Origin of the sequence: Candidatus Soleaferrea massiliensis AP7 (assembly GCF_000820765.1) — a bacterium.
In the GTDB taxonomy this organism is placed as follows: Bacteria; Bacillota; Clostridia; order Oscillospirales; family Ruminococcaceae; genus Soleaferrea; species Soleaferrea massiliensis.
Genome location: NZ_CCYH01000032.1, coordinates 1 through 57671, shown reverse-complemented (window position 1 = coordinate 57671; position 57671 = coordinate 1). Strand labels below are relative to the sequence as shown.

At 52.9% G+C, this 57671-nt stretch carries 47 protein-coding genes, 1 CRISPR repeat array and 1 riboswitch; of the genes, 20 read left to right on the top strand and 27 right to left on the bottom strand.

Annotated features, from left to right (window positions below; genetic code table 11):
• Positions 1–490 precede the first annotated feature (490 nt).
• Together thrS and BN348_RS08185 are read left to right on the top strand one after the other, a co-directional pair.
• Complete coding sequence (thrS, locus tag BN348_RS08190) at positions 491–2254, top strand: threonine--tRNA ligase (protein WP_040197383.1); 1764 nt, start codon at positions 491–493, stop codon at positions 2252–2254.
• A 400-nt stretch (positions 2255–2654) separates the two neighbouring features.
• Positions 2655–3407, top strand: a complete 753-nt coding sequence (locus tag BN348_RS08185) for a LytR/AlgR family response regulator transcription factor (protein ID WP_040197382.1) — start codon at positions 2655–2657, stop codon at positions 3405–3407.
• Between the two features lie 431 nt (positions 3408–3838).
• Here BN348_RS08185 and BN348_RS08180 read toward each other — a convergent pair whose 3' ends face one another.
• From BN348_RS08180 to BN348_RS08170, 3 genes are all read right to left on the bottom strand, one after another.
• Entirely contained in the window at positions 3839–4648 is an 810-nt protein-coding gene (locus BN348_RS08180; RefSeq protein WP_040197381.1) for an alpha/beta fold hydrolase, read from the bottom strand.
• Between the two features lie 290 nt (positions 4649–4938).
• Positions 4939–5697, bottom strand: coding sequence for a hypothetical protein (locus BN348_RS08175; protein ID WP_156136464.1), 759 nt, complete (start codon positions 5695–5697; stop codon positions 4939–4941).
• Between the two features lie 269 nt (positions 5698–5966).
• Positions 5967–6413 (bottom strand): Panacea domain-containing protein, encoded by a 447-nt coding sequence (locus BN348_RS08170; RefSeq protein WP_040197379.1) that lies wholly within the window; start codon positions 6411–6413, stop codon positions 5967–5969.
• A gap of 327 nt (positions 6414–6740) precedes the next feature.
• On the opposite strand from BN348_RS08170, the gene mltG reads away from it, so the two are divergent.
• From mltG to BN348_RS08150, 4 genes are all read left to right on the top strand, one after another.
• Positions 6741–7646, top strand: a complete 906-nt coding sequence (mltG, locus tag BN348_RS08165) for an endolytic transglycosylase MltG (RefSeq protein WP_052446823.1) — start codon at positions 6741–6743, stop codon at positions 7644–7646.
• Between the two features lie 315 nt (positions 7647–7961).
• The gene (locus BN348_RS08160; RefSeq protein ID WP_040197378.1) at positions 7962–8603 is read left to right on the top strand and encodes a TetR/AcrR family transcriptional regulator; all 642 of its coding nucleotides are present in this window, start codon (positions 7962–7964) and stop codon (positions 8601–8603) included.
• Positions 8604–9191, top strand: coding sequence for a flavodoxin family protein (locus BN348_RS08155; RefSeq protein ID WP_040197377.1), 588 nt, complete (start codon positions 8604–8606; stop codon positions 9189–9191). It abuts the gene before it with no gap.
• Positions 9192–9341: 150 nt separating this feature from the next.
• Positions 9342–9908 carry a DNA-3-methyladenine glycosylase I gene (locus BN348_RS08150; RefSeq protein ID WP_040197376.1) on the top strand — a complete coding sequence of 189 codons (567 nt, stop codon included), beginning with the start codon at positions 9342–9344 and terminating at the stop codon, positions 9906–9908.
• A 239-nt stretch (positions 9909–10147) separates the two neighbouring features.
• On the opposite strand, the gene BN348_RS08145 is transcribed toward BN348_RS08150, so the two are convergent.
• Complete coding sequence (locus tag BN348_RS08145) at positions 10148–10858, bottom strand: pirin family protein (RefSeq protein WP_040197374.1); 711 nt, start codon at positions 10856–10858, stop codon at positions 10148–10150.
• A gap of 321 nt (positions 10859–11179) precedes the next feature.
• On the opposite strand from BN348_RS08145, the gene BN348_RS08140 reads away from it, so the two are divergent.
• The 3 genes from BN348_RS08140 to def all read left to right on the top strand — a co-directional run bounded on the left by BN348_RS08140 (position 11180) and on the right by def (position 15052).
• Complete coding sequence (locus BN348_RS08140; RefSeq protein WP_040197373.1) at positions 11180–14083, top strand: diguanylate cyclase domain-containing protein; 2904 nt, start codon at positions 11180–11182, stop codon at positions 14081–14083.
• A 280-nt stretch (positions 14084–14363) separates the two neighbouring features.
• On the top strand, positions 14364–14600 hold the full coding sequence (locus tag BN348_RS08135; protein WP_040197372.1) for a helix-turn-helix transcriptional regulator: 237 nt from the start codon (positions 14364–14366) through the stop codon (positions 14598–14600).
• Entirely contained in the window at positions 14600–15052 is a 453-nt protein-coding gene (def, locus tag BN348_RS08130) for a peptide deformylase (RefSeq protein WP_040197371.1), read from the top strand. Before BN348_RS08135 ends, def begins: the two co-directional genes overlap by 1 nt.
• Positions 15053–15189: 137 nt before the next feature.
• Positions 15190–16148: direct repeats of the CRISPR family, unit length 32 nt; unit sequence ATTTCAATCCACGCACCCACGCAGGGTGCGAC.
• Positions 16149–16313: 165 nt separating this feature from the next.
• On the opposite strand, the gene cas2 is transcribed toward def, so the two are convergent.
• The 8 genes from cas2 to BN348_RS08090 form a co-directional block, all read right to left on the bottom strand.
• Positions 16314–16604 (bottom strand): CRISPR-associated endonuclease Cas2, encoded by a 291-nt coding sequence (gene cas2 / locus BN348_RS08125; protein WP_040197370.1) that lies wholly within the window; start codon positions 16602–16604, stop codon positions 16314–16316.
• A gap of 11 nt (positions 16605–16615) precedes the next feature.
• Positions 16616–17644 (bottom strand): type I-C CRISPR-associated endonuclease Cas1c, encoded by a 1029-nt coding sequence (gene cas1c / locus BN348_RS08120; RefSeq protein WP_040197369.1) that lies wholly within the window; start codon positions 17642–17644, stop codon positions 16616–16618.
• Positions 17637–18305 (bottom strand): CRISPR-associated protein Cas4, encoded by a 669-nt coding sequence (gene cas4, locus BN348_RS08115; RefSeq protein ID WP_040197368.1) that lies wholly within the window; start codon positions 18303–18305, stop codon positions 17637–17639. The genes cas1c and cas4 overlap by 8 nt, the downstream gene beginning before the upstream one ends.
• Complete coding sequence (cas7c, locus tag BN348_RS08110) at positions 18305–19165, bottom strand: type I-C CRISPR-associated protein Cas7/Csd2 (protein ID WP_040197367.1); 861 nt, start codon at positions 19163–19165, stop codon at positions 18305–18307. Before cas7c ends, cas4 begins: the two co-directional genes overlap by 1 nt.
• Before the next feature lie 15 nt (positions 19166–19180).
• On the bottom strand, positions 19181–20989 hold the full coding sequence (cas8c, locus tag BN348_RS08105) for a type I-C CRISPR-associated protein Cas8c/Csd1 (RefSeq protein ID WP_040197366.1): 1809 nt from the start codon (positions 20987–20989) through the stop codon (positions 19181–19183).
• Entirely contained in the window at positions 20986–21651 is a 666-nt protein-coding gene (gene cas5c, locus BN348_RS08100) for a type I-C CRISPR-associated protein Cas5c (RefSeq protein WP_040197365.1), read from the bottom strand. The genes cas8c and cas5c overlap by 4 nt, the downstream gene beginning before the upstream one ends.
• A 283-nt stretch (positions 21652–21934) precedes the next feature.
• Positions 21935–24196, bottom strand: coding sequence for a CRISPR-associated helicase/endonuclease Cas3 (locus BN348_RS08095; protein ID WP_052446822.1), 2262 nt, complete (start codon positions 24194–24196; stop codon positions 21935–21937).
• 354 nt (positions 24197–24550) lie between these two features.
• Positions 24551–25936, bottom strand: coding sequence for an MATE family efflux transporter (locus tag BN348_RS08090; RefSeq protein ID WP_040197364.1), 1386 nt, complete (start codon positions 25934–25936; stop codon positions 24551–24553).
• Between the two features lie 628 nt (positions 25937–26564).
• Here BN348_RS08090 and BN348_RS08080 point away from each other — a divergent pair.
• Together BN348_RS08080 and BN348_RS08075 are read left to right on the top strand one after the other, a co-directional pair.
• Positions 26565–27089 (top strand): CarD family transcriptional regulator, encoded by a 525-nt coding sequence (locus BN348_RS08080; RefSeq protein WP_040197362.1) that lies wholly within the window; start codon positions 26565–26567, stop codon positions 27087–27089.
• 130 nt (positions 27090–27219) lie between these two features.
• On the top strand, positions 27220–27567 hold the full coding sequence (locus BN348_RS08075) for a hypothetical protein (RefSeq protein ID WP_052446821.1): 348 nt from the start codon (positions 27220–27222) through the stop codon (positions 27565–27567).
• 444 nt (positions 27568–28011) lie between these two features.
• Here BN348_RS08075 and BN348_RS08070 read toward each other — a convergent pair whose 3' ends face one another.
• From BN348_RS08070 to BN348_RS08015, 12 genes are all read right to left on the bottom strand, one after another.
• Complete coding sequence (locus tag BN348_RS08070) at positions 28012–30543, bottom strand: AMP-binding protein (protein ID WP_040197361.1); 2532 nt, start codon at positions 30541–30543, stop codon at positions 28012–28014.
• 276 nt (positions 30544–30819) lie between these two features.
• Positions 30820–31254, bottom strand: a complete 435-nt coding sequence (locus BN348_RS08065; protein ID WP_040197359.1) for a hypothetical protein — start codon at positions 31252–31254, stop codon at positions 30820–30822.
• A gap of 94 nt (positions 31255–31348) precedes the next feature.
• Positions 31349–31431: riboswitch (cyclic di-GMP riboswitch) on the bottom strand.
• Positions 31432–31697: 266 nt separating this feature from the next.
• Entirely contained in the window at positions 31698–32888 is a 1191-nt protein-coding gene (locus tag BN348_RS08060) for an AI-2E family transporter (protein WP_242844330.1), read from the bottom strand.
• 217 nt (positions 32889–33105) lie between these two features.
• A complete protein-coding gene (locus BN348_RS08055) occupies positions 33106–33831 on the bottom strand; it encodes a DUF6873 family GME fold protein (protein ID WP_156136463.1) in 726 nt (241 codons plus the stop codon).
• A gap of 13 nt (positions 33832–33844) precedes the next feature.
• Positions 33845–35032, bottom strand: coding sequence for an ABC transporter permease (locus BN348_RS08050; RefSeq protein ID WP_040197357.1), 1188 nt, complete (start codon positions 35030–35032; stop codon positions 33845–33847).
• A 60-nt stretch (positions 35033–35092) separates the two neighbouring features.
• Positions 35093–36133, bottom strand: a complete 1041-nt coding sequence (locus BN348_RS08045) for an efflux RND transporter periplasmic adaptor subunit (protein ID WP_040197356.1) — start codon at positions 36131–36133, stop codon at positions 35093–35095.
• Between the two features lie 812 nt (positions 36134–36945).
• The gene (locus tag BN348_RS08040; protein ID WP_040197355.1) at positions 36946–39078 is read right to left on the bottom strand and encodes a hypothetical protein; all 2133 of its coding nucleotides are present in this window, start codon (positions 39076–39078) and stop codon (positions 36946–36948) included.
• 154 nt (positions 39079–39232) lie between these two features.
• Positions 39233–39865, bottom strand: coding sequence for a uracil phosphoribosyltransferase (gene upp / locus BN348_RS08035; RefSeq protein ID WP_040197354.1), 633 nt, complete (start codon positions 39863–39865; stop codon positions 39233–39235).
• Between the two features lie 136 nt (positions 39866–40001).
• Positions 40002–40445, bottom strand: a complete 444-nt coding sequence (rpiB, locus tag BN348_RS08030; RefSeq protein WP_040197353.1) for a ribose 5-phosphate isomerase B — start codon at positions 40443–40445, stop codon at positions 40002–40004.
• A gap of 2 nt (positions 40446–40447) precedes the next feature.
• Positions 40448–41176 (bottom strand): tRNA (adenosine(37)-N6)-threonylcarbamoyltransferase complex dimerization subunit type 1 TsaB, encoded by a 729-nt coding sequence (tsaB, locus tag BN348_RS08025; protein WP_040197352.1) that lies wholly within the window; start codon positions 41174–41176, stop codon positions 40448–40450.
• Entirely contained in the window at positions 41173–41604 is a 432-nt protein-coding gene (tsaE, locus tag BN348_RS08020; protein WP_040197351.1) for a tRNA (adenosine(37)-N6)-threonylcarbamoyltransferase complex ATPase subunit type 1 TsaE, read from the bottom strand. The genes tsaB and tsaE overlap by 4 nt, the downstream gene beginning before the upstream one ends.
• 1 nt (position 41605) lies before the next feature.
• On the bottom strand, positions 41606–43273 hold the full coding sequence (locus BN348_RS08015; RefSeq protein ID WP_040197350.1) for a formate--tetrahydrofolate ligase: 1668 nt from the start codon (positions 43271–43273) through the stop codon (positions 41606–41608).
• A 790-nt stretch (positions 43274–44063) separates the two neighbouring features.
• Here BN348_RS08015 and BN348_RS08005 point away from each other — a divergent pair.
• Both BN348_RS08005 and BN348_RS08000 read left to right on the top strand, forming a co-directional pair.
• Positions 44064–45185, top strand: coding sequence for an FtsW/RodA/SpoVE family cell cycle protein (locus tag BN348_RS08005; RefSeq protein WP_040197348.1), 1122 nt, complete (start codon positions 44064–44066; stop codon positions 45183–45185).
• A gap of 376 nt (positions 45186–45561) precedes the next feature.
• Positions 45562–46683, top strand: coding sequence for an FtsW/RodA/SpoVE family cell cycle protein (locus BN348_RS08000; RefSeq protein WP_040197347.1), 1122 nt, complete (start codon positions 45562–45564; stop codon positions 46681–46683).
• 174 nt (positions 46684–46857) lie between these two features.
• Here the strand turns inward: BN348_RS08000 and BN348_RS07995 are convergent, their stop codons facing one another.
• On the bottom strand, positions 46858–47082 hold the full coding sequence (locus BN348_RS07995; RefSeq protein WP_040197346.1) for a hypothetical protein: 225 nt from the start codon (positions 47080–47082) through the stop codon (positions 46858–46860).
• 220 nt (positions 47083–47302) lie between these two features.
• On the opposite strand from BN348_RS07995, the gene BN348_RS07990 reads away from it, so the two are divergent.
• Together BN348_RS07990 and BN348_RS07985 are read left to right on the top strand one after the other, a co-directional pair.
• Positions 47303–47743 carry a MarR family winged helix-turn-helix transcriptional regulator gene (locus BN348_RS07990; protein ID WP_040197345.1) on the top strand — a complete coding sequence of 147 codons (441 nt, stop codon included), beginning with the start codon at positions 47303–47305 and terminating at the stop codon, positions 47741–47743.
• Positions 47743–48417 (top strand): YczE/YyaS/YitT family protein, encoded by a 675-nt coding sequence (locus tag BN348_RS07985; protein WP_052446819.1) that lies wholly within the window; start codon positions 47743–47745, stop codon positions 48415–48417. The genes BN348_RS07990 and BN348_RS07985 overlap by 1 nt, the downstream gene beginning before the upstream one ends.
• 373 nt (positions 48418–48790) lie before the next feature.
• On the opposite strand, the gene BN348_RS07980 is transcribed toward BN348_RS07985, so the two are convergent.
• Positions 48791–49774 carry an aldo/keto reductase gene (locus tag BN348_RS07980; RefSeq protein ID WP_040197344.1) on the bottom strand — a complete coding sequence of 328 codons (984 nt, stop codon included), beginning with the start codon at positions 49772–49774 and terminating at the stop codon, positions 48791–48793.
• A 408-nt stretch (positions 49775–50182) separates the two neighbouring features.
• Here BN348_RS07980 and BN348_RS07970 point away from each other — a divergent pair, with 408 nt between their 5' ends.
• The 5 genes from BN348_RS07970 (at position 50183) to BN348_RS07950 (ending at position 56408) form a co-directional block, all read left to right on the top strand.
• Positions 50183–51070 (top strand): endonuclease/exonuclease/phosphatase family protein, encoded by an 888-nt coding sequence (locus tag BN348_RS07970; protein WP_040197342.1) that lies wholly within the window; start codon positions 50183–50185, stop codon positions 51068–51070.
• On the top strand, positions 51003–53297 hold the full coding sequence (locus BN348_RS07965; RefSeq protein WP_040197341.1) for a heavy metal translocating P-type ATPase: 2295 nt from the start codon (positions 51003–51005) through the stop codon (positions 53295–53297). The genes BN348_RS07970 and BN348_RS07965 overlap by 68 nt, the downstream gene beginning before the upstream one ends.
• A 127-nt stretch (positions 53298–53424) precedes the next feature.
• A complete protein-coding gene (locus tag BN348_RS13605) occupies positions 53425–53637 on the top strand; it encodes a heavy-metal-associated domain-containing protein (RefSeq protein ID WP_197068314.1) in 213 nt (70 codons plus the stop codon).
• A gap of 342 nt (positions 53638–53979) precedes the next feature.
• Positions 53980–54360, top strand: a complete 381-nt coding sequence (locus BN348_RS07955) for a BlaI/MecI/CopY family transcriptional regulator (RefSeq protein ID WP_040197339.1) — start codon at positions 53980–53982, stop codon at positions 54358–54360.
• Positions 54360–56408: a M56 family metallopeptidase gene (locus BN348_RS07950; protein WP_040197338.1), complete on the top strand. Its 2049-nt coding sequence runs from the start codon at positions 54360–54362 to the stop codon at positions 56406–56408. Before BN348_RS07955 ends, BN348_RS07950 begins: the two co-directional genes overlap by 1 nt.
• A gap of 494 nt (positions 56409–56902) precedes the next feature.
• Here the strand turns inward: BN348_RS07950 and BN348_RS07935 are convergent.
• A partial coding sequence (locus BN348_RS07935) for an iron-containing alcohol dehydrogenase (protein ID WP_040197333.1) occupies positions 56903–57671 on the bottom strand: 769 nt, incomplete at its 5' end.

Sequence of the window (57671 nt, the reverse complement as noted above, 5' to 3'; positions counted from 1 at the left end):
CTGCACAGATATATCTGCATACTACACGGCATGTCCTGACCAACTGCCGAATGATGCCGTCTGATCTGTCCGGTTGCCGCGTTATGGTTGTCTGGCCCATCCTTTCCGGCTCGGTACGACCGGGGGACGCATTGGAATTGCTTTACGCGCCGTCCAACTGCCGAATTGGGTCGAAACATCTTGACAAAACGCGCGCATTGTGATATAAATGAAAGAAAGGCATTGATGGAAAGAGTAGCTGTTGACATGTGCAGGCAGAGAAGAGGGGCCGCGGCTGAAAGTCCCTTTGTGCGCAGGACGGCGAAAACCGCTCCGGAGCCGTGTGCGATGAGCATTACCGTATTTCCGCGTTAAGGAACAAGGTTTGTACCGAAGTGAAAAATCAAGGTGGAACCGTGCTTAGTTTGAAAGAAGCACCCTTGAACGGTTTTTTAAGACCCGTTCAGGGGTTTTTTTATGATTTTGACCGATTGAATAGGAGGAACATCATATGAAAGTCATACTGCATGACGGCTCGGTTGTCGAGTCCGCATTTGAAGAAGAGTTGGGAAGAAACGCACTGCGCCATACGGCGTCCCATATCCTTGCGCAGGCGGTAAAACGGCTGTACCCGGACGCAAAGCTTGCCATTGGACCGTCCATCAAGGATGGATTCTATTACGATTTCGACCGGGAGGAGGCCTTCACGGAGGACGACCTTGCCGCGCTCGAAAAGGAGATGAAGCGCATTGTCAAGGAAAACCTCAAGCTGGAGCGCTTCACACTGCCGCGCGACGAGGCGGTCGCTCTGATGGAGAAGCTCGGCGAGCCGTACAAAATCGAGCTGATCAACGACCTGCCGGAGGATGAGGAGCTCAGCTTCTTCAAGCAGGGCGATTATGTGGACCTCTGCGCAGGCCCGCATGTCACCTATACCTCCGCCGTGAAGGCGTTCAAGCTCACCTCCCTTGCCGGCGCATACTGGCGCGGCAACGAGAAGAACAAGATGCTGACCCGTATCTACGGAACCGCGTTCTCGAACAAAACAGACCTGCAGGAATATATCACCCGCATGGAAGAGGCCAAGAAGCGCGACCACCGCAAGCTCGGCAAAGAGCTTGGCCTGTTCACGATCATGGAGGAGGGACCGGGCTTCCCGTTCTTCCTGCCGAAGGGTATGGTGCTCAAGAATACGCTGATCAACTACTGGCGCGAAATCCATGACCGCGAGGGCTATGTGGAGATCTCCACGCCGATGATGCTGAACCGCCAGCTCTGGGAAACCTCCGGCCACTGGGATCACTATAAGGAAAACATGTACACAACCGAAATCGATGAAACCACCTTTGCCATCAAGCCGATGAACTGCCCGGGCGGCATGCTGGTGTACAAATCGGAGCTGCATTCTTACCGCGACCTGCCGATGCGTGTCGGCGAACTGGGACTGGTGCACCGCCACGAGAAATCCGGCGCGCTGCACGGACTCATGCGCGTGCGCTGTTTCACACAGGACGACGCCCACATCTTCATGACCACCGACCAGATTACCAGCGAGATCAAGGGCGTGGTGCGGCTGATCGATGAGGTTTACAGCCTGTTCGGCTTCAAATACCATGTCGAGCTCTCCACCCGTCCCGAAGACAGCATCGGAAGCGAGGAGGACTGGGCGGTTGCGACCGACGGTCTCAGAAGGGCGCTCGAAGAACTGGGGCTTGACTACGTGGTCAACGAGGGCGACGGCGCATTCTACGGGCCGAAGATCGACTTTCACCTCGAGGATTCCATCGGAAGAACCTGGCAGTGCGGTACCATCCAGCTTGATTTCCAGCTGCCGATGCGCTTTGAAGCGGAGTATACCGGCTCGGATGGCCAGAAACACCGTCCGATCATGATCCACCGCGTGGTGTTCGGCTCGATTGAGCGCTTCATCGGCATTCTGATCGAGCACTATGCAGGCAAATTCCCGGTATGGCTTTCGCCGGTACAGGTCAAGCTGCTGCCGATTGCCGACCGCAACAATGAGTACGTCGACGGCATCTGCGATATGCTTCGCAGAAACGGCGTGCGCTGTGAGAGTGACAAGCGGCAGGAGAAGACCGGCTTTAAAATCCGGGAAGCCCAGCTGGCAAAAATCCCGTATATGCTGGTCATCGGTGATCAGGAGCAGGAGAACGGCACGGTGACGGTGCGTTTCCGCGATTCCGGTGAGAACAAAACCATGAGCCGCGAGGAGTTCCTGGACATGGTCCTGACGCAGATCAAAGAGAAGAAATAACAGGCAGAATATCAAACATTGAAAAGAGGGCATCCGCCTTTACGCGGATGTTCTCTTTCCTTCCATATGAGGATGTATGGATGACTTGATGGGGAAAGATATCGGTGCTACTATGCATAAAAATTCTCTGAAAAAGAGACAAGATGCAGAAAAAAGGGGTAAACGGCTGACACATTGTGAAGAAAATATGGTATAATACCCGTATAACAAACGCTTCTGCGCTTGCGGTCCGCCGTGGGGCGGGATGATTGCGCGATACACGCCGACACGGATGCCACGCCATAACCCAAACCGCTGAACCGGTTTTTACGCTGTTTTGCGGCGTGTAAGTCCGAAGGCGTGCTGCTATGGTATTATGAAATCAGGCGGGAGAAGAGCACAATGAAATGGAGGTACGGCGGTGTTCATTGCGATCTGTGACGACGATCAGCAGGCAATGCGGTCTTTGCAGTCTGCATTGGAGCAGGCGCTCAAGATAATTGGAATGACCGCACGCATCACCTGCTTTCAGGATGGAAAGGAACTGCTCGTATACGGCAGAGCAAACAACATCCAATTTTCGCTGGTGTTTCTGGATATCTATATGACCGGAATGACTGGAGTCGAAACAGCCAAACAGCTGAGAGCGCTGTCGGAACGGACCGAAATTGTATTTGTAACCACCAGCCGGGAATACGCTGTGGAGGCGTTTTCTTTAAGGGCGCTTCATTATCTGGTCAAGCCGGTCACCGTTGAGCAGCTTATGGAAACGCTTGGACGCCTGACCAGTCAGAGGGTATCCCGCAGAATGATCGCACTTAAGATCGGACGGGATGTGGTGCAGGTTTATCTGGATACCATCCTCTATATCCAAAGTGAGAATAAATCGACGGCAGTCTATCTCGCAGCACAGTCCGAGCCGCTGCGCACCGCCCATTCCCTGCGCGAGATGGAGGAGATGCTGGGCGGCGGACCGTTTTTAAAGATACAGCGCGGTTTTTTGGTCAACATGCATTTTGTGGACCGGATGACATCGGATTCCTGCAGATTGAAAAACGGACAAACACTGCTGCTGAGCCGTAAAGAACGCGCGGAAATTCGTACGCGCTATAAGGAGTTTATCTTTTCTCAGCTTCCGTTGAACCAGCCAGATGGCAGAAACAGAGGTCTGTAAGGCCTTGTACGCATTTCTGCCCGCATAGTTTTATCCCGATCATTTCCCTATGATTTCCCCCTTTTTATATACACCATCAATTTTCAAAGGCGGCTCTTCTCAATAAGAAGAGCCGCCTTTGAATTTGCGCTGTATAAAAGCATTTGGCCGATCGGAAGGTTTACAGAGAGAAAATCTTCCGAATAGAACGGTAAATGCGCGCCTGCCGGATTTGGATCACACAGGATATTTCACAAGACCGATACCGGTATCCTATCTGTGCGAGCAAATTCCCAGGACATCTGTGCGGAAATCGGCTATAATGTATCGGCGTAAGCGTACGGTCTGCCATAAATAGCGGCAGTCTGCGTTTTTACATCACGAATCATGAGGATGTCAGCGATATGACGACAGCAGATATTTAGGTGAATACGACGTTTTTAACAAGAAAATCATTCGTCAAGGAAGTCCAAAAAGGCGCGGTTGAACCGTTCCAGTTCATCGTAAACAATGCCGTGTCCGCTGTGCTCAAAGGTGAAGATGCGGGAATTTTTAATGTGTTTGTGCTGGTAGACGCCAAGCTCATAGGGGACGATCACATCCTGCGTTCCGTGAAAGATGCCGGTCGGAACATGTACGGCCTCCAAATCACAGCAGCCGTCCTCGTTTCGCAGGGCATAGCCGGACTTGACCGTCGCAATGCCGGATGCGCTCTGGGAGATATCCTCAAAAAAGTCTTTGATGGCGTCGCTGTGCTCACTGTAAAACAGTTTGCGGCTGAAGTCGTAGCTGAGCTGTGCGCGGTCGGTTTCGGCCTGCTCGATCAGCTGATCGGTTTCCTCCACGGAGGTGCCGTAGGGGAAGCCTTCGCAGCGGGTAAACCGCGGCGCGGCGGCGGATAGCAGTACGAGCTTGCGCACACCATAGCCGTGGTAACGCCTCATATAGCGCAGCACGATGGCGCCGCCCATCGAAAATCCGACCAATGTGAAGCTGCGCAGATGCAGCGCACGGACCACACGATAGATGTCCTCGGCCATCTGATTGTAGCAGTAGCAGCCTGCCGGCGCGTCGGAATTTCCGTAGCCGCGCAAATCCAGGGTCACAACTCGGTATCCGCGCTTAAGCAGCGGGAGTTTTTGATATTCAAATATTTTTTCGGAAAGCGGCCAGCCGTGAATCATCAGCACCGTTCGCCGGCCGCATGGATTCAGGTCGTAAACCGCAATTTTTACACGGTTTCTTACAGGTACATAGAACATGGGCATAACTCCTTTTTTGTTATCCTATGACAAATACACGGACAACGTGCATAGATCCCCATGCGGCGCTTTCCGCCTGCGGCTTTATGAGTCCCGGAAATGACGGCGTACGCAACGATAAACGAATGCCACGGTCAGGATGAAATGATAAAACCGTCAAAAAAGGCGTTATCCTTCCCATCGGAAAGATAACGCCTGATTGGCTTGTCCATTATAATATTATAGCTGCGATGCATCAGAAGCCCAAAGCGGCTGCTTGATCTCCTCAGGAATGGATGTCTACTGGAATATCATTGCTGTGATGCGTCGGAATGCCGGCGCAGCGAAGCACGGAACAGCAGGAACACCACGGCAAACAGGATTGCCGGAAGAGCCAGCAGAAGCAGCTCCGCAGCTCCATGATGCAGCCACTCATACCGCGCAAACGGCCCGGTGACATCTCCGCCGCTGTATATCCACAGAATGGCCACGGCGTACATGATGTACAGAAGCACCGCGTTGAATACGATCATATAGGGATATTTGTTGAAGGATTGACAAAAAAAGTTGTGGACAACTCGATTTTCCCGGTAATGCCTGCAGGATGAATGGCTGCACCCGTCCCCGCATTTGCACTGTACGCCGATATCCTTGTCGTTCATGCGGCTGATGACAAACATCATCGTCATGATGATGTTGAACATCACGAAGCCAAACATCGCCGTCAAAAAGATCACACGGTAGATGCTGACCCCGTTCTGCAGGGAAGACAGGCTGTTGCCCAGCAGGTTCAGCCCGCCGGAGAAGGTCATGATGATACCGGAAAAGATGCCGAGAATCGAAATGAAGCTGGCATACGAGCTGTCAATCTTCCGCTTGGTCTTTTTGAGGTTGGAACGGGTCTCCTGAATATGATCTTCTACCTTCTCAAATTTTGAAGTGACCTGATCGATTAATTCCAGATTTTGATTGAGCTTGGATTTTAAATCAAATATCTCATTGTTCTGCTGCCGCATGATGTTGTAAATCTGAATATAACGCTTTACTTCAAACGAAAGCTGAGTCAACAATTGATATGTCGCGGATTCCCCGGTGTGTTTGGAACGATAGAGTCGTTCCAATTCATTTAAGTTTGCCGATACATACTCCCAATCCTGTTGGTTTTCCAACAGATATGGAATGAGATTTAAATCCGAAATGAACCCTGTATTCAAGTTGACGGGAAGCAACCCTTCCAATTTATGCAGTAATTCACCGGCCTGTTCAGATGACAGCAGCTTTTCTCTGATAATAGAAAGGCATTCCATGAGGCCAAGAAGCAGTTTGTCATTATCCATTGTCATCCCCTGTTATTCTTCCGAAAATAATGTCTGATCAATTCTGTTGGTATGATGGTGCCATGCTGGCCTTCCCGATAGACGGATAACCAGGGTGTTTCACGATGCGTTTTTTCAACCAGCTCCCAAGGATCGGTGTCCTGGTAACGCTCGAGCACGGAATTGATCGCCGATTGATGCTTTTCATCGATCGTAACCGCAGGTTTCTGGCAGGATTGGATTTCTCCGGCCATGTAATTGCTGTATTCGTCGTAAACATCCCGGACAACCGGCCCATGCTTCCAGGCTTCAACCGGCTCATGAAAACAGGGTTCTCCAATGTCGTCATCCGCGAGGCATTCGCCCTGTATATAGTAGAGCAGCTTCTGCAGTTTTAAATTGCTGATCAGAACGCCCCTGCCGCGGTAGAATTGGATGATATAACGTGCGACGTCGATTGCGTCATACATATACGAATCCCTCCTTTCCCAAATGGAACAAAGGTCTTTGTTCAACATCATTGTACCATAATTTTCTGAGAAATGCTACGCTTCATCCTGAAAAAGTAGAACTTGCCTCCTTGTTTTTTGTGCGAACCCTTTTCTATTTCCTCTTAATGGAACCTTTGCTGCATACGCCGATACAATATGATATCCGATATTTATTTTAAAATCGGATATCATCCGCATAATAATTGCCAGATGTTTATTAATTTGTTAAAATGCACATCAATTCTTGCAAACCCAAGTCGAATCGTGTATGATGAAGTTAGAATAAAGGTTAGGAGTGGTTCCGACATGCTTAAAAAAGCTTTCATTGCCGCATTGACCGCTCTGCTGATTTTGACAACAACAGGCTGCGGCAATTTTGGATCGACAGAAATACCGAAAAAAAGCGCATCCGACAACAGCGCTTCTTCCAGCAGAAGTACCAGCTCCCGTCCAAAACATAATTACGGCGTCAGTGAAGAAGAGGATGAGAGCAAGACCCCGCCGGCCGAAGGCTCCGGTGCGTCGTCGGGCACGGCGTCTGTGGCCAAAACTGTCCGGGTCACGATTCCGGAGGGCTTTACCTTTGACCAGATCGCGGCGCGGCTTGAGGAAAACGGCGTCTGCTCCAAGGCCGATTTCTATGCGGCCAGCGAAAGCTATCAGCCGAAATCCCTGAACGTTCCGACCGACAGCAGCCGCGCATACCGCATGGAAGGGTATCTGTTCCCTGCAACGTATGACTTCACCGAAGGGGAGGACGCCGAGGATGTCCTGATAGATATGCTGAACGCCTACCGTGATAACAGCGGCGGCATCTCAGACGAAGAACTGATCGTGGCGTCGATTCTGGAATGCGAAGCCAGAAGCGCAGAGCATATGTCCATGGTCGCGGGCGTGCTTTACAACCGTCTGAATGCCGGCATGATGCTGCAGATGGATTCCACGCGCGAGTACATCAACGACCATGTCACCGGCAGCAGCCTTCTGGGAGACACCTCAAAATATGCCGCGCTCTACAACACCTATAAATGCAGCGCGCTGCCCGCCGGTCCAATCTGCAATCCCGGCACCAAGGCCATGCAGGCCGCGATGAATCCGGCAGACACCGATGCGCTGTACTTCTTCTTTGGAAACGACAATCAAAACCATTACTCCGCGACTTTGGAGGAGCATGAAGCGGCTATGGAGAAGTATGGTGTTCAGTTTGGCTGATGGCGGCATATCCAAAAACCGCGACGGTTTATTTTCCAGGAAGAAATGTAGCATCGATCGATGCTTGACCACAAAATAAGCTGTAGAAGCGCATCCGGACCTGTCCGGGTGCGCGTTTTTTCCATCTTTCTACGCTGTCCAAAACGGTGAAACACCACGTTTGTTCCAATAAGATATTTGTTGACTAAAGAATACATAGCAGTCCCAACAGACGGAGGCGGTCCATTGCCCGCGCCTCTTTGTTTTTGTTGACTTTTGTATGCGCATTTGATATAATTAAACCGTTAGTTCAATTATATCAAATGGAGTATACAAATGGGAAGAAGAAAAAAGGAACCCAGAATTGTTCATCGGGAACATATCGCTTCTGCGGCGCAAAATCTATTTATGAAAAAAGGCATAGAAGCTGCAACCATGGATGACATAGCAAAAGAAGCCGGCTACAGCAAGGCGACACTCTATGTTTATTTTCAGAACAAAGATGAAATCATTGGTTTGCTTGTCCTTGAAAGCATGAAAAAACTGCATGATTATATCACATCCGCGCTGGCGCAGCACCAGAGCACCAGGAAACGATATGATATGATTTGTCAGGCATTGCTGCGCTATCAGGAGGAGTTTCCCTTCTATTTCAAGATTGCGCTGGATGAAATCAACATCAATTTTGAGCAGGAGGGCTGTTTTCCGGAAGAGAAAGAAACCTTCCGCATCGGTGAAAAGATCAACGATGCACTGCGGCAGTTTCTGCAGGAAGGCATTCTTGCAAACGAAATCAGGGCGGATGTTCCGATACTGCCTGCTATTATGGCGTTTTGGGGGATGCTGTCCGGCTTGATACAGACCGGGAGCAATAAGGAAGCATATATCAAACAGGAACTGCGGCTGTCAAAACAAGCGTTTTTGAAATATGGATTCGACACATTGTACCGCGCGATTGCCGCAGAGGAGGAGCCATAAATGGGAGAGAAAAAGGTACTTGCTATTTTGGGAAGCCCGCATAAAGCGGGAGCGACTGCGTCTATGCTGGATTATACATGCAAAGAAGCCATGCTTCACGGCTGGCATGTGGACCGGATCAACCTCTATGAAAAACAGATCGCCTTCTGCAGCGGCTGCCGCAGCTGCCTTCGCACAAAAAAATGCGTTTTGGACGATGGCATAACGGAAATCGCGCGTTTATTGAAGCATTGCGATGTTGTAATCCTTGCCGCTCCGACTTATTGGGCAAATGTTCCGGCCGTGGTGAAGAATATGTTCGACCGTTTGCTGGGCGTGGCGATGGAGGAGACAAAGACGTTTCCCAAACCCCGTTTGTCCCCAAAGCAAAGATATATCCTTCTAACGGCCTGCAATACGCCTTTCCCTTTTTCTTCGCTGTGCGGGCAGAGCAGCGGGGCTGTCCATGCGATGCGGGAATTCTTTAAAACGGCTGGAATGAAGTGCAGCGGCAAGTTTGTCTTTTCGGGTGCAGCCGGCAGATCTGAATTGCCCGGCAGTTTAAAAAGAAAGCTGGAAAAATGCTGGGCGAAAACAGGAGCCGAATAGACTGCCGGCAAGCGGACCCGACAGCTGCACGGTATACCTGATTTCCATCTGCATTTTGCGGCGGGAGTGGCGGAACGGCTGGACTTGACTTATCCACGTGAAGTATGGTACGATTCAAGAAAAATAGATTCGCTTGAAAGGATATACCTTATGTGTGAAAAAATCAGATGCTCTTGGGCAGGGGATCTCCCCATATACATGGATTACCATGACAATGAGTGGGGGCGGCCTATACATGACGACGACAAGCTGTTCGAAATGCTGATTTTAGAGGGGATGCAGGCCGGGCTTAACTGGATCACCGTGCTCAAAAAAAGGGAGGCGTTCCGCGAAGCGTTCGATGGATTTGATCCGGGCAGGGTGGCTCTTTACGACGAGGCAAAAATACAGGAGCTGCTAACAAACGAAGGAATCATCAGAAACCGTCTCAAGGTGAACGCCGCTGTGACAAATGCCAAAGCGTTTCTGGAAGTACAGGAAAAGTACGGAAGCTTTGATCGGTTCCTATGGGCATATGTGGACGGTACTCCGATTAAAAACCACCCGGAGAAGCTGGAGGAGATACCAGCCACAACGCCGCTTTCGGATCAAATCAGCAAGGATTTGAAAAAGATGGGATTTAAATTTGTCGGCTCGACGATCATCTATGCATTTATGCAGGCCACGGGCATGGTGAATGACCATGTGACGGACTGCTTTGTCTATCGGGAGACATAGTTTTGTATCCGCTGCCGCCGTCTCGATTATCATGCCGATGAATCATTACCGAAATGAGCTGCGGCGCGGGATTTTCCCGCGCCGCAGCTTTTTGCATAGAGAGCTGGCGTCATACAGCCGCCTGGTTTTTATATACGGAACCGTCGGAAATATCCGGCGGTATTCATGTTATCTTGAGAACTCTGTTGTGAAACAGCCCCGTTCTTCTCCTGCTTGAAAATGAGACAGAACGAAGAACTTCAATCCTCCTCGTCGGCTTCCATATCGAACAGCAGGATATGCGCGTCGTCGCTGTTCGAAGTGATGGTCAGGTTCTCCCCGCAGATTTCGGCTGCGTCCCTTTCATGGAGCGTATGGCCGTTGATTTCGCAGCTGCCCTCGATCTGGATCAGATAGGCCTGCCGGAAAGGGGAGAGCCGATAGGCCAGTTGCTGTCCCTCAGAGAGCGCGGATACATAGAGGTTCATATCTTGATGGATTTTGACCGGCGCGCCGCCCTCCTCACCGGAGACGATGTGCAGCCAGCGGTTTTTCCGGTCGTTCCAGATGAAACGCATGTCGCCGTATCGTGGCTCGTATCCGTCCCGGTCCGGCAAAATCCAGATCTGCAGCAGCCGCAGGGGGCCGCTTCCCCAATTGTGCTCACTGTGCGCGACGCCGGTTCCGGCGCTCATATATTGAACCTCACCGCGATGCAATGTCGAACGGTTCTGCATGCTGTCCGCATGGGTCAGCTCACCGTCAACGACGTAGGTGATGATCTCCATATTTTTGTGCGGATGCTCATCAAACCCGGTTCCGGCTTTAATCAGGTCGTCGTTGACAACCCGCAGCGCGCCGTAGTGTATGTTTTCAGGATTGTAGTATTCCGCGAAGGAAAAGTGAAAATGGCTGTCCAACCATTCCAGCCGGCTGCGTCCCATCCGGTTGTGATCGATTGTTCGTATCATTGCTGAAACCTCGCTTTTTTCTTTAGTATGCCATCTTTTCCTCCTGTTTATAAAACCATAAGTCAGTCGAAAGGATGAAATATGGGTAAAGAAGGAGGTTTTACTGATTTTCCCGACGAAACCACCGTAATCTGTCGTTGCCTGCGGTCCTCAATCATGCTATAATAATAGTTACTTATTTAAATGGACCCGTGTACAGGTTGGTTTTAAGGATCTTCGTCCCTGCTGTTCGGATGCACGGGAAACGATAACTGCCTGTAAGCAGATTGATATCATATGAAAGATCACGTTCGTGCAAACATTTGGCAGGGGGATGAAAAGATGGAGGATATCGCAATCGGCATACAGCAGTGTGCAGCTGATGACAGACTGACATTCCTGCAGATCTCACAGGGACTGCTGGAATGGACAGGCTATACCCGGCAGGAGGTGGAATCGCTCTTCGGAAACAGCCTGATAAAGATGGCTGACCCGAAGGATGCGGCTGAACTGCGGGAGGAGATCAGCCGGCAGCTGAATAACAAACAAGAATTCCATGTCCTGTTTCGAATCAGGAGAAAGCATAACCAGAGCATGTGGATATTCTGTCGGGGCGATTATCGAGAGGATAAAAAACAGGTTCTTCTGTGTGAGCTGATCGATGCGGTACGGTGCTGTGAAGCAGATGATTACTATAAAAATGCCCTGCAATCCATGCCCAATCCGATCTTCATCACCGACAGCGGTCTGCGGATCCTTTTCATGAACCGGGCAGCGGAGCAGAGTACCGGAAGGCGTTTTCAGGATTGCCGGGGAAATCCGTGTTCGATGTTTGGGACCCCGATATGCGGCACAGAAAATTGCTGTGTCAAGCGGTATCAAAACGGGCAGTCTGCGGCGGTCCAGAAGGATCCTGAGAACAGGAGCTACCGTGTGCAGTTCAACGAGCTGAAGGACAAGAACGGCAGATGCATCGGATATATCAGCACCTCGACCGATATTACAGAGCTGATGGAGACGCAGGAAAAGCTGAAAATCAGCGAAGAGCGTTACCGTCTTGCCCTGCAGCAGACAAACAACGTCATCTGGGAATACGACATTCAGAACAAAACCCTCTATCATCCAGATAAGCACTATGGGACAATATCGGCTGCCTACCAATTGGATCAGGTGGTGGCTAATGTTCCGGAAAGTCTGATCAAATCGGGTTTTGTCCATCCGGATTTTGCGGATCCCCTGCGGGAAATGTATCGAAGGATACGATCCGGAGAACCGGAGGTGCAGTGCCAGTTAAAGGTGAGGACAAAGAAAGGCGTGTACCGGTGGGGTAAAATCTCCGCGTCCACGATCTGTGATGAAAACGGTGTTCCCATCCGTGCAGTGGGGATTTCACGCGACGTCACCGAGGAGATTGAACGGGAGAAGCAGTATGCTGATGAAAAGCGATATCGCGATTCGCTGACCGCTCAGGCGTTGTGTTCTTATGAAGTGGATCTCACGAAGGATTCCCTGGTCTCTATGCCCACCAGCTGGACAGAGAATCTGACAGTGGATGAGACCACCAGGTATTCTGAGCTGGTCCGGCAGATCATAGAGAAGATGGTCCATCCCAAATACCGCAGAAGGATGCAGGAAACGCTGGGAAGGGAAGCGCTTTTGAAGGCGTACGAACAGGGTGAGCAGGAGCTGCATTTTGAATATCAGCGTCTGGATGAAGCGGGAAACATGATCTGGGTGCGGTATTCGGTCTATTTGATCCAGTCCGCCTGGACGGGAAATGTCTGTGCGTTTATCTATCTGAAGGATGTTGATCAGGAAAAGAAGAATGAATTGGAGCTGCGCAACAAGGCGGAGCGGGATCCATTGACGCGGCTGTATAATCGGGAGGCCGCCTGTTCTCTCATAAAGCAGTCACTGGACAATTCCCAGAACGTGCAGGGTGCGGTCTTCATGCTGGACATCGATAATTTTAAAAAGATCAACGACACCTATGGACATCTGTACGGCGACGCGGTGCTGTCCGAGATGGCGAACAGCCTGACCGGCGTCTTTCGCAAAGAAGATATTCTGGGCCGGATGGGCGGCGATGAGTTTATGGTATTTCTGAAGGGGATACCGACACAAAAGACTGCCCTGGACAAAGCACAGCAGATCTGCGACGTTCTGCGGACGGACTATACCTTGGGAGAACAGAAATGCGCCGTCTCCGGCTCGGTCGGCATCGCGTTCTTTCCCCAGGACGGTGAGGACTTTGAAACCCTGTATAAAAAGGCGGACACGGCTCTCTATTATGCCAAAAATCAGGGTAAAAACCGCTATGCGGTATATGAAGATTCCTTTGAAGAGATCGAATACAGTATGTTCCAAACTCCCGATACGGAGAAACAATGGGGAAAATCCTTTTCTGACCATATCACCGAGTATGTCTTTAAGATTCTGCATCAGTCAGATGACCTTCAAACAACAATCCCGTCGGTGCTTGAACTGCTGGCGAAGCATTTTCATGCCGAGCATGTCTATGTGGTGGAGTTTGACGCCCAGCATGAAGTTTATTCCACAACATTTGAGTGGTATGCATCGAATTACAGGTTTTATCAGGACTGGACAACGTGTTTCACACATGAGCAAATCCGGAATTATCAGCGGAATTTCGATGCCGAAGGCTTTTTATGCCTGGAAGATCTCTGCCAATATCAGCCGGAGTTTCAAGAGGCATTCCAGCAGATGGGGCTTGTCTGGGGCTTGCAGTGCACCATGAAATTCGATGGTGCTTATTGTGGCTTTGTCGGGCTCAGCGGGTCTCACAAAGCAAAACCGTATACAAAGGAAGAACGCGAAAGCATCCAGTCTGTATCGGAAATCATCGGCACCTTCCTGCATGGCAAGCGAAGGGAACAGGAGAAGGAGAAGCATGTTTCCCTGCTTACCATGGTACTCGACAGCATGCTGACAGCGGCCTATGTGGTAAATCCAAACAATTATGAAATCGTCTTTATGAATCAAAAGACACAGAAAATATTTTCAGATGCGCGGATCGGTTCTGTTTGTCATAAAAGTTTCCGAAAGATGGATCAGCCATGTTCCGATTGTCCCATGCTCAGCCTGCAAAACAACCGTCAGAAACAGGCGGAGCTTCGTTTCCACACGGAAGGCGGTTGGGTTGAAGTATCGGCGGGCTGGATGGACTGGGTGGATGGCCAACAGTACTGTGTACTGAACTGCATGGGTGTTCATGATGGTAAATAGAGCTTTCAGTGCACATGAAATCGTTTTTTAGCGCGATATAACAGAAAGAATCATACAATAACAAACATCCTGATCACAGATGCTTATACGTGGTCAGGATGTTTGTTGTGATATCCACTATTTATTGGATGGATGATTCGATAAAAGATATTCTGGTTAGTCCATGGAAACTCATATGAGAGTATAGGTTTGATCACAAATTAAATTGTTAAGTTGACTTGACATGCAGATGAAAATCAGGTATACTGCTATGTAAAGTCAGCATGACAGGAGTGTGTCTATGAAGAATCGGATACGGGAACTCAGAGAACAGCAGGGATGGACCCAGGAGCAGCTTGGAAAATTGGTCGGTGTCTCCAGACAGGCGGTCAATGCAGTGGAGACAGAAAAATATGAGCCATCCATCTGGCTTGCATACGACATTGCACAGGCATTTGGATGCTCAATTGAAGAGGTTTTTTTATTTGAAGAGAGTATCAAAAAATCCAGAGCGGCGTGCAGCAGGAGGGGAGCATAATGGCGATTCGTCAAATCCGATTTTTTGATGATCCTGTTTTACGGAAAAAAAGCAGAGAAGTCAAGGAGGTAGATGAAAGGATCAGGATGCTGCTGGACGATCTTGCGGAAACGATGTATGATATCGGGAATGCCGCAGGATTGGCCGCCTGTCAGGTTGGAATTCTGAAACGCCTTGTGGTCATCGATATGGGAGATGGCCTCATCAAGCTGGTCAATCCTAAAATTATTCATATAAGCGGGGAGCAGCAGTGCATCGAAGGATGTGTCAGTTTTCCCAATCGATTTGGAAGAACGATTCGTCCCCGGGAAGTGATCGTTCAGGCTCTAAATGAGAATGGAGAAGAGATCGTTTTAACGGGCAGAGATGAGTTGGCAAAATGTTTTTGTCATGAAATAGATCATCTGGACGGCAAGGTTTTTATTGACCAGGTCATTGAATATGTGAGATGATCGAGAATCCCCCTGACCAATTTGGTCAGGGGGATTCTTTTAAATCGATTCTCCAAGAGGAGGGGGCTTTATTTCTACAAAAAGTTCCATAACATATTGCGACATCTAAAAATGGGCAGTTGCTTCTTTGTTCTGTAATTTCAATCTACGCACCCACGCAGGGTGCGACCACAGATCGGAAAGGCTTCACCGAAATCATACAGATTTCAATCCACGCACCCACGCAGGGTGCGACGGCGACTCGTCGTCATTTTCACCCAAGGTGAGCGAATTTCAATCCACGCACCCACGCAGGGTGCGACGACTACGTCAGAGGATCAACCCACCGAATGAAGGATTTCAATCCACACACCCACGCAGGGTGCGACTAAACTGGAGACTAGGCTGAAAGCATTCTTGAAAATTTCAATCCACGCACCCACGCAGGGTGCGACCCGATTGTAACTATTACTGCCGTGAGGATCAAGGCATTTCAATCCACGCACCCACGCAGGGTGCGACAGAATGGCCCACTCAAGAAAATACGACGGGGGAAATTTCAATCCACGCACCCACGCAGGGTGCGACAAATAGCAGCCAATATTTATACGATGCTGTTGCTATTTCAATCCACGCACCCACGCAGGGTGCGACTACTGGCGACCTTTTTCGGATATTCGTGGCGGAATTTCAATCCACGCACCCACGCAGGGTGCGACGATCCACGCTCCCGCACTTTTTTGTTTTGGGCGATTTCAATCCACGCACCCACGCAGGGTGCGACTTGACTCAACGCGGTAAGCGATGGGCAAAACAAAAATTTCAATCCACGCACCCACGCAGGGTGCGACGTTATAATAAAGACACAGTAAGAGAGAGGCAAACAATTTCAATCCACGCACCCACGCAGGGTGCGACCCTAAATTCAAACTGCCGATTACAGGCGGTATCGATTTCAATCCACGCACCCACGCAGGGTGCGACAGCTTCCGTGCGCCTTGATGACCGGCTTCGCAGTGATTTCAATCCACGCACCCACGCAGGGTGCGACCGTGACATCCGGTGGCGCCACGGCCGTCGAACCGATTTCAATCCACGCACCCACGCAGGGTGCGACTGCATGCAGAACAAACGCCGATATAGCGTCATGATTTGATGTAATTCTGCGAAAGTATAGTACGCGTCATCTGTTTTATGCAAATTCCAAGAGTATACTATGAAAAATGGGCATTTTCCTCATCCGCGAACCTTTCGGGAAAAAGATGTTCACTAGAGGTTCGCATTAGACAATCAGCACGTCTTCTATGTCAAAACTCGGCTTTGCGCCGACATGATCGACCTTTTTCTGTCCGGATTTCCCCAGATTGTAATATCGGATGCTGTCGTGCTGCAGATCAATCACAGCCGCAATCTGTGTTTTCAGCTGCTGCAGCTGTAAGCTGTCCACAACACATTCAAACACAGAATTCTGTACCCGCTGTCCATAATTTTGACAGATTTTTGCGACTCTTCTTAGCCGCCTGGCGCCGTTTCCCTGAGAAATTGCAACATCATATGTGATCAGCACCAACATGTTCCATTCACCTACTTCGCCACAAAAGCAGGGTATTCCCCGATGTCTCCGCGGATATACCGCGCCAAAAGCAAGGACTGCGCATAGGGGAGCAGCCCAATTTCGAGCTTTTCATCTAAAATCGGATGTGTCAGAATTTCCTTTTTGCGTTTCTGCCAACAGGTCAGGACGGTTTTAATGCTGTCTGGATGCAGAAGCACCGCGCCGTTCTCTTTCTTAACAAAGTCAGAGGATTTCAATATCTTCGTATTCAGCATCGACAGCGCGAGCCGGTCGGCCAGATAGGGACGAAGTTCCTCCATGAGGTCAAGCGCCAGACTGGTACGCCCCGGCCGGTCCTGATGCAGGAATCCGACCTGTGGGTCCAGCCCGACTGTCTCCAACGCGGATGCCACGTCGTGGGACAGCAGCACATAGATAAACGAAAGCAGTGCATTCACTTCATCGGTGGGCGGATATTTGTTCCTGCCTGTGAAATGAAAGACCTCTTTGTCTGCAAGAATCAGGTGGTCAAACAGTGAGAAATATGTTTTAGCCGCCATGCCTTCAATGCCCCGGATGGTGTCCACATCGGGCTGACAACGGTACAGCGATTCCATGCTGGTTTGAAACAGCCTGCACCCGTCGTCGTATTCCCGGGTGCATCGCTCGGGATGGTCCCGTTTGAAACGGTGCAGGACGTTGCGGCAGTTGAGCAGCTTGCCCATAATAAAGGACTTTGCCAGCCTGGCGCTCTCTTGTGCATCCTCTGCAAGCTGGTACTGCCGTTTGCGCAGCAGCACATTCCCATGTGTCCTCCCGGTGACCCGGCACAGGAATTTGCCGTATTCACTGACAAATGAAAGCCCAACGCCGCGTTCCGCGCAGAGCGCCATCAGCTGCGGGCTGGCGCCGGGATATCCAAAACAGACGATGCCCTCCAGATTGTGGATGGGAAATGCGCGCTTCCCATCCGGAAGGGAAACCACAACGTTCTCCCCATCCTTGGCAAGATACGAATCAGATTGGGTTACATACAGCGTATTGAGCATTTTACGCATCTTCCTCATCCTCCATCATATGCTTCCAATAGGAACTGATGCTGCGCGATTTCTTCGACAGCTTCGGTACGCAGAGCTGCTGCAGGGAACAGTTTTGACAGTGCTTCTGCAGCACCGCCGCCGGCGTCTCACCCGATTCCAGATACTGGTACATCTCCGCAGCCAGCATGAACGCTTCCTCTCTCAGTCCCGCAGTGATCTCGACCTTGAAGCGCCGCCGCGTTTTGCCATAGTAAAGATATCCTACAGGTATATCGATTTTGAACATCTCTTCCAGACAGATGGCCTGCGCGGTCAGCTGCATCAGGTCGCTGTGGTCTTCCTTTTCCTGCCCGTACTTGTATTCGATCGGGACAGGCTTCCAAAACCCCGTTTCACCTTCCAGACGGATGCCGTCCGCCTCGTCACAGCGGTGAAATTCAACCACGTCGGCCACGCCCCGCAGCCGCAGCCGGTCCGAAGACAGCGGCAGGCTGCGGGAGATGCGGACATCGCCGCGGCTTTCAGTGAAATATGGGTCGTCCGCGCGTTGGTGCATCTGGCTGCCGCCATAGGTCCGGGTGTTGTCCGCCCACTGCTGTTCCAGATGGATCAGCGCCCACTGACGGCTGCAGAAGCAGTAATGCTGGATGCCGGACAACGCCAGATAATCTTCGGTCATCACAGCTTTTCAATCAGGCACACGCCTTCGGGCAGGCTGCGGTCGACTTGGATGTCATAGTCCTGGAATTTGCGCGCGACCGGGACATCTTTTTTCCGTTCGATCCGGATGCGGTCGAACAGCAGATGGGACGGCGCGTTTCCAAGCGGCGTGCTGTGCTCGAAGATGTAAAGCTTGCGGGTCGCCATCTTTCCACGGGACGCGGAGTGGTCATGCTCGAACAGATTGATCAGGCTTTCCCACAAAACCTCGAGGTCGTTCTCGTCGAAGCCGGTGACCTTTTGGGCAAGGTTGGCCGAGATGTAGCCTTCCGCGCGGTACAGCGCATAGGGCACGATCTGCTTGCGGCCCATCTCGTGGTCCTTTCTCTGTTTGTCCTCTTCGCTGGTCACCGTGACACGGGTAATGGTCAGCTCCTGCGGAACAATCGGGTCGATGCTGCGCGCGAAGTTGATCTGCACCGGGCCGCGGACCTGTCCGCAGTTGACCTTGGTGGACATGACCGCGCCGAACGCGCGGATGTCATAGAAATTTTTGCACATAAAGCCGGTCAGCTTCTGTGCCAATGCCAGATCCTTCGGCAGGGATTTGTCCGGCTTCATATCGTATGCCTCATAGGCCTTTTTGTGCTGGGTGTTCAGCGGGATGCCGTCCTTGACATAGATGTCGAAGCCCGGCTCATCCTCGCGGGTGATTTCGACATAGTTGCGGATTTTCCGCTTGATGCAGACGTCGGTGACGATGCCGTAGCCGGTTTCCGCATCGATGCGCGGCATGTTGCCGGCATCTGGGTCGCCGTTGGGGTTGCCGTTCTCCACATCGAACAGCAGGACGAATTCATATCTTTTTTCCAGTGCCATGTTGTCTTCTCCTCTCTATACCTGTGCGGACGGCTCTCTTTTTGTGTAGATGGCCTGCCGCTGATGATAATATCCAATGATGAACATGCCCTGTTCTTCCATCGTCAGGGTCGTGGGGAACCTGTCGATGCGGTTGATGATCTCGCTGACAATCCGGTCGAAATAGACCGCGGAACCGGATTTGACCGGGTCCTTTTTGACCTTTTCGATGTGATGCTGCGCAAGCTGCATCACATTGGGAAAGACGTTTGCGGGCGTCGTGGACGCGCCTTGAAAATACCGTTCCCGCAGGCCGGTGTTGCCGGCATCCTCCTGGATGCGTTCAAGCACGGCAAACAGGCGGCCGAGCTGGTAACCGACGCTTGACTGATTCTCGTTGAGTGCCACTGTGATTTCCTCCTTCTGCTGTTCCTCTTTGCGCCAGAGACGGGTCAAATATGCTTTAATAAAAGATGCTCTAGTAAAATTGACGGCAAAATTGTCACCAGCTTCTGCACGAATGCGCATAAGGACATTCTGATAAACGCCTTTAGGATAACAATTACCGCTTAAAATTGCTTGTATTAATGAACCTTCCAATGTTTTTGGCAAATTTTCTGTTTTACCTTGTACGGCTATAGATGCTAACAGATCGCGTACGGAATTTTTAGGTTTAGCTTGCGGCGAACGCACAATGTTCATATCCGCATAGTGCTGATCCACCATTTTTTTGAAATGGCCGAAAGTATCCTGATACCAGAACCGCACGCTGATCCGCGAAACATTTGGGGACAGGCCGAGAATGTAAATGTTGGTGTTGGGATCGAGCTCGCAGTCCACATCCCGATTCTCCTGCCCGGTGCCGGCCCGCCATACAACGCTTCCAGTTGTGCGGGTATCTTCGCTATTAATCACGCGCTCCCGACCACCGTCTTCGAATTTTTCTTCCTGTTCTGTCTCCCCGCTGAACGCCTCCTGCATTTTTGGTGCATAGAGGTTGAGGTTCGATTCAGCCCAGAACACCACGGTCATATCTCCGACATACAGCCGGGTCTGTCTGCTGTCCAGCAGCGTCTGCAGCGCGGTGGAGTATTTGAACATGGCTTCCTCGGAAACCGGCGCGTTGTAGCTTTGTGATTTACCATAGGATTCGGCAGACCTGAAATTGAAGCTTACGATGTTGGCACCTGTCGTATTGCTGCCGAGAATTTTCTTGAACATGGTATGGGTGCGCGCAATCTTGACATCCTTTTCCCCTGTAATCAGGCATTCGCCGTACAGGCTGTCCGGATCCTCGCTGGACTGTTTGTCGAGATAGCGTTCCCATGCCTGCTTGACAGCCGGCCGTTCGTGGATGTACCCGCGTTCGCCGGACAGCCGAAAGACGATGTTGCCGCTTTTGTAGATGCTGTGATCGGGGGCGATGTCCAGCTGTTCGCCGTTTCGCATGCGTTCCAGAAAACGCAGAACGGCTTTTGCGCCGTCGTCCTCGACATCGGAAAAGACCTCCTGATGCCGCTTCAGGCTGTTTTCGAGCGAAGCGGGCGTCGCCACAAGCTCTTTCCCGCCGGTTGGAATCTCCGCGCCCAGAAAGTACTTGCTTTTGTCGCAGAGGATGTATGGCGCCGGGTTTTTGCCGCTGCGGCCCGGCTGCAGCGGGACGGTCAGCATCTGACCGCTCTTCTCATCCGACAGAGGAATCGGGCCGCTGGCTGCGGCCGTACCGTCCGCGCGCAGCTTGATGGCCCAGGAACATCCGACCTTCGAATAGCCCATCGGAACGATGTTGAAATTGTCGTCTGCGGCCATCACATCATAACAGCGGCATAATGCCTGCAGAATCACCGGTTCACCGCCTCCTTCAGGGCATCGTCGATTTTCAGGATGCCGTTTTGAAGCTGCGCCCGGAAAAAGACCGGCGTCCGGTCGCGGCCAAAGTCGATGTCGTACAGCATATAGCCCAAATCCTTGCTGAGGTCATAGGCTTCGGGCAGCTCTTCTTCGGATTCCACCAGCTCAAAGCAGGCCGGAAACTCCCGGCATCCGAAGTAGGGCTGATGAAAGCACTGCCCCTGCCGCGCGCGCCGCAGAAAGATGTTGTAGTGCTTTTCAGGCGTGTCGCTTTCTCCAGCTTCGCCGGTCATCTCGAAGTGCGCGCGGATCACATACATCACATCCTTGAGCACCAGCGAAGCGCGCTGCTGCCGCTCGTTGGAATCGTTGGTGTTCAGATAGAACCCCACGGTTTTCCCCTTGATGGCGTTGTTGATTGCGCCTGCCTGAATGATGCTCTTGACCTCGTTGCGCCGCACATTGCCGAACCGGATCGGGTTGATCACCCGGATTTCGTCGATGACCCACCGGATTGCCGGTTTCCAGTGGATGGCTTCCAGAATGCCGCGCGCCGCGGACGGCGTCATGACATCGTAGGTCACCCGCTCCACCTTCATTTCCGGCCGGCTGAACAGCGCATAGCTGCCCCACACCTTCAGCAGAATCCCATACATGGCGGTCACTTCCTTTCTGTGGTTATTTCTATTTATTTCGATTATCTGTGGATTGTTCTGTTGTTATAAAATAAAAATCATCCAATTGAATCGTTGCTGTTCTGCCTAAAATTCTGTGACAGCGTTTGAACTCCTGTGCAGATCATGATTGTCGCCTGGAAAAACGGCGACAGAGTTAGAAACACGGTTTGGATCATCGCTGTCAATTTGAAAGAACGGTAACAGAGTTCGAAGCCCGGCGCAAATCATTATAATCAGGCTTTCATCCTGATAGAAACGGGTTTCAAACGATATAGTCCAGCTCATTTTCTTCATCGGGAACCGTAAGGCCTGTCAGATGGTGATAGTATTCGGGCCGTTCCAGCACATAAACGCCGTCTGTTGAGTTGCCAGATGAATCCATAAGCGGCCTGCTGATTGCGCCGAGCATTTCCAGCCGCTCCAGCACCTGCGGACGCACATTGACGCTGTGCTGGGACAGCTTTTGCAGGATACCGCCCAATCCCTTGACGTATGGAAGCTGCTCCAGCAGCCGGTTTACGCTGTCGGGATGGTCGTCCCCATCTTCCCGCTGCGTGCCGTCGTCCCGGATAATGACCGGAACCCCCTGGCTGTCGATGAGCTTGAATTTATCGGCGATTTGCTGGAACTGAAACTGCATATTGACCGCATCCTGCCGGTTTTCCCGCGAGATGTCATATTTGTCAACCTGATCGCCGCTCAGATCATAGAGTTCGGCGAAATAGGCGTCCACCGCCTGTTCGCTCAGGAAATCCGTTTCGCCGAAATCGTCGATCACATCGCGCGCAATCCTTGCGGTTGTTCCCAGATAGCCGCTCCCCAGATAGCTTTCAGCGGGATCATAGACATAGACGGTGGCGTTTGGAAGCTTTCCTTCCCGGTTGCAGCGCCCCGCCGCCTGCAGGATGCTGTCGATGCCGGCTAAAGAACGGTATACCACCGGAAAATCCAGGTCCACGCCGGCCTCAATCAGCTGGGTGGAAACCACCCGGCAGACAGGCCTTGCCGGATCGGACAGCCGTTTCCGGATTTGGGCGATCACCTGTTTGCGGTGCTGCGGCGTCAGGTTTGTGCTCAGATAGAAGCATCCGTCCTCCTCTTCGCCAAGCTGCCGGAAAAGCTCGGCTGCCTGCCGCTTGGTGTTGACGACACAGAGCGCCTGATCGTGCGCGCGAAGCCTTTCACCCATCTGCTCGCCGGACTGCTTGCCAAGAAAGCATCCGTCCACCCGTTTGAGCTGCTGGAACAGCGTCTGTTTATCCGGAATGATTTCGGTTACCGGAACATCCGGCGGCAGCAGGCCGTTTTTCTGGAAATTGGGCTGTGTGGCCGTGCAGAGCACCACCGTACAGCCATACCGTTCGCAAAGCTCATGCAGCGCAAGCAGGCAGGGACGCAGATAAGTGCTCGGCAGCGCCTGCGCTTCGTCCAGAATGATGACGCTGTTCGCATACCGGTGCAGCTTACGCACTCTGGACGGCCGGTTTGAAAACATGCTTTCGAAGAACTGCACGTTGGTCGTCACAATCAGCGGCATATCATAGTTTTCCCGCACAAGGCTCAGCCGCTTGTCCGAAAGCGGGTCCTCCTGCTCCCTCGTTTTCTTCGGCGGTTCAAAATGGCAGTGATGTTCCAGTACGTTTTCCATGCCGAAGATATCTTCGTAAACGCCGGCGTTCTGCTCGATGATGGAGGTGAACGGAATAGAATAGATGATGCGTTCCATCCCGTGCTTCACGGCATGCCGCAGTGCAAAGGCCAGGCTGGAGCGAGTCTTTCCGCCGCCGGTCGGAACCGACAGGGTATAGATGCCGCGTTCCCCCTGCGCGGCGGAAAGGCAGCTGTCCAGTATGCCGCGCCGGATGCGGTTGAGCGGCGTATCCTTCGCATGCTGCTGAAAGGCCGCCGTCTCCTTTGTAAAGATATCTTCCATCTGCACAAGCGTCAGATGCTGTTTTGCCGATTCGATCACCGCGTGCTCCGTGAAGTCCTGCGCGTCGGTCCGGTCCGCATCCACCAATGCGGAGAATAGGAACCGGATGAACATCTGCTGGCTGAAGGAAGCGCGTTCCTTTGGAAACGGCGGACAGGCAGGAAGCGGGGGAAGCTGTATTTCATCCCGATATGCGCTGTAATCGCCGATGAGTTCATCCATGTGATTGAGTTTATATTTAAGTTCGCTTTTTGAACCGTGGCTGGATGACCAATCCGGCAGCCCGACATGATGCCCAGCAATGCAGTAGGCGAGATGCCGGTAAAGCGGATTGCGGGTTTCCGTTAAAAGCCGTTCACACTCACAGGCCCCTGCGATGGCATGCTGTGTTTTCACAGCCGCGCCGCGCACCCGCTTTTGAAAGGCATCGGTGTATTTGCCGGCATCGTGCAGCAGCCCCAACATTTCGCCGATCGCTTGATCTGTAAAGCTTTTGCAGTTCTGCGCGCATAAAAAAGCGACCCGGTCCTGATGCTCCCGCAGCGTCTGGTACGCCGTGCGGTCATCATTCGGACGAGCCAAATAATCCATGATAATCCCTTCTTTCTGTCGTGATATCATCTAAATATTGTCAAAATATGTAGTGTTACCAAAGAATTCATCTAATTATACTATATATATAAAGGTTTGTCTATCGAATTTTAGCGAATTTCATACACAGATATAAAGTGAACATCCCTTGTTTTTTTACTATGAAAAAATCGGATAAAATATAATTGATTGCAATAAGAATACCAGAAGAGGTTTCCCGCATCACGGAAACACGCTTCTGGCATTTTTTTATCTATGGTATATGAAGAAATAAATTTTCTTCCAGTTTATCTGCTCTATCAAGTATCTGAACCCTGCTCAATGATGCTTTTCATGGTGTGATGGCACAAGCCCTTAGCGTTTTTCAGATGCTCTGCCCATATGCGTCAATTCATGGATGACGAACGAGACAGCCAGCACGGCCGCGGCAAAATCGGCGATCGGGCCGGCGTACATGACGCCGTCGATTCCGAAAATCAGCGGGAAGATCAGAATCAGCGGCAGCAGCAATAGAATCTGCCGTGTCAAGGACATCAGAATGCCGCGTCTGGCCTTGCCGATCGATGTGAAGAAATTTGAGACGAGCGGCTGCAGGCCGTTCAGGAAGGTCATCATCATAAAGATGCGGAAATACCGCACGGCAAACCGGAAGTACAAGTCGTCGCCCTGCCCGAAGATTTGAACGATTTGCTTGGGAAAGATCTGAAAGACGAGAAATGCGGAGACCGAGATGATGGTGACGGCGCCCGCCGCGGTCAAAAAGGTTTTTTTGACGCGGGGAAAGTTTCCCGCGCCGTAGTTGAAGCCGACGATCGGCTGGCATCCCTGCGCGATGCCGATGGCAAAGGCCATAAACAGGATGTTCACCTTGGAGATGACGCCGACGCAGGCAAGCGGGATTTCACTTCCGTAAACTGACAGGCTGCCGTAATGGGTGAGGGTGTTGTTCATCGCGATCTGCACGACCATCATGGCCAGCTGGTTGAAGCAGGCGGCGGCGCCCAGGGAACAGATTGCCCGGATGATCCCAGCGCAGGGGTGAAAACAGCTCTTTGTGAGCTGAATTGTCCTGAACCGTCTCAGATAGAGGACCGCCAGCACTGTGCTGAGCAGCTGCCCCAGAACGGTCGCCAGCGCCGCGCCCGCCATACCCATTCCAAAGCCGAAGATAAAGATGGGGTCCAGGATGGTGTTGAGCACCGCGCCGGATATCATACAGATCATCGAATAGGCGGGGCTGCCGTCCGAGCGAATCAGCTGGCTGCAGCCGGTGGAGAAGATGACCAGCGGGATGCCGAACGCCGTGATGCCGGTATAGGTCATGGCAAACGGCAGGACTTCGCCGGTCGCGCCGAATGCGAGCATCAGCGGCCGCAGGAACACCAGCACCACCACACCGATTGTAACGCCGACAAGCCCCATCATCAGGATGCCGTTGCCCGCGATCCGCTTGGCCCGGTCCGGCTTCCCGGACCCCATCGACAGGTTGAAGTTGGACGCGCTGCCTACGCCTAAAAGAAGCGCGGCGGCGGTGCTGATGGTGGTCAGCGGAAACGACACATTGGTTGCTGCGTTGCCGAGCATGCCGACGCCCTGTCCGATAAAAATCTGGTCCACGATGTTGTAAAGCGCGCTGACCAGCAGGCTGATCACAGCCGGAACGGAAAATTTTATCATCAGCCGGCCAATTCGTTCCGTCGCCAGCGGATTGTTTCCCAATGCAGGTGCGGTGGTTGTCATACAATAGTGCCTCCATTTCATCATTCCTATCTGTTTATTGTACCACTCCTAAAAAAAATGTCAAACATCGACATATAAAAAACGTGGATACCGGATGAGACCGATTTACAGATGAAGCGGGATTTTTCTGTCGTAAAAGGTTTTGTCTGTTATCATCTTGTGCGTTTTTTCAGGATGGCAGTCTTTACGCACCAACATTTTTGTATATTTGGTGAAAATGCCTATGACATTTTTTCGAAAAATATGTTATAATACATATATATCAACGTGTGGTTTGCTGAATGCGGAGCGTAAGTCCAGTTGAAAGCAGACAGCACGTTTTTTTAATGACGAGCGGGTCCGGAGATAATGCGGTGTACCGGGCCGGACTCTGTATATCGTTTTCGCTTGGCGAACCGGTTTTCCGGCTGTATCCATCCACAGAGCGGTTGTGAATTCCTGAAGATGGAGGAAGTTGCCGGGAAGAACTGTCGTTCCGTCAAAATCAAGATGCGTGCCATGCATCCGGCGGAAGATGACTCCGGTAACCGAACCGGCTGAGCAAAAAAGGAAGGTTCAGACAGCGGCCGCCTGTTGCGGCGGAAAATCCTTTGGAAAGATTCATGCGAAAAGGGGAGGGATTATTATCATGTACGAAATAAACGACACTGTTTTATATGGCGGACATGGCGTCTGCAGGATTGTGGAAATTGAGGAACGGGACCTGTGCGGAAACCGTATGGAGTATTATATTTTGAAACCGGTGTACGATGAAAAGTCCACGGTATTTGTTCCGGTTCACAACGAAGCACTGACCACGAAGATGCGGCGCATTCTGTCTGTAGATGAGATCTACGCTTTAATTGCGTCTATGCCCAATGAGGATTCAAAGTGGATCGAAAATGAGAACGAACGCAAGGAAAAATATCGGGAGATCATTTCGTGCGGCGACCGGATACAGCTCATCCGCGCCATCAAAGCGCTGTATCAGCACCAGCAGGAACAGCAGGCAAGGGGCAGAAAGCTGCATCTGGCCGATGAAAGGTTCTTTAAAGAAGCGGAAAAGATGCTGTATGATGAGTTTGCGCTGGTACTGCATATCAAGCCGGAGCAGGTGTTTCCATTTATACAGGAACAGATTCATGTTTCGAAGAACAGACAACCGGTTCAGTAGATCGCTTTTCGGAAGGAAGTCCGTGTATCGAACCGGCGGTTTTGTAATATGCAGAAGCGGCGGCGTCTGAAGCTTTGCCGATGCGGAGGAAAGCGGCCATACACTCATAAGCCATACGGCCGGGGAGAAGATGCCCCTGCCGGCAGGCAGCACAGAAATCATCCGGAAAGCCGTAACGAAGGATACCGTGTTGGATGTCGTCGGTTATGTGGGCTTTATCCGCATTATCCAGGCACCCAACGACAAGATACGCGGAGAAGTTTTACGAAGACGCCATCTCCGCGGATATTATGATGAGATCGAGTGGTTCAGGGTGATAAAATCCGTGTATCTGCGTGCAGAGGAAAAGCCGTTGCCGCAGGATGAATACGTCTATGCACAGCGTGCAAAGGAATATCTGCACGGTGAAATCTCGGCACTGCCGGATATCGAAGTGGATGCGATGGAGGATTTATATCACCGCTGCAGCTGCCGGTGATACCTGGTAAAATAGGGGAATGGCTATTCATCATGAGGAGAACATTGTTTGAAAAGATGAAAGTATGAAACGCATGCTTGGAATAGAATGCGTTTTCAGATAGAGAAAGATTATCCGACCCGCGTAAAGGGCATCCAGCGAAAATGCATGGTGCACCGGACAGCAGACTGCCGTCAGTCTCCAAACGGCGCCATCGTGCAAAGGGCTGCCCGGACGTAATAGGACTGACAGTATAAGATAATTTCTCTGTATCGTTATCGAACAGAGGAGAACGACAGAAAAAATCGACATACCGAAACAACATCATTAAAAGTGATGGTAAGTCATGTGTGATATGATCGCGAAAGCCTGTCCCAAAGATATTGATACACAAAAAAAGCAGGGATTGTCCGAGGGGACAATCCCTGCTTTGCTTTATAAAATCTTGTATGTTTGAAACAATCCCTACGCGGTTTCGATGCGGTTTGCGGACTGCAGGCCGAATTTCTCCACGGCCTGTTCACGCATCTTGTATTTGAGGATTTTGCCGGCGGCGTTCATCGGGAACTCGTCGACGAAATCGATGTAGCGCGGCGTCTTGTGCTTGGCCATATGGGTGCGCACGAAGTCCTTGATCTCTTCAGCGGTTGCGGTTTCATCGGCCTTGAGGATGACCACGGCCATAATCTCTTCGCCGTACTGCTGGTCGGGTACGCCGATGACCTGCACATCCTTGACCTTCGGATGGGTGTAAATGAAGTCCTCGATCTCCTTCGGATAGATGTTCTCACCGCCGCGGATGATCATATCCTTGATGCGGCCGGTAATTTTATAGTTGCCCTCCGGCGTGCGGCGCGCGAGGTCGCCGGTATGCAGCCAGCCCTCGTCGTCAATGGCGGCGGCCGTCGCTTCGGGCATCTTGTAATAGCCCTTCATGATGTTGTAGCCGCGGGCCACAAATTCGCCGTCCACCTCATCGGGCAGGTCCTCGCCGGTTTCCGGGTCTACAATCTTGCATTCGACGCCGGGCAGCGCGCGTCCAACCGTGTTGACACGGACGTCCAGAGGATCGTCGACGCGGCTCTGCGTACAGCCGGGGGAAGCCTCAGTCTGACCGTAGACGATGGAGATCTGCGTCATGTTCATCTTGTTGACGACGTCCTGCATCACCTTGACCGGGCAGGGGCTGCCGGCCATGATGCCGGTGCGCATCTGCGAGAAATCGGTCTTCTCAAAATCCTCATGCTCGAGCATCGCGATGAACATCGTCGGCACGCCGTGGAAGCAGGTGATCTTTTCCCGTGTAATGCAGTCAAGCGAAGATTTCGGCGAGAAGTACGGCATCGGGCAGAGCGTGACGCCGTGCGTCATCGATGCGGTCATGGCCAGCACCATGCCGAAGCAGTGGAACATCGGCACATGGATCATCATCTTGTCGGCGGTGGACAGGTCCATGCAGTCGCCGATGTTTTTGCCGTTGTTGACGATGTTGTAATGGGTCAGCATAACGCCCTTCGGGAAGCCGGTCGTACCGGAGGTATACTGCATGTTGGCGACATCGTGCCGGTCAATCGATGCCGCGCGGTGGTACACGGCCTCAACCGGAACCTCTTCGGCCTTTTCGATCGCCTCATCCCAGGTAAGGCAGCCGTTCTGCTTTGAATCGACCGTGATGATGTTGCGTAAAAACGGCAGGCGCTTCATATGTAACGGCTTGCCCGCCTGCGCGGTTTCCAATTCCGGGCAGAGCTCCTTGATGATGCTCACATAGTCGGAATCCTTGAATCCGTCGATCATGACAAGCGTGTGGGTGTCCGACTGCCTCAAAAGATATTCCGCCTCGTGAATCTTGTAGGCGGTGTTGACCGTGACCAGGACGGCGCCGATCTTGGTGGTCGCCCAGAAGGTGATGTACCACTGCGGCACATTGGTCGCCCAGATCGCGACGTGGTCGCCCTTCTTGACGCCCATCGCGATCAGCGAACGCGCGAAGGTGTCGACGTCGTCGCGGAACTGCGCATAGGTGCGGGTGTAGTCGCAGACCGTGTAGCGGAACGCGTACTGGTCCGGAAATTCCTCAACCATCCGGTCGAGTACCTGGCTGAAGGTCAGGTCGATCAGTGTATCCTTCTTCCAGACATATTTGCCGGTTCCGGCATTGTTGTCATACAGCATATTGCTGGATGCGGGCCGCTCGGAATAGCGGTCCATATAATGCGCGAAATGGGGGAATACGATGCCGGCGTCGGACAGGTCCTTTGCCCAGCGCTTGACCCATTCCAGCGTGATGTATCCTTCATAGTTGATCGAACGCAGCGCAAGGATCATATCGTCGAACGGCAGGTCGCCTTCGCCCATCATGCGGTATTCGACGCCGTGTTCGGTCATCACCGAGTCCTTCGCGTGCACGTGCTTGATGTACGCGCCGAGGTTCTGCACGGTCTGTTCCGGTTTCTCGTTCATGAAACGGTACGGATGATGGATGTCCCAGAGCGCCGCGACCGCATCGCTCTGAATCTGATCGAGCAGGCCGCACAGCCGCTTCGTGTCCGCGTAGACGCCGTTGGTCTCGATGAGCATCGTGACGCCGGCCTTTTCGGCGTGCGGGATCAGGCGTTCCAGCGTGCGCAGCACAACCGCGTCGTCCACCTCTCCCTGCGCCTGCGGCTCAAGATCCGCGAGTACGCGGATGTAGGGCGCACCGCACTTCTGTGCAAGCTCGATATATTCCAGAATTTCCTGTACGTTTTCATCCTCCCGGCCGCTGTCTTTTAAGCAGCAGCCGGAGGAAAAGCACGGGATTTCCAGCTTGAGCTGTGAAAGCTTTTTGAGGGTGGCGGGCAGCTTCTCTGCGGTGAAGGGCGGAGCCTTGACCGCGAAGATGTCTTCGCCCAGGCCGCGGATTTCAATGCCGCCAAACCCCAGGTCCTTGGCCATGGAATAGATGTCCGGCCAGTCGAAGTTCGGACATCCGACAGTAGAAAAAGCAATTTTCATATCGTTACTCCCATCCGCCGCTCTGCGTCGGCGCAGAATGTTGTCCTGATCTCATCACGCAGAGAAAAGATATGATGAGTGTCCCGCACAGAAAAGCCGCTTCTGCGGCCCGTGCGGTATAGATGGCATGGATATTTTTCCCGATATACCATTCCAATAAAAAAGACGCCCGTCCCGTTTGATAGAACGACAGCGCAGTGAATCCCTCATCCGGGGGAATCCATTTCCAAATGAAAGCGGTCCGTGCATTTCATATCCTTTATTATATCGGACAATTCATACCATGTCAATTATTATCTCAAAAAGAGAGCTTTTGAAAACAATTTCAGCATGCCCTATTTTTAATGGACAGGGCAGAATCAAAACCGCCATAGAGCAGGGCTGCGCACAGGCGTATGTGCCGCCGCTGCGGTCTGCCGTGATGCCGTTCGTCGCCTGTCCCGTCAGGATCTGCGGGCCGCATTCCGGTCGGTTTCCCCGGCCGCGGAATACGGCCATGTCAGGCGGCTGCACAAGGCCGGTGATATCGCAAAGCTGTTGAGCACGTGCTTTGAAACAGAAAAATACCCGGGGAGGAGTGTCCCCGGGTATTTCTCTAATTGCATTCCCATTCTTAAATATATCAACCATAAGGTAGTTGTTAAAGAGAACAAAGCAACCGATCTTTTGTATTATATAGAAGTTATAAGGCCCTTTATATAATTGCACCACAAATTACTCAGCTGCTTTGTTTAAAGCAAATTAAAAAACCGCCGCATACGCAAACGAATAAGCAACGGGATCACGGTACTTAGTCGTTTATTCTTGCGGCGGCTGGCAGTCATATCTTTCGATTTAGACCCTGTAGCTTTGCGTCATCAGCTTTCACTGATTTTGCTTTTCACTTTGCTTGTTTGAACTGTTTACAGTATAACACAAGCAGAAACGCTTTTCAACCCATTTTCAACGTTTTTTTATCTAAAAATGGATTTTTTGTATTATTGCCAATATCACAAGGGCATAAAACAATATAAACTGTGCATTATACACATAAAAATACCTTTTGCAGCGGTGAAACAGAAAAAGGCCAAGCGGGATTTCAACGAACCATACAGGCATTCAGCTTTCTCAGCACAAGAAATTTCACGATAAAGCGGCGAAGCATGAAGACAGCTTTATTCGATCGGATGATTCTTTTCGGTGTAATTCTCCGTATCGACCGGCAGGGATTTTTTGCTCAGGCGCGCGTTGACAAACTCCCGCACCAGCGAATAGATGACGGCAAAGGTCGGGACGCCCAGCAGCATGCCCATAAATCCAAACAGGCCGCCGCCCAGGATGATCGAGAACAGTACCCAAAAGCCGGAGATGCCGGTTGTTTCCCCCAGGATTTTCGGGCCGATGATGTTGCCGTCCACCTGCTGCAGCACGATGATGAAAATCACAAAGATCAGCGCTTTGATCGGATCAGTCATCAGGATGAGCAGCGTGGAGGGGATCGCGCCGATAAACGGACCGAAGAACGGGATGATGTTGGTGATGCCGATGATCACGCTGACCAGCATCGCATAGGGCATGCCGGTGATCGAGGTGAAGATGAAGCACAGGATGCCGATGATCGCGGCGTCCAGAAGCTTGCCGGATATGAAGCCGCCGAAGACCTGATTGCTCTCGTTGCTCAGGTCGATCAGGCGGTTGACGCGTTCCTTACGGAAATTGGCATACAAAAACTTTTTGGTCTGCGCGATGAATTTCTCCTTGCTGAGCAGGAAATAGATCGACGCAATCAGCCCGGTTAAGATGTTGATGAGCGCACCGGTAATCGACATGGTCACATCGATGACGCCGGGCACCAGCTGGTTCAGGATGGAAACGGAGGTGGTGACGACATTCTGAACATCCTGCATCATGGATTCGATCTGTCCGGTCAGGGAGGAGACGATATCCGGGTTGTTGATGGCCGTGGTTACCCATTCCTTGAGCGAGCGCAGGGAATTGGGAATCGACTGCACGATGCTGACCAGGCTGTCCACAACCTGCGGGACGATAACCGCAATCAGCAGGCCGACGAGCAGAATCGCGATCAGATAGGTGACGCCGAGCGAAACACCGCGGTTCAGTCCGGGTTTTTTTGCAAAAAGCTTGATCTTGGCAAACAGCCCCTCAAAGAACTTGAGCAGCGGGTTCAGCAGGTACGCAATGGCAAATCCCAGTATAAACGGCGTCAGAATGGAGATCACCGTTCCGATGGCATCCTTGACATATGTAATGTTGGACACCAGGAAAAAGAACAGGATGGACAGGAATGCCACGATCAAATTGGAGGTGGTCCTTGTGGTCATGATATTTTTGCGCACGTCATCCATTTTCAAAGTGAAAGCGCCCCTTTCATATCCGTAGAATGATACCCCTATTATAACGTATGATGGACAAAAAATCTACCTGTCATGCCGGGATTTACAAAAACAATGCAATTTATTTGCATACGGTATGAACAAAATGCTTCGTGACGTGTGCATGAAACGCGGGACGGCGTGTGAACCGGACGCTCGGAAGCGTTCCGGTCACAGCCGGAAGCGGGCGTCACACTTCGGCAAGCGGGAGAATGCCGCCGATGTCCAAAGGCGGCTCGTCCGCCAGATACAGGATCCGTTTGCCGCGCCGACGGAAAAACGCTTCGATTTCACGGAAGTTCCGATGGAACCGCAGATGGCCGGAAAACGCCATCACATCCCGGCCGATGAAGCCGCAGCATCCGCCGATGAAGCCGTAGGAGTAGCCCGGAAGCCGGATGTCTCCGTTCTCTATCAGCAGGACGGCGTACCCAAGCCCGGACAGCACGGCAGCAAGGCCGCTGTCGGCTGTAACGGCGGCGTCCCGGTCCACCATGCACACCGCGCATTTCGCATATCCCTGCTTCGTGTCCACCGCCGTGATGCCAAGGCGCCCGGCCTGTTCAAGCAGCGCGCCGTCCAGGAACGGCAAACGCCCGATCAGATGCCGGCCGTCCAGCAGCGCGTTCAGCGCGATGTCCTGCGGATACTTCCTTCCAAGTGTGGAACGGCAGGGAAGTGTGTCAAAGCCATATTCCCGCAGCCTGCGCGCATACGGCGCGTCCGTGCGGTCCACGAGAATCCGAGGGCCGCCGAGATGGCAACAGAGCATGTCGGCATGCAGCCCGACCGGTTCATCGAGATGTCCATTCCGCACCGTCTCGATGAGCTCGACGCCGAGCGACCGAAGCGGCGGATATCTCTGGGAAAGCAGCAGCCCGGCCTTCCGCTGCGGAAGGCCGGGAGTTTCTAGCATATGCAAATCCGAATCATTCCATTCTCAGTGCATCCACCGGATTCAGCTTGGAGGCCTTGTGGGCGGGAAATACGCCGAAGAACATGCCCGTCAAGGTGGCGAATGCAATGCTGACTGCGATCAGCAGCGGGTTCAGTATCGGCGTGACCCCGACAAGCAGGCAGCCGAGCACGACTAGCAGCAGACCGACGATGGTTCCTATTATACTGCCAATCAGCGAAATTGTAAACGCCTCGATGAGAAATTCCAGCAGGATGGTCCGGTTCTTGGCGCCGATGGACTTCTTGATGCCGATCTCACGCGTCCGCTCGTTGACTGAGACGAGCATCATCGTCATGATGCCAAGCCCCGCGACGACCAGCGAGATGCCCGCGATGACCGACAGGATGAAACTGACAATATCCAGAATGTTGTTAAACTGGTCCTTATAGCCCATAATATTCTCGTACTTGTAACCGCTTGAGATGCCGTTCATCGTCGACAGCGATTTCACCAGCCGGTCGCCGATGTCGCTCACATCCACGCCATCCTTGACCTTGACCGCAATCTGGTCGAAGTTTGTGCGGTTTAAAAGGTCCTGCAGCGTCGTGTAGGGGATGTACAAAAAGGTTGGGACATATTCCCCGATCAGGCTCTGCAGCACATTGCCGCCGGAGGCCACCACGCCGATAATCGTGAATTCCTCATAGGTCCCTCCGATCAGGATGCTGAGCTTTTTGCCGGTGACGTTGGTGCGCTTGTAGATGCGCTGCGCGTAGCTTTCATCCACCAGGCAGACGTTCGACTTGGACTGCACATCGAACGCGTTGATCATCCGGCCGAACATGTTCTGAATCGAAATGACCTGGTTTGCGGTCGAATCGATGCCCCAGACCGCGCAGTCGGTGCTGACGCCGCGCATCTTGGCACTGGTGTAGTTCATCATGATCGGGATGGCGTCCTCAACATAGGCTTTCTCACGGATGTAGTCGAGATCGGATTCATAAAGCTTGATGTCGTCCTGCCGCGTATCGGCGCGGATGGTCATGCTGCCGATGCCGAAGCTGTCGATCTCCTCGTTCAGCGTGTTCTTGCCGATGTCGGCGATCGAGGATATGATCACCACCGAGCAGACGCCGATGGCGATGCTGATGACCGTGAGTAGCGTCCGGGTCTTCTTCCTTGTGATGTTTTTGATGGTATGCCGTATCAGATCAAACATGTTTTGTCACCTCCTGCGTGGTGTGAGGAATATACGGGTATTTTGAAATTCACGGATGCCCTAGGGAGATTTATTTTGAAAGACCATGACCTGTTCGCCGTCCTCCCGGACCCGTTCCGGCGTTTCGACAATGTAGCTGTCGGCGGTCAGTCCCTCGGTCACCTCGATGCCGTTTGCCAGCTCCAGTCCGGTTTCAATGTACTGCTTGTAAACCTTGGAATTCTCGTACACGTAGACGTATTCGTTCTGCAGATCGTCCTGCATAACCGCCTCATAGGGGACGATCGACACATCCTTGGTGTCGCCCGTCACGATCTTTGCCTTGACACTGTAGCCTGCTTTCAGGCTGTCGTCCGGATCTCGCAGCGAAATGGTCGCCTCGACGACCGCCTCCTGGGAGGTGCTGAACAGGCTTTTCTTGGCGGATGTCTCAATGGCGGCCACCGTACCGCTGTAGGTCTTGCTGCCGAACGCCTGTCCGGACAGCGTGACCTTGTTGCCCAGCGAAACCTCATGGATATCCGATTCGCTGATGCTGACCTTCGCGACCAGCCCCTTGTTTTTGACCACCGTGATGACCGGCGCGCCGATTTCGGTCAGCTTTCCCTCTTCGATGCCGACCGACTGGACAATACCGGAAATCGGGGATTTGATCGAGGTCGGGATGCCCTGAAAGCTGATGCTTCCAGTGTCAAGGCGGTCCTCCAGAAGCTCCAGCACCTGGTCGATGCTGGTGATGGAACCGCCAAACGACGAAAGCAGATCGGAATAGTCAAGTCCTGACAGATCAATTTCACTGAGATCGATCTCCTTGAGCGCGTTCAGAGTCGCGGCGACATCGACAGACGCCAGCTCCTGCCCCTCGGTCACGATATCGCCCGGCTGGACCTTCGGGGTGGCGATGACCGGCAGGTCGGTGTACAGGTCCCTTTTTTCGGCCTCTTCCAATGTACCGGAGGCGGTGACGGTCTTGGTATAGCTGGCCGGCTGCATCTTGATGATACTGACGCTGGGCAGAATGGATGTGACAAGCGAAGGAATAAAAAAGATGCCGGCACACAAAATGCACAGCAGAGTTGTGAAAAACACCTTAAGTTTCATGAAAACCCCCCGAATACCCCATATTACAGCGTTTCCCGACTGCCAATCCGATCGTCGGCACGCGCTATGTAATCCGAACAGATGGTATGGCAGCAGGACCGCTGCATCTATAATAGTATGACAGATCATAAGGCTGTTTATTCGTTCCCAGTGAAGCCGCGGACCGGGAAAACGTGTCGCCCAGAGAGGGAAAAGGCCGCGCAGAACAAGCATCTGCGCGGCCTTTTCAAAAAATTAGGGGGTGTGATGATTTTATAAAATCATCATATGAGTTTCAAAATAAAAAGATGATTTCAAAAGATATCTCCGGAGACACAGCCGGTGTTAATCCTATGAATGCCGACCTTTGGTCAGGGCCGGAATGACAATCGGTTTTCGGAAAATTCCTCCGATTCATCGGAGAGGAACATCAGCATAATGTGCGGTCAAACGGAAACTGCATATCATCTTAATTAGAAAGCTGCTTCCAAAACCAATTTGCATATTGTGATAAGCAGATTCACGATCGTGTCCAAGTGCATCCGGGTATCATGGGGCAACCATCACCAGCATCTAAAACAGACGGTCGCCCACTCGGCAGAAAAGGCGGGATACGGACGGTCGCCTGCCCGGCAGAGAAGGCGGGGTACAGACGGTCGCCTGCCCGACAGAGAAGGCGGGGTACAGACGGTCGCCTGCTCGGCAGAAAAAGCGGAAAACAGACGGTCTGCCCGTCTGTCAGAGACGGCGGAAAACATTCGGTCTGTCCACTCGGCAGAAAAGGCGGGATACAGACGATCTGCCAACCCAGCAGAAAAGGCGAAATCATGGTGTCATCCTCGGCCGGTCTTCGGGTTGCTTTTGGATGAAGCTGGCTTGGAGCCTCCGGAGGATTTTGCGTCTTTCGATTGTTCCAATGTGCCCGTGGCGCTGGAAGCGGCTTTCTTCGTTTCAAGGGTATAATAGTAGATGTCCTCTACTTTATTGCCAGCATCATCGTGTGCGAGGATACGGACATAGTACTTCGTATTGCGCTTAAGCCCGGCAAGCTTGGTCTCGTAGCGACCGTCCTCCAAACGCGTGGAATCGATCTCCCGGGCGTTTTTGAACTGCAGATTGGTCGACAGAATCAGACTGCTGGCGACGGTGTATTCGTCATCAATCTCTGTCAAAATCGCAGCAGTGGTATCCGTGCTGTCGCCCAACGTGGCCTGGATGGCCGATTCGCTGCCCGGATCATGGATCATCAAAACATTTGTCAGGACCAGTTCGCCGTCCTTGCCGGGGATGCCTTTTCCTCTGAGCGCCACGCTGCTTGTGAGCGTGTAGCTCCGGATGGCGAATTTTTCGAGGGAGATGTCCGCTCTTGTGTCAAATTCCTCAGAAAGCGCGTGCAGCGCATCCAAACCTGCCGCCAGTTTCTCATGGGGCAGGACGCTACCCAGTGTTTGACCTGCGGACAACGCATCGGCAAGCCTATACATTAAGGAGAAAAAGGCCTCCGCATCCAGCGTGGTTTCATACAGGGCGTTTGAACGGCGGATGGAACCGCCCAGCTCCGATGTATCGCCAAACGCCAGCAGAGCCGCCCGCAAACTGTCAATCAGCTCGGCCGCGCCAAAAGAGGAGCTGCCGGATGGCTGCTGGGGCTGTGAGGAGTCGCCGTCGTCCGGTACCGTGTTCTGTGTGTCATCCAGCTTCCGCTGTGCTTCGCCTTCATCCAGACCATTGGCGTAACCGGCGGAGTACCCTGCTTCATACAGCGCTTTTGTATCGCCCTCATACAGGCTGCCATCCTGATAGCTGTTTCCGTGCTGTGCTTCATAGCCGTCGGCATATCCATGCGGATATCCGGTCTGATATCCCTGCCGGTAGTATTCATTATCGGTATCCGCAGGAGTGTTTCCAGCCTCCCGCGCTGAATCCTGCTGCTCTAAACGCCCGCCGCTTTCCATGCCGGAGGATGGTTCCCCGGGGGTGGAAGAACCATCCTCAGCAGGCATGGATGCGCCGGCTTCGGGAATTTCATCCCGCGTATCCGTTTCATCCGGGGAAGATGAGACGGCAGGGGACAGCGGCTTTTCCTGCGGCGGCCTTTGTGCATCCTCGTTCATCGGTGCAAGGTTACGCTGGCTGGATGGCTGGGCAGCGGTCAGACGGACCGTTGTTGCCGCCGATTCCTTATATACCGGCGCGGCGTTCACCGCAGATGCCCGCACAGATGCGGACCTGTTCTGAGCAAGGCCCGCTTCTTCCGAATCGGCGGATGCCCCCGCTGGTTCGGATTTGGCGGAAGTCTCCTCAGCATCTGCATCCGGAGAAACGGAAGCCTCCTTGCCGCTCAGAGCGGGTACATCCGGAAAAGCGGAAGCCTCCGCGCCGCCCGGTGCGGACGCATCCGGAGAGATCGAAGTTGCCGCAGGGTTCCTGACAAACACATCAGGAGATTCCGGGACATCCTTGTCGGAGACGCCGGGGGATGGGGTGCTGTTCAGGTTGAAAAGGAACTGATCCAGCGGCATTTCGACACAGTCTTCGCCGCCGTAATTTATCTCGGGCAGTTCCTGCGGGAAGCCCGGAATCCGCTGAATGAGATCGTCCGCGGCATCAGACGGCAGATAAACGGTCCTGTCGTCAATGGTCAGCCGCAGCAGATCGGTTTTCACGCCCAGGGTCGTTTCTGTCGTGATTTTCAAGGATATCGTCTTTTCGGACCTGCTGGCCGTGCCTTCACAGACATAGCGTTTGGTCTGAAAGAAGGATTTCCATTCCGCAAGCGTCTGGTCATCGAAGCTGCCGACAAACCGATTGTCCATCGAAACGGTGAGTTCGTTGTAAAAGGAGAAGCGGTCCATCAGGATCATCTGTTTCATGGTGGCGTAAAAATCCTGCTGCGCTCTGCCGCAGGAACTGAGGGTAACAAGGCACACGAGTGCCAGCAAAAGGGATAATGCCTGCTTTTTCATGGTCAAACACTCCTTTTGTCGGGACATCTTTGCGGCAAAGGCAAAAGCCTGCAGGGAACCGCAAAGATGTCGAAATTTGTCGAATATAAAACGGAAAGAAGGCCCCCGTCTCCCATGGGAGGCAGAACGGGGGAGTATCTTTGGAAACGGAATGTTATTTGGTGCCGAAAATACGGTCGCCCGCATCGCCGAGCCCCGGCACGATATAAGCGTCTTCATTCAGGCATTCATCCAGCGAAGCGGCGTAAATCTGCACATCCCCGTGCGCTTCCTGCAGGGCCTTCATGCCCTCCGGCGCCGCGATGATGCACATGAATTTGATGTTTTTGACGCCCGCCTTCTTGAGCAGCCCGATCGCGTCGATGGCGGAGCCGCCGGTCGCCAGCATCGGGTCCACAACAATGACGTCGCGCTCCGAGATATCCGACGGCAGCTTGCAGTAATATTCGACCGGCTTCAGCGTCTGGGGATCGCGGTAAACGCCGATGTGTCCGACCTTTGCGGCCGGAACAAGGCGCAGAACGCCGTCCACCATGCCCAGTCCCGCGCGCAGGATGGGGACAAAGGCCAGCTTGCGCCCGGAGATGATCTTGGTTTTGCAGGAGGCAACCGGCGTTTCCAGCTCGATTTCCTTGAGCGGAAGGTCACGGGTGGCCTCATAGCACATCAGGTTCGCGATCTCCGCGACCAGCTCGCGGAATTCCTTGCTGCCGGTATTTTTGTCCCGCAGTAAGGAAAGCTTGTGCTGGATCAGCGGATGGTTTAAAATATATGGTTCGTTCGGCATAATTTGTGCTCCTTTAGTTTGAATCAGTCCTCATATTGCTCACAGGGAATGGAAGCGCTGAAAATACCATTTCAGCGTTTATGCATGGATTCCATCTCCATTGGATAAAAAATCCATACCAAGCCGGAAACGGAAGCTACTGTGCGCTTTCCTCTTCGAGCCTTGTGATGATGTCCAATCTGTGCTGATGGCGCCCGCCCTCATACTCGGTGTTTAAAAAAACGTCCACAAGCTCCTCCGCGGCGCCGGGGCCGATGATTCTTCCGCCAAGGCACAGGATGTTCGCGTTGTTGTGCATGCGGGTGTACTTCGCGCTGTAGTAGTCGGAACAGCACGCTGCGCGGATGCCCCTGATCTTGTTGGCGGCTATCGACATGCCGATGCCGGTTCCGCAGATCAGCAGTCCTTTCTCGAAGCTGCCGGAAGCAACGGCCTTCGCCACCACTGCGGCGATGTCGGGATAGTCGCAGGTTTCACCGTCGCAGCCAAAATCCTTATATTCGATGTTCAGTTCCTCCAGATACCGTTTGAGACTCTCCTTAAGTTTAAAACCGCCGTGATCGCAGCCAATTGCCAACATACTCATCTCTCCTTTGATTCATCAATCGGTTTGTTTGCCAGCTTCTTTTTGAGCTCCCGCTGCGCCTGCGGCAGTCTGAGATAGGCAGGGCGCAGTTCATCGGATGATATGGGAGGATTATATTGTAACACATCCAAGGCCGCCAGTGCAACAGCGGATGCGTGGGAATACAAAAGATGTTCCGGCGCTAAGTACAGATGTTCGATACGGCCCTTCGCTTCCTCGTAAACGAGCTTTGCGCCGTCCCCGACCAGATAGATGTCGCCGGCTGTCCGCGTAAGGCGCGCGGTGCGCTCCTCCACGCTGATGGCCATATCCTCGTCGATGCGGCTGACCGTATTCCCGTCCGAAGAGAACAGCGCCGTATAGACCTGCTTGCAGCGCGCGTCCATACACGGGCAGACGGTTCCCTTGATGCCCTTCAGGTTGTAGGCCAGTCCCATCAGCGTCGAAACGCCGATGCAGGGTTTGCCGTTTGCAAAGGTCAGCCCCTTGACGGTCGAGATGCCGATGCGCAGGCCGGTGAACGATCCCGGGCCGTTTGCGACCGCGAACAGGTCGATGTCGCCGACCGAAAGCGAGGTGCTGTCAAGCAGCGTGTGAATCATCGGAAGCAGCGTCTGCGAATGGGTCATGCCGGTGTTCAGGTTGATGTCGCCGACCACCGCCCCATCCTCGCACACGGCGGCCGTGGCGGTGCGCGCAGAGCTGTCCAGGCTTAATATCTTCAAAAGCGTTTATCTCCCTTAACAGTGATTTCGCGGCTGTTCTCATCCTCTCCCGGCGAGAGCGTGATCTCGATCACATTCTCGGGAAGCACCCCTTCGATGTTCTCGCTCCATTCAATCGCCAGAATCGCGCCGGTTTCGAGGTAGTCAAAGAACCCGGTGGAATAGAGGTCCTCGTAGGTTTCGATGCGGTACATATCGAAGTGGTACAGTGTGACGGCTTTGCCGCGGTATTCATTGACGATGGCGAAGGTGGGGCTCTGCACATCGCTTTCGATGCCAAGCCCTTTGGCAAGGCCGGTCACAAAGGCTGTCTTGCCCGCGCCAAGCCCTCCTTTGAAGGCGATGACGTCGCCGGGCCGCAGCAGCGCTGCGAGCCGTTCGGCGACCTCTAAGGTTTCCTGATAGGAATGCGTCTGACAGGTTTTCATATCAGAACAGCCCCGTGATGTTGCCGTCGTTGTCGATGTCGATCGAGCAGGCGGCCGGCTGCTTCGGCAGCCCAGGCATGGTCATGATGTCGCCGGTGTACACGACGATGAAGCCCGCGCCGGCAGACAGCCGCACATCCTTGACGGTGATTTTAAAGTCCTGCGGCCGTCCCAGCAGAGCAGGATTATCCGACAGGGAGTACTGGGTCTTTGCGATACAGACCGGATGCCGATCCTGTCCCAGCGCTTCGATTTCCCGAATCGCCTTTTCCGCGCCGGCCAGATAGTCCACGCCGTCCGCGCCGTAAATCTCGCGCGCAATCGTCTCGATCTTCTCCTTGATCGGCAGCTTTTCATCGTAGATCGGATGGAACTGCGAGGGCTGTTCCGCGGCCTCGCAGACCTTCCGGGCAAGCTCGGTGCCGCCCTCGCCGCCCTTGGCGAACATCTCGGCCAGCGAGAAGGATACGCCGTGCTCGTTGCAGAACTGCTCGAGCAGCGCGATTTCCGCATCGGTGTCGGTCGCGAACCGGTTGATGGCCACGACGACCGGCAGGCCGAATTTCTTCATGTTTTCGACGTGCTTCTGCAGGTTGCACAGGCCATCCCGCAGCGCGTCAAGGTTTTCGGCGGCGGTTTCGGTTTTCGGCACGCCGCCGTTGTATTTCAGCGCGCGGATGGTCGCGACCAGCACGACGGCGCTCGGGCGCAGCTTGCCGAAGCGGCACTTGATGTCGAAGAATTTCTCCGCGCCGAGATCCGAGCCGAAGCCCGCCTCGGTGATCGTGTAGTCGGCGAGCTTGAGCGCCAGCTTGGTTGCGCGGACCGAGTTGCAGCCGTGCGCAATGTTCGCGAACGGGCCGCCGTGCATCAGGCACGGGGTGTTCTCAAGCGTCTGCACGAGGTTCGGCTTGAGCGCGTCCTTGAGCAGCGCGGTCATGGCGCCCTGCACATGCAGGTCCTTGGCGTAGACGGCCTCGCCGTCCAGATTGTAGGCCACCAGAATCGAGCCGAGCCGCTGCTTCAGGTCGTCCAAGCTGTCTGCCAGACAGAGGATCGCCATGATTTCGGATGCGACGGTGATTTGAAAATGATCCTCGCGCGGCATGCCGTTGACCTTGCCGCCAAGGCCGACGATCGTGTTGCGCAGCGCGCGGTCGTTCATATCCATGCAGCGTTTAAACAGGATGCGCCGGCAGTCGATGCGCAGCGCGTTGCCCTGCTGCAGATGGTTGTCGATGATTGCGCAGAGAAGGTTGTTTGCGGCGGTGATCGCGTGCATATCTCCGGTGAAGTGCAGGTTGATGTCGTCCATCGGGACCACCTGCGCGTATCCGCCGCCAGCCGCGCCGCCCTTGATGCCGAAGACCGGGCCGAGCGACGGCTCGCGCAGCGCGATGATCGCGGATTTTCCAATCTTCGCCATGGCCTCGCCAAGGCCGACCGTCGTCGTGGTCTTGCCCTCGCCCGCCGGGGTGGGATTGATGGCAGTAACCAGAATCAGCTTGCCGTCCGCACGGTCATTCAAGCGGCTGTAGATGCTCTCAGAAAGCTTCGCCTTGTAATTTCCGTACAATTCCAGCTCGTCATCCTGAATGTGCAGCTTTTGGGCGATCTCGCGGATGGGCAGCATATTGGCACTGGATGCAATCTCAATATCTGTTTTCATATATTTCTCTACCACCTCTACAAGTTTTTGATCACATTTACCATAATTATATCATACTAAACCGGCGTTTACAACCGCGGGCAGAGGTTTTTTGCCGTATTGCTCATCTGGGTTGATATGCAAAAGGCCGGACGCAGCCGTCAAGGAAAGAGGAGCGGAACCATCCAGCTGCATGGTTATGGATGTACGGGCTTGGCATCCATGCGGATTACGCCTGATATCGTAGGAATCGGCGGAACACCGGCGATTGAGAGATATCAGAGGTTTATTCTATTTATGCGGCTCAGATGGGAGTTCATCCGGGTCACGGAAGACGGTCATCCGCTTCCGCGTATACTGATCCTCAAAGGTTATCCCGATACAAAAATAGAAGTCGGGAACACATACCCAGGGGACAATGCCGGTGTAGGAAGCCGGCGCCGCCGGATATGCAGGAATGATACAGGCGTCAAATATCGATAAATTATGCCGGATTCCGAAGCGGACGGCGCCGCTTGTCCATCCGATACCCGTGCTGATTTTCCCCAAAGTTTTAAATCCGACGTGTTTTGACAATATTAAAGGATAAGTCACAAATCTGAACTGGTAAAGTAATATACTTATTTCTATATGAAAACAATGGAGTTCTTAAATGCCTGTGTTCGGGTACCGTCGGTGTACAGAATAGAACAGCTGCGGCAAGGCGTGGATTCCGCTGCCGTTCGGCTTATACAGATAAAGGATGGACACATTTCTATGAAAATCGACGTGATTTTCTTTTTGAGATGGGTTAAAAAGCAAGGAGCATGCTATGAAGAAGATTTTCTCATCGATTGCGGGTTATATCAAAGGAACCGACAAGGCGCTGTTTTTTTTATGTATCCTGACTTCCGGGTTTGCGGTGCTGATTCTGGCCGGACTGTCCATTTCATTTCCATATCTGGGCAGAATGCCGATTGTGCAGGGTGTCGCCGCAGTCGGCGGCCTTGTGGTTGCAATCATCATCTCCAAAATCGATTATCGGACGCTTGGAAAGCTATGGAAGTTTTATGTGCCGGTTCTGCTGGCGCTGGTCGCGTTGACCTTTATCATCGGCGTGCAGAACGGAACAGCCGATGACAAGGCATGGATCCCGCTGCCGTTCGGCTTGTCCTTTCAGCCGTCGGAATGGCTGAAGATTGCGTTTATCCTGACATTCTCCTACCATGTGGACGCGGTGCGGGATGAAATCAACAAGCTTAAAAATGTACTGCTGCTGGGTCTGCACGGCATATTTCCCGTGCTGCTGATCCACTTCCAGGGCGACGACGGCACCGCGCTGATATTTGCCTTTATCTTTGTGGCGATGCTCTTTGCGGCGGGCCTGTCCTGGAAATACATTGCGGCCGCGGCCGGTGTTCTGGTCGTTGCACTGCCGATTCTGTGGTTCAAGGTATTCGATCAGGACCAGCGCGACCGGTTTTTGATCCTGTTCAATCCGAATTCAGACACACAGGGCCTGGAGTACCAGCAGATCAATGGAAAGATTTCAATCGGCTCGGGCCAGGTTTTCGGCAACGGGCTGTTTTCAGGGGAGCACCGGTATGTGCCTGAAATCCAGAATGACTTTGTCTTCTCGTTCATCGGAGAGGCTCTGGGTTTTCTGGGCTGCCTGCTGGTTGTCGGACTGATCACGGCGCTCTGCGTCAAAATCCTGCTGGTGTCCCGCGCTTCGGCTGACTGGATGGGCAAATCCATCTGTGTCGGCGTGTTCATGATGCTGGCCAGCCAGACCATCATCAATATCGGCATGAATTTGGGCGTGCTGCCGGTTATCGGCGTGACGCTGCCGTTTTTCAGTGCGGGAGGAAGCTCGGTTGTAACGGTTTATATGGGCATCGGGCTGGTGCTGAGCGTTTACATGCACAACAAGACGACGCTGTTTATGGAGTGAGGAAAATTGTTTTCTTCTGCGGCAGATATACGGTATTCCAATATTCTATGATAAGGTATCTATAAAGCTGGTACGAGGTGCCGATGCAGTGCAAACAGGCGGAGAGCTAACTCTCCGCCTGTTTGTTGTATCGAGAAATCTTTCAGCATCCGGGCCGGATGCCGGATCATCCAGTTTTTTATCCGGGATGATTGAACCCGGTGGTATTTTGACAATATTAAGGGATAGGTCACAACTTGGAACCGGTAAAGTATTATACTTATCAAAGATATTGTTGAAAGGGTTTGTATTTGAAGCAGTATAAAGGACGAACACATTTCTATTATATTCGATGTGATTTCCTTTCTGAGATGGTACAATAAGAAAGGAGTATACTATGAAAAAGATTTTTTCAGCGGTTGCGGATTATGTCAGAGGCACCGACAAAGCGCTGTTTTTTTTATGCATCCTGATTTCAGGATTTGCCGTGGTCATTCTGGCCGCGCTGGCCAAATCGCTGCCGTATCTCGCCAGGATGCCGATTGTACAGGGAGGCGCCGCGATCGGCGGCCTCATTGTCGCGATCATCATCTCGAAAATCGATTACCGGACGCTCGGGAAGCTGTGGAAGTTTTATGTGCCGGTTCTGCTGGCATTGGTCGCATTGACCTTTATCATCGGCGTCCAGAATGGGGCGGCCAATGACAAGGCATGGATCCCGCTGCCGTTCGGCATGTCCTTCCAGCCGTCGGAATGGCTGAAAATCGCGTTTATCCTGACATTCTCCTACCATGTGGACGCGGTGCGGGATGAGATCAACAAGATCAAAAATGTGCTGCTGCTCGGTCTGCACGGCATGTTTCCCGTGCTGCTGATCCACTTTCAGAACGACGACGGCACCGCGCTGATGTTCGCCTGTATCTTTGTGGCGATGATCTTTGCTGCGGGTCTTTCCTGGAAATACATTGCGGCCGCGGCCGGTGTTCTGGTCGTATCCCTGCCGATACTGTGGTTCAAGGTGTTCAGCCAGTACCAGCGGGAAAGATTCCTGATCCTGTTCAATCCCAATTCCGATACGCAGGGCATGGAATACCAGCAGATCAGCGGCAAGATTTCGATCGGCTCGGGCCAGATCTTCGGCAACGGGCTGTTTTCAGGGGAGCACCGGTATGTGCCGGAAATCCAGAACGACTTTATCTTCTCTTTCATCGGGGAAGCGATGGGCTTTTTGGGATGCCTGCTGGTCATCGGCCTGATCACGGCGCTCTGTGTCAAGATTCTTTTGGTGTCCCGCGTTTCGTCCGATTGGATGGGCAAGTCCATCTGTGTCGGCGTGTTCATGATGCTGGCCAGCCAGACCATCGTCAATCTCGGTATGAACCTTGCGGTGCTGCCGGTTATCGGCGTGACGCTGCCGTTCTTCAGCGCGGGCGGAACCTCGGTGGTGACGGTGTATATGGGCATCGGATTGGTGCTGAGCGTCTACATGCACAACAAGACGACGCTGTTTATGGAGTGAGGAACCGCATCGTTCTCTGTCTGCAGTCGGGTTTGCCGTGCGGAAGACAGTGACGCATAATATGAAATACCAGTAAAACAGGCGGAGAATATTCTCTGCCTGTTTTTTTGCATCGATTGCGTAACTTCCGTTCCCATGTGTATTCTTTTCAATATTGCGCAAAAAGGCCGCTCTTTATTGAAACATTCCATCCTGCTGCTGCATGCGCGTCCATCCGCCAAGATCCGCCTGCCGGTCAGAGATGTCCAACTGACGCACCATACTGTGCAGCTCAGCCGCCGAATGGATATGGCTGTCATATGTATGCAGCCTGCATTGTGTCTGAACCGGAAGCGACAGAAAGTATGCCCGGCTGCTGCGGCTGTTCTGCATCAGCTGCTGTAAATTCTCATACTTCATGAAATCCCTCCTGTGTGGTGATTTGAGGCTTTTCATAGTATTTGCCGCTTGCAGAGGAATATCCGGGCAGGCAGGGATGTGCCCGGAAGCCGGAATGCGTCTTCGATCAAGCAGCATCCCATGGACAGCCATGGTGTCAGGAAGATCCTGTTTGACAGATGAGAAGGTTTATATTATAATGATTCTAACAATGAGAATTCTAACAATTGGAGTGAGTCAAATGGAAGAGTCGTTTCACTATCTTCTGATGATCAACCACGCAATGCTGCAAAAACGCCTGTTTTCCTGTCTCAAAGATACCGGGCTGACATCCGGACAGCCGAAGGTCCTGGATTACCTGAAGGAACATGACGGCATGACCCAGAAGGATATCGCGCAGGCCTGCCGTATCGAACCGACCTCGGTGACTGCCGTGCTGCTCGGCATGGAAGAAAAGGGCATCATAGAACGCAGGATGCTGAACGGAAACCGCCGTTCCCTGCATGTGTTCCTGACGGAGAAAGGCAGGCTGCTGCTGGATGAGGTGAATCAGGCGTTTGATACGGTGGAAGCACAGTGCTTCCAGGGGATCGGCCCGCAGGAGCTGGAGCAGTTCCTGACAACCTTTCGTAAGATGCGGGACAATCTCAAGCTTCCCGTTCAGGAACGGAGGGATGGCTGATGGAGCGGCTGAAGCGGTATCTGGTCTTTCTTGCGGGGCTGTTCATTGCGTCGCTGGGCGTCAGCCTGATCACCAAGGCGGACCTCGGCACATCGCCGATCTCTTCGATTCCATATGTCCTGAGCCTGGGTTTCCCATTCACCTTGGGGGAATTCACGATTGCGTTCAGTCTGCTGCTCATCGTTCTGCAGCTTTTGATTTTGCGGCGAAATTTCAAAAAGGAAGACCTGCTGCAGATTCCCGTATCCATTTTGTTCGGCTACTTCATCGATCTCACGATGCTGCTCCTCAGCTGGTTGCAGCCGCAGGACTACTGCCTGAAGGTGCTTTTTCTGCTGCTTGGCTGTATTGTGCTGGGATTTGGCGTCTATCTGGAGATTCTGGCCAATGTCGTGATGCTGCCAGGCGAATCATTTGTCCGGGCTGTGTCGGTCACCTGGAACACGGATTTCGGCATCACAAAGGTGGTGTTCGACGCGTCTATGACCGCGATTGCCGGACTGCTGTCCCTGCTTCTGTTCCAAGGGCTGCAGGGAGTCCGCGAAGGCACTGTCGTTTCTGCGCTGCTGGTCGGATTCATTGCGCGCTTCTTCGGAAAAGCTCTTCGGTTCGTGCAGCCTTTGCTGTTCGGAAAATATGAAAGCCTGCCGGACATCTCCGCCGAAGAAAGTTGATGCAGCTATAAAAGAGCTGTGTTTTCACGGAAACGACAGCTGTTCACGCGCATCTTTGTTCTGGAGATTATACAAATTGTTATACAGCATGATTTTTATACAGAAACAGCCAGTTCAGGTTGGTCTCAAGACCTCTGGAACTGGCTGTTTTTTTGTTGCTTGCTGTTTTCCTGCATATACAGTAAAATCCCGTCGGCGAAATACCTGTCCTCATCGCCCCGGATACGGCTCGGGATGTTCTTGCCCGTTTGAACGGTCTGCGCGGCAAAAAGTTATGAAGATGGCTGGCAGTGCCGAAAACGTATGGTGCGGGCATAAAAGGGTTCTGTATCAAACATGCATGCATGAATCCGGTATCCATTGTTACATATGGTTAGTCCTGTGTCAGGTACTGGATGTCCTCCATTGACAGCACAAAGTCGCCGCTGCGCATGCTGTCCGCAAGCTGACTGGGATTCGAGCAGCCGATGATCGCTGCTCCCGGCACCGGATTCGACAGGATATAGGAGAGACAGACCGTCGCAGGGGAAACGCCGTACCTGTCACAGAGAACCCGGACCCGCTCAATCCGCCGGATATTGGATTCGTTGAGGAAGCGGGTGCGCACCTTTTCACTGAGACTGTCCATACCCTGTTCAATCGATTTCGAGAAGATGCCCTTTGCCTGTGACGAAAACGCCATGACCGGAAATTTATTCTCCAGATACCAGCGGTATTCCTCATCGTTCATACAGATGAGCGTGTCGTCTCCCCAGCTTTCCGGTGTGCAGGAGGCAAGGCTCCACTGGATCTGGCTCATCGAGAAGCCCGAAAGACCATGCCGTTTTGCATACGCGTTTGCTTCGGCAATCCGCTCCACGCTCCAGTTCGACGCGCCGACCGCGCGCACATAACCTTTCTGTATAAATTCATTCACAAGTTCCACGATCTCACCGACCGGCGTGCCGGGGTCGTCCCGGTGCAGCCAGTACAGATCGATATAGTCGGTGCCAAGCACATCGAGACTTTTGGACAAATCCTCGTATAAGTCCTTCCGGGTAATCCGGCTCACAACAGGCGCGCCCGGATTTTGATTGATGCCGTCCGGCAGACCGCCCTTGGTCGAGATGACAACCTTATCGCGCTCGACGCCGCGCATCCATCTGCCGACCATGCGTTCGCTGGCCGATTCGCCGTCCGGCAGCCAGTTCGCATAGGAACGCGCCGTGTCGATGCAGTTTCCCTGATGTTCAAAGAAATAGTCCATCATCGCGAAGCTGTCCGATTCGGATATCACGGTGCCGAAGTAGTTGCTGCCCAGTACAAGACCTGAAACCTGGAACGTGTCCCGTTCATTTTGAATCGTAAGATATCTCATAAAATCCCCCTTTTCTTACCTGCGGAATGGTACAATATCCATGCGGGATTCGGTTTCCCGCGGATATGTGTTTTTGTATGCGGACTTCCTGTTAAAGCCGGATTGCCCTGCGCATCTTCTGACGGTCCGTTTCATCGCGGGAAAACGCGAAGACGGAGACTTCTCTGCCATGTATTTTTTGAATCAAACCGTTTTAAACGGTATTCTCCGTCCGTGGGGACGAAGCATGCGAAGGATGCATGGAGCGGATGAAAGCGGCTCTCGCCGGCAGCGTCTGAACAGGAGGATGCACCTTTTGCAAATTCATAAAAGCTTTACACAGAAATCATTGTATCGCAAAACGAAAAGAATAACAATAATCATAAGATGAATTTTTGATCGTTTCATCAGAAACCGGAGGGATACCGCATGACCGACAATCAATTTACCGTAGTATCATTCAATGTAAAACGGGATGGACCGTTTACATATCTGAATAAATGGGAGAACCGCAAGTATTTTGTGGCGAATATCATCAAGAGCGCCGGCGCGTCCATTGTCGGCGTACAGGAGATGATGCCCGAAATGCGCGAAGACCTGCAAAATTTGCTGTGCGACTATGGTATATTTGGCATATCGAGACGGAAAAATAACAGAAGCGAGCACAGCGATGTTATGGTGAACAATACGCAGGCCGAAATGCGGTACTACCACACCTTCTGGCTTTCAAAAAAACCGGAGAAGGCCGGAAGCCGCGCCTATTACGCGGCGTTCCCGCGCATTTGTACGGTCGCCGAGGTCTATGTGAAGGCGATCGGACGAACCGTACGGGTGTTCAACACGCATTTCGACCACATCTGCAGCTCCGCGCGGACGCTTGGCATTAAAACCATCCTTCATTACCTGAAAGAACTGGACGATGTGAACCCGATGCCGACCATCCTGATGGGAGACTTCAACGCAAAGCCCGGCTCGAAGCCGCTGGAACTGATGAAGAAGTTTGCCGCGCGCAATCCGAGACTGGGACTGCACAGCGTATTTGATTCCTATACCGGAATCACAAATACCCACCATAATTTTAAAGGGAAGATGAACCACACCATCATCGACTACATCTTTGTATCGAACGACCTGCAGGTGGTGCGTGCGGTGGTGGATAAGTCAGCCTATGGCGGACGGTATCCATCCGATCATTTCCCGATTGTCGCGACGCTGCGTTTAAAACAGCAGACGGGAAGTGATACCGCCTATGGCGACCAAGGAACTGAAGATTCATGTCGGCGGAATGACCTGCGCCGCGTGCAGCACAGCCTGTGAAAAGGCCATTCGCCGCACGCCGAAGGTACTCGAAGCGACGGTGAATCTGGCAACCTCCAACGCGACGGTCATCGCAGAGGAGGATATCGACGAAGAAAGCGTCCTGCAGGCCATCAGGCATGCGGGCTTTGAAGGGACGGTCATCCAGGATGACGGTGTCGTCCTGGACGACGAGAATCGATACCATATGGCAGGGCTGATCCTCTGTTTGTCCTTTGCACTGGTGCTCTTGTATATCGGCATGGCGCATATGTTCCCGGTCAAGCTCTGGCTGCCGGATTTCATCGCGCCCGAAATAAGTCCGGTCGCGTTTGCCGTGGCACAGCTGGTTCTGACCATCGGCATCATCATCATTGCGCGCGGATTCTTTGTCAGCGGGTTTTCGAATATCCTGAAACGGCATCCCAACATGGACAGCCTGGTCGCGGTCGGCACGACCAGCGCGTTTATCTACAGCGTCTACTATGTCTGGCGCATCATAAGCGGGGATGTCCACGCCGTGCATAGCCTCTACTTTGAAAGCGCCGGCGTTGTACTGGCGCTGGTGACCCTCGGCAAATTCCTCGAGGAGCGCAGCAAGAATTCGGCAAAGAAGGCAATCAGCTCCCTGGCGTCGATGATCCCGGGTACCGCGACGGTCATCCGGGACGGCGAGGAGCGCAAAATCGACGCAAAGGATGTACAGCTGGACGACATCGTGGTGGTCAAGCCCTCCGAACGGGTGCCGGTTGACGGCGTCGTGGTGGAAGGGGAGGCGTCGGTCGATGAATCGATGCTGACCGGTGAGAGCCTGCCGGTCTATAAAGAAAACGGCTTCAAGGTGTCGGGCGGCACCATCTGCAAGGATGGGCTGCTGATGGTCCGGGCGACCGGCATCGGAAACAACACCGCGATCGCGCAGGTACTGAAGCTGGTGACTCAGGCGCAGGAGCGCAAGGCGCCGGTGGCGCGGCTGGCCGACAAGATATCCGGCGTCTTTGTGCCGGCGGTGGTGGTCGTCGCGGTTCTGGCGGCGGTCCTCTGGACGATTGCCGGCAAGCCGTCGGCGTTCATCCTGCAGGTATTCGTATCGGTGCTGGTCATCGCCTGCCCCTGTGCGTTGGGGCTTGCGACGCCGATTGCGGTCATCACCGGCTCAGGAAGGGCCGCGAACCTCGGCATCCTGTACCGCGGCGGCGACATCATCGAAAAGACCGCGCAGGTGAACACCGTGCTGTTCGACAAGACCGGCACAATCACCGAAGGAAAGCTGAAGATTGCGGATATCCTGCCGCTGCCGCAGAACATCGCGGATGAGCGGACCGCGGCGTTCCTCAACAACCGGTTTTCATCGCTGGAAAGCCTCAAGAACGGCACGCCGATCACGCAGGAAACCCTGCTGTTCCTGGCCGCTTCAGCCGAGTATGGGTCGGTGCATCCAATTGCAGAGGCGATCATCACGCATGCGCAGCAAAGCGGGATGCAGTTGGACAAGCCGAAGTCCGCGAAGACCTATCCGGGCAAGGGCATCACGGCGGAATTTGAGGATTTCTCAGTCACGGCCGGCACCATGCGGCTGATCGAGCTGCAGGAGATACAGTATCAGCACCTGCCCGAAATCCCGCAGGGCTGCACCGGTATCTATGTCGCGCTGGGCAAAACGCTGATCGGCCTGATCGCGCTGTCCGATACCATCCGGGAAAAGGTGCCCGAGGTGATCCGTTCACTCGAGTCCCTGCACATCGAAACCGCGATGATCACCGGCGACAACCAGGGCGCGGCCGATCTGATCGCCAGGAAGGCGGGCATCGGACGCGTGATGGCGCAGGTGCTCCCGCAGGATAAGGAAAAAGAGGTCCGCCGGCTGAAATCCGAAGGAAAGGTCGTCGCCATGGTCGGGGACGGCATCAACGACGCGCCTTCGCTGGCCGCGGCCGACGTCGGTATCGCGGTTTACGGCGGCACCGATGTCGCGGCCGAAGCCGCGGGCGTACTGCTGATGCGGGACGACATCCATATGGTGGTGGATGCGTTTAAGCTGTCCCGCAAGGTCATGCGGATCATCAAGGAGAACCTGTTCTGGGCGTTTATCTACAATTCTGTGGGTATCCCGATTGCGGCCGGACTGCTGTATCTGTTCGGCGGCCCGCTGATGTCCCCGCTGTTCGCCGGCGCGGCAATGGCGCTGTCGTCGGTTTCGGTGGTGCTCAACTCCCTGCGGCTCACGCGATACCGGCCGCAGAAATGACGGAGCGCATGTGCCCGGCAGTTGGAACATCGAATAGACTGAAATGATACTATGAATCGTGATCAAAGAGACAGAAATGGTCCGAAGTGATAAAAAAGGGTTACAACAGGCAAAGGAGTCAATGAGAATGGAGAGTTGTTTAAAGTTTCAGGTGGAAGGTATGTCCTGCGAAAAATGTGAAGAGCGCATCGAGCGGAAGCTGACCTCCCTGGGCAGCGTCGACATCGTCGAGGCGTCAAGCAAGTCTGGGATTGTGCGCGTCTATGGGCACGACCTTGAACGCGCCGATTTTGAGGACGCCATCGAAAGCCTCGGCTACGAAGTGAAGATATCCGACTGAAAACAGATACAGTCCAATAAGGCAGGCGGCACGAAGAAAGTGCCGCCTGCCTTTTACATATTGTAACCGGAGAAGGAAGAAAGATGCTTTCCAACAATAAGTACGGCTCTGATCAAAGCTTTTCCAGTTTTAGCTGTATTCAGCAGGTAAACGGAACTGATTTGCCGTGATGCGTATAATGCCTATAGGGAGAGGAAGCTTTATCTGAAAAAAATATTTTCTACATCAGTAGAAAATATTCGAAAACCTATTGACAAATTGATTCTGAAAGCATACAATGTAATTAAAGACAGATGTAGTTAATTACAGCTGTAGGGATTATAAGAACGGAGATGATATGTCATGGACAAATTGACAAAGCTGCCGGATGCCGAGTTCACCGTCATGGATGTGATCTGGGAGCATGAGCCGCCCCTGACCAGCAGCCAGATCCGCGAGCTGCTTGGCGGTGAAAACATCTGGAAGCCGCAGACGCTGTTCACCCTGCTGACCCGGCTGGAAAACCGCGGTTTTCTCAGAAGCGAGAAGCAAGGCAAGGAACGGACGTATTACGCTGTCGTTTCCCGGGAGGACTATCTGAAGTTTGAAACCAGCAGCTTTTTGTACAAATTCCACCACAATTCCGTGTTCAGCCTTGTCACCACCCTGTATCAGGACAAAGAGCTCGACGAGGAGGAATCTGAAAAACTGCTCAGGTGGTTTGAGGAGAAGGGGGGATCGTAATGCAGCTTTTCGCAGCGTCTCTGCTGCTGGCATCCCTGTCGACGGCATGTGTCATCCTGCTGTATATCGCGCTGCGGCCCCTGCTGTCAAAGCGGTTCGCCGCTAAAGGGCGGTACTATGCATGGCTTGTCGTCCTCGCATTGCTGCTGATCCCGTTTCGGCCGCAGTTCTCCTTTGCGCCGGTTCGTCTGGCGCTTCCTGAGACGGCGGCCGTCCGGACCGAAGAAACCCTGCCGCAGGATCATCCGGAAGATACATCGTGGATGATCGGTCCTGTAGCCAGCTCGATGATTGGCGGTCAGGTCCCATTGCAGCCGCAGGAGAAGGCTCATCCCGCTGATGCGCCGGCGGATGTCTCCCCGGCAGGCGCGGCCGGTTCGGCGCCGGAATGGTATGACGTCGTCCTTGCCGTCTGGCTTCTGGGCGCCGCCTGTTATCTGGGCTTCTCCCTCGCGAAGCACCGCCGTTTTATGAAACTGGTGAAGCGGTGGCGGCGTCAGATCACGGATGAAATGGTATGCGGTATCCTGCGTGAAGCCTGCGGCTGTCTCCATATCAAAAGAAGTCTTGAGGTGTATCGCTGCCGCTGTGTCAATGTGCCGATGTTGGTCGGTTTTATCCATCCCATGATCCTGCTGCCGCACGCCGATTACAGCGGACAGGAGCTTTCCCTCATCCTGAAGCACGAACTCATCCATTACCGGCGGCGGGATTTGTGGTATAAGCTGATGGTCCTTTTGTGTACCGCGCTGCACTGGTTTAACCCAGTCGTTCACCTTGCCGGGAAATATATCAGTCTGGACTGTGAGATTTCCTGCGACCAGGAGGTGCTTATCAACAGCGGTGCGGATTGCCGGCAGTATTACGGAAAGACCCTGATTTCCCTTGCCACATTAAAACCCGTCAACCGAACCGTTTTATCAACCAGCTTTTTTGGAGGTGTGAAGACTATGAAAAAACGTTTGAGCGAACTCGTTTCAACCAAAGTAAAACGCAGAGGAATTACCATTGTTGCGCTGCTTTTAACCGTCGGTGTGCTGTTTGGCGGAATAATTTCCTTTGTCGGCGCTGCGGATGCAGTGCCCAGTCCTGATTTGATCTCGGCGGAAAATGTGGAAGTGGGATTTGATTTATTTGATGTACCCGAAAACAAGGAGCTTATCTGGAGTACGTTCCAGGAGGAGTTTGCGGGCTTGAGTGCATATGATCAGGAAGCGATAACGCTCACAGGCGCACCAAAGCCGTACGTCGAGTATTGGAATCTGGGATTTTTCAGAACCATGACCGCATATGACGGACCCAACGAAATAGCAAAATTCATCATCTGCCGCAAGACGCCGAAAACCGCCCAGGTCTGCATCGATCTGCTGGCTCAGAACAAAGAAACCGTTCAGGGATTGATCAATTCGTTTCTGAATACGCCGGGACTTGAAGACATGACCGCCGAAGAGATGCAGCAGGTGGAAGGATTCCCGTACAGTATTTCTTTCCATTGCTTCAGCGCTGACGAATTGGGAAGAGGCTATGCGGCGAATCCGGAAAATCTCCAAGCAAACGTTGTGGATGGATATGGGTTCACTGCAGAGATTTGCAGCCCTCTCACTGTGTCAGAAGATCCGAGCGTTAAAACAGGAATGGGAGATTTTGGAAAGATTTTTAAAGCGAACGAATATGCACCGACCTCCTACTTGTCGTCTTGGGAATACAGTCAGTGGACCTATGAGTATGATATGGAGAATGGAAATGCTATCACCAGTGGAGTATATATTCATCCAATTAATTATGATGGCACGCTCAATTTGGAAAGAATGCGCGCAGCATTGGGATTCACGGAAGCAATTGATTATACGGATGAATGGTATTTGGGAGAATGTTTTAAAATGTTTAAAAATGAAGAATGGGGCGACGGCACTCTGTCCAACGGCATCTGCTTATCGGTCATTGTCAATTATCAGGGAAAGCCGACGGCAATGTCCACCTTCTTCTCGGTAGATCAGGAGCGAATGCCGGATGTGGTGGCCTGTGGAACTAGATACGGAGAGGAATAGAAGCTTTTTCACACGCGACAGGTTCCAAGAGAATGCAGTCTCTGCATGATATGAATCCCCTCTTGAAGCGGTATAGTATGGTGTCCGGAGGGGCCGGTCCTCTCAGCTGTCGGCCGCCCCTCTGGAGTTCCCCCAAAAAAAAAGACCGGATTTCCGCAATGCCGAAACCGATCCGTACAATGAGAAACATCTTATATATTATAATAAAACCATCCTGTTCAAGGGGACGGAGCACATGCTCTGTCCCCTTGAACAATACGAATCTAAAACACAAACAGCGGTTCTTACAAATGGAGAGGCTGTTTTTGCTTGCGGGAGGACAACCGATAGAAAGAGTCCTTTTTACATCAACCGTTATCTGCAGACGCAAAGTAACGCCATTGCATTCTTCAAAGAAGATGAGAATGCCGACCTTAGATCGCTGTCCCATGCACATAAAAATGAACGGGAGCGGATGTACATCCGCTCCCGTCTTATAAAATCTGACAAAATCTTTAGAAGGTGATCTCTCTGCCGTAGTAAGCGCATTCCAGAATGAGCTTCAGCTCTTTTTTGGTGCAGGCGCGCGGGTTGGAGCCGGTGCACGGGTCCTTCTCGGCATTCTCCGCGATCGAATCCAGCGTGGATTCGAACAGCTCCTCGCTGACGCCGGCTTCCTTGAAGGTGGCCGGGATGCCAAGGCGGCTGTTCATCTCGCGGATGGTTTTAACTAAGGAATTGAGCAGTTGCTTGTCGGTTGCGCCCGGCAGGCCCATCGTGCGCGCGATATCGGCGAAGCGCTGCGATGCGGCCGGCGCGTTGAAGCAGATGACATACGGCAGCATGATCGCGTTGCAGCAGCCATGCGAAAGCTCGTACTGCGCGCCGGTCTTGTGCGCCAGCGAGTGCACGATGCCCAGCAGCGCGTTCGAGAACGCCATGCCGGCCAGACACTGCGCGATGTGCATGTTTTCCTTCGCGCACACCTTGCCGTTGTAGGAGTCCTCCAGGTTTTCATAGATCATCGAAATCGCCTTGAGCGCAAGCGGGTCGGAGAACGCGCTGTGCAGCGATGCGACGTACGCTTCGATCGCGTGGGTCAAAGCGTCCATGCCGGTGTGCGCAACCAGCTTCTGCGGCATCGTCTCGGCAATCTGCGGGTCGAGAATCGCGATGTCCGGCGTGATCTCAAAGTCGGCAAGCGGATATTTGATCTTGGTGGAGTAGTCGGTGATGACCGAGAACGCTGTGACCTCGGTTGCGGTGCCGGAGGTGGACGGAACC

Excerpts from the sequence above, each read along its gene's own strand:
- thrS (WP_040197383.1), top strand. The coding sequence starts at position 491 with ATGAAAGTCATACTGCATGACGGCTCGGTTGTCGAGTCCGCATTTGAA.
- BN348_RS08180 (WP_040197381.1), bottom strand. The coding sequence starts at position 4,648 with ATGTTCTATGTACCTGTAAGAAACCGTGTAAAAATTGCGGTTTACGAC.
- BN348_RS08170 (WP_040197379.1), bottom strand. The coding sequence starts at position 6,413 with ATGTATGACGCAATCGACGTCGCACGTTATATCATCCAATTCTACCGC.
- mltG (WP_052446823.1), top strand. The coding sequence starts at position 6,741 with ATGCTTAAAAAAGCTTTCATTGCCGCATTGACCGCTCTGCTGATTTTG.
- BN348_RS08160 (WP_040197378.1), top strand. The coding sequence starts at position 7,962 with ATGGGAAGAAGAAAAAAGGAACCCAGAATTGTTCATCGGGAACATATC.
- BN348_RS08155 (WP_040197377.1), top strand. The coding sequence starts at position 8,604 with ATGGGAGAGAAAAAGGTACTTGCTATTTTGGGAAGCCCGCATAAAGCG.
- BN348_RS08150 (WP_040197376.1), top strand. The coding sequence starts at position 9,342 with ATGTGTGAAAAAATCAGATGCTCTTGGGCAGGGGATCTCCCCATATAC.
- BN348_RS08145 (WP_040197374.1), bottom strand. The coding sequence starts at position 10,858 with ATGATACGAACAATCGATCACAACCGGATGGGACGCAGCCGGCTGGAA.
- BN348_RS08140 (WP_040197373.1), top strand. The coding sequence starts at position 11,180 with ATGGAGGATATCGCAATCGGCATACAGCAGTGTGCAGCTGATGACAGA.
- BN348_RS08135 (WP_040197372.1), top strand. The coding sequence starts at position 14,364 with ATGAAGAATCGGATACGGGAACTCAGAGAACAGCAGGGATGGACCCAG.
- def (WP_040197371.1), top strand. The coding sequence starts at position 14,600 with ATGGCGATTCGTCAAATCCGATTTTTTGATGATCCTGTTTTACGGAAA.
- cas2 (WP_040197370.1), bottom strand. The coding sequence starts at position 16,604 with ATGTTGGTGCTGATCACATATGATGTTGCAATTTCTCAGGGAAACGGC.
- cas1c (WP_040197369.1), bottom strand. The coding sequence starts at position 17,644 with ATGCGTAAAATGCTCAATACGCTGTATGTAACCCAATCTGATTCGTAT.
- cas4 (WP_040197368.1), bottom strand. The coding sequence starts at position 18,305 with ATGACCGAAGATTATCTGGCGTTGTCCGGCATCCAGCATTACTGCTTC.
- cas7c (WP_040197367.1), bottom strand. The coding sequence starts at position 19,165 with ATGGCACTGGAAAAAAGATATGAATTCGTCCTGCTGTTCGATGTGGAG.
- cas5c (WP_040197365.1), bottom strand. The coding sequence starts at position 21,651 with ATGTATGGGATTCTGCTGAAGGTGTGGGGCAGCTATGCGCTGTTCAGC.
- BN348_RS08095 (WP_052446822.1), bottom strand. The coding sequence starts at position 24,196 with ATGGATTATTTGGCTCGTCCGAATGATGACCGCACGGCGTACCAGACG.
- BN348_RS08090 (WP_040197364.1), bottom strand. The coding sequence starts at position 25,936 with ATGACAACCACCGCACCTGCATTGGGAAACAATCCGCTGGCGACGGAA.
- BN348_RS08080 (WP_040197362.1), top strand. The coding sequence starts at position 26,565 with ATGTACGAAATAAACGACACTGTTTTATATGGCGGACATGGCGTCTGC.
- BN348_RS08075 (WP_052446821.1), top strand. The coding sequence starts at position 27,220 with ATGCCCCTGCCGGCAGGCAGCACAGAAATCATCCGGAAAGCCGTAACG.
- BN348_RS08070 (WP_040197361.1), bottom strand. The coding sequence starts at position 30,543 with ATGAAAATTGCTTTTTCTACTGTCGGATGTCCGAACTTCGACTGGCCG.
- BN348_RS08060 (WP_242844330.1), bottom strand. The coding sequence starts at position 32,888 with ATGGATGACGTGCGCAAAAATATCATGACCACAAGGACCACCTCCAAT.
- BN348_RS08055 (WP_156136463.1), bottom strand. The coding sequence starts at position 33,831 with ATGCTAGAAACTCCCGGCCTTCCGCAGCGGAAGGCCGGGCTGCTGCTT.
- BN348_RS08050 (WP_040197357.1), bottom strand. The coding sequence starts at position 35,032 with ATGTTTGATCTGATACGGCATACCATCAAAAACATCACAAGGAAGAAG.
- BN348_RS08045 (WP_040197356.1), bottom strand. The coding sequence starts at position 36,133 with ATGAAACTTAAGGTGTTTTTCACAACTCTGCTGTGCATTTTGTGTGCC.
- BN348_RS08040 (WP_040197355.1), bottom strand. The coding sequence starts at position 39,078 with ATGAAAAAGCAGGCATTATCCCTTTTGCTGGCACTCGTGTGCCTTGTT.
- upp (WP_040197354.1), bottom strand. The coding sequence starts at position 39,865 with ATGCCGAACGAACCATATATTTTAAACCATCCGCTGATCCAGCACAAG.
- rpiB (WP_040197353.1), bottom strand. The coding sequence starts at position 40,445 with ATGTTGGCAATTGGCTGCGATCACGGCGGTTTTAAACTTAAGGAGAGT.
- tsaE (WP_040197351.1), bottom strand. The coding sequence starts at position 41,604 with ATGAAAACCTGTCAGACGCATTCCTATCAGGAAACCTTAGAGGTCGCC.
- BN348_RS08015 (WP_040197350.1), bottom strand. The coding sequence starts at position 43,273 with ATGAAAACAGATATTGAGATTGCATCCAGTGCCAATATGCTGCCCATC.
- BN348_RS08005 (WP_040197348.1), top strand. The coding sequence starts at position 44,064 with ATGAAGAAGATTTTCTCATCGATTGCGGGTTATATCAAAGGAACCGAC.
- BN348_RS08000 (WP_040197347.1), top strand. The coding sequence starts at position 45,562 with ATGAAAAAGATTTTTTCAGCGGTTGCGGATTATGTCAGAGGCACCGAC.
- BN348_RS07995 (WP_040197346.1), bottom strand. The coding sequence starts at position 47,082 with ATGAAGTATGAGAATTTACAGCAGCTGATGCAGAACAGCCGCAGCAGC.
- BN348_RS07990 (WP_040197345.1), top strand. The coding sequence starts at position 47,303 with ATGGAAGAGTCGTTTCACTATCTTCTGATGATCAACCACGCAATGCTG.
- BN348_RS07985 (WP_052446819.1), top strand. The coding sequence starts at position 47,743 with ATGGAGCGGCTGAAGCGGTATCTGGTCTTTCTTGCGGGGCTGTTCATT.
- BN348_RS07980 (WP_040197344.1), bottom strand. The coding sequence starts at position 49,774 with ATGAGATATCTTACGATTCAAAATGAACGGGACACGTTCCAGGTTTCA.
- BN348_RS07970 (WP_040197342.1), top strand. The coding sequence starts at position 50,183 with ATGACCGACAATCAATTTACCGTAGTATCATTCAATGTAAAACGGGAT.
- BN348_RS07965 (WP_040197341.1), top strand. The coding sequence starts at position 51,003 with ATGGCGACCAAGGAACTGAAGATTCATGTCGGCGGAATGACCTGCGCC.
- BN348_RS13605 (WP_197068314.1), top strand. The coding sequence starts at position 53,425 with ATGGAGAGTTGTTTAAAGTTTCAGGTGGAAGGTATGTCCTGCGAAAAA.
- BN348_RS07955 (WP_040197339.1), top strand. The coding sequence starts at position 53,980 with ATGGACAAATTGACAAAGCTGCCGGATGCCGAGTTCACCGTCATGGAT.
- BN348_RS07950 (WP_040197338.1), top strand. The coding sequence starts at position 54,360 with ATGCAGCTTTTCGCAGCGTCTCTGCTGCTGGCATCCCTGTCGACGGCA.